Below are 57,671 nucleotides of genomic sequence, written 5' to 3'. Positions count from 1 at the left end.
TTTCTGACATAAATGGTAATTTTTTAGAATTCCTAGCTAAGATACAAATTAGTCATTTACAACTCATCCTTAAAAATCTACAATTGGGTTATTATATATTTTTTAACAGGAAATGTTAAAATACATTTGCCTCATCAAAAACCAATATCATGAAAACCAGAATTACTTTTATTTTATTATTAATTAGCACTTTTACTTTTGCTCAAAATATTATTTCAGGTAAAGTAGTAGATCAAAAAGGAAAACCGGTTGCCGGTGCAAATATTTATTTAGACGGAACTTACGACGGAGCTACAAGTTCTGAAACAGGAGAGTTTTCTTTTGAAACTACAGAAACGGGTAACAAATTTTTAGTAGTAAGCTTTTTACTTTTCGAAACTTTCAAACAGGAAATTGATGTTGCCAATTATAAAGATCAAACGGTTAAATTAAGAGAAAACATAAATGCTCTGGATGCAGTTGTTATTACAGCCGGAACTTTAGAATCTGGAGACAAAGCAAGAGTTTCGGTTTTAAAACCGCTGGATATTGTTACAACTGCCGGTTCTGCTGGAAATATAGTGGCCGCTTTACAGACTTTACCAGGAACACAAAGTGTTGGTGAAGACGGACGTTTATTTGTACGTGGTGGTGAAGCGAGCGAAACGCAGACTTTTGTTGACGGAATTCGTGTAGCACAGCCTTATGGAGCAACAACAAACAATTTACCAACCAGAAGCCGTTTTTCTCCTTTTTTATTCAGCGGAATAGCATTTTCTACTGGGGGGTATTCGGCAGAATATGGTGAAGCTTTGTCAAGTGTTTTACTTTTAAATACGCAGGATGAGGCAGATCATGAAAAAACAGATATTGGATTAATGACTGTTGGTTTGAGTTTAGGAAATACTCAAAAATTCAAAAAAAGTTCTTTGAGTGTAAATATGGCTTATATCAATCTGGCGCCATATCAGGCAGTAATTCCTCAAAATGTAAAATGGAACAGCCCTTATCAGTCACTTGGCGGTGAAACGGTTTACAGATACAATTTTACAAACGGAATTTTCAAACTGTATGCCTCTTTTGATTCTGAAAGATTCGATTTGAACCAGAAAAATGTGAATTTCGAAAACCCAATCAGAACAGATTTAAACAACAATAACTTTTACTTAAACTCATCTTATAAAGGAACTTTTGGAACAGGCTGGCAGTTAACATCTGGAATAAGCTACGGTTACAGCAAAAACAAAATCAAATACGATATTAATGATGTTGACAGCAATGAAAATGCAGCTCAGTTAAAATTGAAATTGCAGAAAAAAATCTCAAATCATTTTAAACTGTCTTTTGGTACAGATTATTTCATTACAAAATTCAATGAAAATTTTAATGATAACGTTTCTATTGATGTTTCAAATGGTTACGATTCTAACATTTTTGCCGCTTATACAGAAGCAGATATTTTATTCTCTAAAAATCTGGCAATGAAAGTAGGTTTTAGATATTCTAATAATAGTTTACTAAACGAAAATAATATTGCACCAAGAGCTTCATTAGCTTATAAAGTGTCAAAAACCAGCCAGTTTTCATTTGCTTACGGAGATTTTTCGCAGACACCAGTTGTAGACTACATTAAGTATTCAAAATACCATCAGTTTGAAAGTGAAAAAGCGAGACACTATATTTTAAATTATCAGTTTACTCAGCCGGGACAAACTTTTAGAGCAGAGGCTTATTATAAAGATTACAGCAATTTAGTTCAATACGATACAAGAGATATTCAGTACAATTCAGTTTTCAATAATAACGGTTCAGGTTACGCAAAAGGATTAGATATTTTTTGGAGAGACAGTAATTTGTACAAAAATTTAGAATATTGGATTTCATATTCATACATCGATTCAGAAAGACAATACAAGAATTTTCCAACTATGGCAACCCCAAGTTTTGTAGCCAATCATAATTTATCTGTTGTAACAAAATATTTTATTACAGACTGGAAATCACAAATCGGATTCACAAATAGTTTCAGCACAGGACGTCCGTACAACGATCCAAACCAGACACAATTTATGAACGGAAAAACAAAATCATACAATAACTTGAGTTTTAACTGGGCGTATTTATTAACCACACAAAAAATCCTTTATTTCTCAGTTTCGAATGTTTTAGGAACTCAAAATGTTTTTGGATACGATTATGCAAAAGTACCAGACGCCAGCGGTGTTTATCAAAGACAAGCTGTTGTTCCAACTGCTGACAGATTCTTCTTTATTGGTTTCTTCTGGACCATCAGCCAGAATAAAAATGAGAATCAGTTGAAGAATCTTTAAAAAAGGGACAAAGAGGCAAAGGTTCAAAGGGACATAGTCTTTGAGAATAAATAAAGAAAAACCTCTGAACCTTTGTGCCTTTGAACCTCTGTCTCTCAAAAAGAAACAATTCAGTAACCAAAATCAACAACTCAGCAGCATTTAATTTTAAAAGACTAAAAACCAGTATACTTTTGAAGTGTTAATTAAAAAGGAACAAAGAAACAAAGTGACAAAGATTCAAAGTTTTTTGAACATTAGTAATGAGAAAAACGAACCTCTGAACCTTTGCAACTCTGAACCTTTAAACCTTAAAAAAAGAGTTTTAATCATCAACAAAAAAAACTTAGAACAAAAAAAACTTAGAACAAAAAAAACTTAGAACCTTAGCAGCTCAGAATCTTAGAACCTTAAAAAAAAATAGAAATCATGACCAAAATTATTACAATAACCATTTTATTTATCTGCAGCTTAATGTCTGCTCAAAATGTAAAATTAACTGTTGCTGTTTCGGGTTTAAAAAACAATACAGGAATTGTTAAAGTAGGATTATATAATTCAGAAGGGACGTTTCTTAAAACAACTTACAAAAGCCTTAATTCTGAAATTGTAAATAATAAAGCAGTTGTAACTTTTGATAATCTTCCTGCTGGAGAATATGCCATCTCGACTTATCATGATGAAAACATCAACGGAAAACTTGACAGAAATGCAATGGGAATTCCATCTGAAGAATATGCAGCTTCAAACAATGCAAAAGGATTTATGGGGCCGCCTTCGTATAAAGATGCTAAATTTGATGTCAGTAAAGATTCAAAAATCGAAATTCAATTCTAGATATATAACTAATCCATATAAACAAACCATTAAATAACTTATAAAATGAAAAAAATCATCACTTTAATCGCATTATTTGTAGTAGTAATAAGTTCAGCTCAAACACAGTTTGAACAAGGAATGACCAAAGCTTTCGGACTTTGGAAAGAGGGAAAAAATGCAGAAGCTTCGGCATTATTTGAAAGAATTGCTGCTGCAGAAAAAAACAGTTATTTGCCAAATTATTATATTGCCCTAATCAATACAACAGCTGTTTTTACTGAAAAAGACAAAACTAAAATTGATCTGCTGTTAACAAAAGCACAGGATGCATTAGATGTAGAGTTTATTAAAGATCAAAACAATGCAGAATTGTATGTATTGCAGGCTTTAATTTATACAGGATATGTTGTAGCTGACCCAATGACAAACGGAATGAAATATTCTGGTAAAGTGATGGAAGCTTATGCAAAAGCAAAAGCGATCGATCCTAATAATCCAAGAGCGGTTTTTGGAGAGGCAGATTATCAGTTAGGAGGAGCAAAATGGACAGGTGTTGATACAAAACCATTATGTGCGCAGGTTGATAAATCTATTGAACTTTTTGCTACTTTTAAACCAGCTACTCCTTTTTCTCCAAAATGGGGATTAGACAGAGCTTTAGAAATCCAAAAAACTTGTAAATAATTTAATTCAAAAGAAATAATGACTTTAAAACCAAATCTACTTAAGGCGTTGTTAGTAGGCGGAATCGTTTTTCTATTCTCCTTCCTGATTCGTTTTGCTTCATTTGGAACAGCAATTTTCAACAATAACCTGTACATATTTTTCTTGTACTGTATGCTTTACAGTGTTGTGTTGTATATTGTAAATGCTTCTCTATTTGTGTATTTAGATAAGGTTTTTAAAGACAGCAGATTTTCTAATAAAAGAATTTTTATAGGTTTTGTAAGTTCATTTGTTGTTTCGATTTTCGTTGTTTTTCTCCTTCGGGTTTTTACAAATGTAGTAATTGAAAGACGATCTATTTTAAGTTTTCTGGCTAATGAAGAAGCTTCTACATATATAGAAAATGCGGTTATCGCTTTTATTATTCTGTTAGGATTTCATGCCTTACATTTTTACAAGGCATACCAGGAAAATAAAGTTATACAGCAAAAGATTATTGCGGGAACGGCAAATGCTAAATTCGAAAGTTTAAAAAATCAAATCGACCCGCATTTTCTTTTTAACAGCTTAAATGTTCTAAGCTCTTTGATTGAAGAAAACCCGGACAATGCGCAGCGGTTTACAACATCTTTATCTAAAATTTACAGATATGTTCTGGAACAGAAAGATAAAGAACTGGTATCTGTAGAAGATGAATTGTCGTTTGCAAAAACATATATGAATCTGCTTAAAATGCGTTTCGAAAACAGTTTGTTTTATGAACTTCCAACAGAAAACATAAATCCTGATGCTAAAGTAGTGCCGTTGTCCTTACAGCTTTTGCTTGAGAATACAGTGAAACACAATGTAGTGAGTGAACAAAAACCATTACATATTCGAATTTTTGTTGATAAAGATTATTTGGTTATACAAAATGATCTTCAGAAAAAAGAAGTTTTGCAGGATAGACAAGGTGTTGGACTGCAGAATATTGTAAATCGTTACGGAATTATAACCGATAGGAAAGTGATGATTCAGCAGGATGAAAAAAACTTCTCCGTCAAAATTCCAATTTTAACTAAACAAATAACCGTCATGGATGTAAGTGCAGAATATAACGACGAAGCAAAAGCTTATTACAGAGCTAAAAAAAGAGTCGAAGAATTAAAAGGATTTTATGGAAATGTGATTTCATACTGTTGCGTAATTCCGTTTTTAGTGTTTATTAATTTAAGATTTTCACCGGGATTTCAATGGTTTTGGTTTTCAGCTTTAGGCTGGGGATTTGGAGTAGCCATGCATGCTTTTAAAGTTTTTGGTTACAGTTCTGACTGGGAAGAAAGAAAGATTAGAGAAATTCTGGAAAAAGAAAACAATCAAAAAAACTGGAAATAATTATGGGACCTAATTATACAGAAGCAGAACGTTATTATCAGGCTCAAAAGAGAGTCAAGAAAATAAGAGAATTCTATGAGCATTTAACAGTATATGTTTTAGTTAACCCAATTGTAATAGTGGTAAATTATATGACTTCGCCGGGATATTTGTGGTATATATGGTCTTTGATGGGGTGGGGAATAGCAATAATTTTACACGGACTGCAGGTTTTTAGTTACCCGCCTTTCTTCAATAAAAAATGGGAAGAAAGAAAAATTAGAGAAATTCTGGAAAAAGAAAATCAAAAATTTGAAAATAAAGATGGAAACAGATTTTAATACAAATAATGAACAAAAAGAACTTCAGGATTTAGCAGTAAAAAAAGTTCATAAGCTAAAGTCATTTTACAAACATACATTTCTATATATCATTGGTCTGACTTTATTTTTATTGAAAGAATATTCACAACTGCCTTTAAATTTCTTTCCAATTCAGTTTTTAAATCCTGTAGTAGTTATTATCTGGTCGGCAGTTTATATAGGTTCTGCAATTGACGTCTTTGTTTCTTTTAAGATTTTTGGAAAAGAATGGGAAGAACGCAAATTAAAAAGTCTATTAGAAAAGAAAAATAAAACACAAAAATGGGAGTAATTATGGAAATGAATTTTAATGAAGAAGATAAATACTTTTTAGCCAAAAAGAAAGTCGAAAGAATTAAAGGATTTTATGGAAATCTAGTTGCTTATGTACTGGTAAATGCAATTTTGATTTTTATTAATTTATATACTTCACCAAAATATTTATGGTTTTTCTGGCCCTTGATGTGGTGGGGAATTGGAGTTGTTTTTCATGGATTAAAAGTTTTTGAAGTTTTTCCAGTTCTTGGAAAAGACTGGGAAGAAAGAAAAATTAAAGAATTCATGGAAAAAGAAAAAGAGAATAAAAATAAGTGGACATAATTAAAGATAAAGACATGGGACGTTTTAGAAGAAGAATGTATGAACAATACGGACAGGAGTTCAGCTCAGATGAAAGTTATAATAATGCTTACAGAAAAGTAAAAAGACTTAGAGGATTTTATTCGCATTTAAGAGTTTATATATTTGTAAATATTATTGTTATTATTGCCAATTTAAATAAAGAACTTTTTACCGAAGGAATTCACTCAAGCGGTTTAACGGATTGGCAGACTTACTCTACGGCATTTTTCTGGGGAATTGGTCTAGCTGCACACGGATTATCAGTTTTTGGGCGTGATATTTTCTTCAGTTCAGACTGGGAGCAGAAAAAAATCCAAAAATACATGGAAAAAGAAGCTGCAAATACCAATAAATGGGAGTAATTTTGATTTAATTTTTTTTCAAATTTTACAATATATAAATGGTCACATTAATTATAGAAGACGAAAAACCCGCAGCGAGACTGCTGCAAAGAAAACTTGAAAAGTTAGATGTTACAGTAGAAACGATGCTTCATTCAGTTGAAGAATCGGTAGAGTGGTTTTCAAAGAACCAGCATCCGGATTTGATTTTTTTGGATATTCAGCTGTCAGATGGTTTGTCGTTTGAAATTTTTGAGAAAATAGATATCAAAAGCGCAATTATATTTACAACAGCATACGATGAGTATGCTTTAAAAGCTTTTAAATTAAACAGTATTGATTATCTTTTAAAACCAATTGATGAAGATGATCTCGAAGCTGCAGTTACAAAATTTAAATCAAGAATTCCTAAAGCTCCTGCTGAAAATTCAAACATGCAGTTAGATTTTGAGCAGATTCGCCAGATGTTGTCAAATCCGTTTGAGAAAACATATAAAAAGCGTTTTACAGTTAAAATTGGGCAGCATTTAAAAGTAATAAACACAGAAGAAATCGAATGTTTTTTTAGTGAAAACAAAGGAACATACATTCATACTTTTGAAAACCGTGATTATTTAATCGATTCTACTTTAGAAATTCTGGAGCAGGAACTAGACAAAAAGGATTTCTTTCGCGTAAGCAGAAAATTTATTGTTCCATTAAAAGCAATTAAAGAAATTCAGGTTTACACCAATTCCCGTTTAAAAGTTATTCTGCCGAGTTATAAAGATGATGAGGTAATCGTGAGCCGTGAGAAAGTGCAAGATTTTAAAGCTTGGCTGGGATAAAATCCAAACAAAAAATAGAAATTCAGCAGATTTTAATTCATTTTATCGATAATAGCCCCAACGGAGTGAAATATTTATAGAATTACAATAAGCAAATGAAAAAAAGCTCTGGAGGAGCAGCATATATTAAGAATGTAGAAAAAATATACCGCTCCTCCGGAGCTTTATGTTGTAAACATTTATCCTTTGCTATAAATATTTCGCTTCTCTGAAGCTTACAAAAAAAGCTGTCCTTTTGAGACAGCTTTTTTGTTATAATATATTTCGATTTATTTGCTTAATCGGTGTAAAGTATACGTCATGGCACTCAAAAGGAAAAATGCCATAATCTGGTGAATTAATCCTAAAGCCAAAGGAACGCTGTATAATAATGTAAATACGCCAAGTAAGAATTGAATAAAAACAAAAACAACTAAAGTATTGATTCCATTTGACTGCGTTCTTGTAAGCGTATATTTTTTGCTTTTAAAGAAAAGAAAAAGAATAACAGCAACAACTGCATAAGCAAAAGTTCTGTGCACAAACTGAACACCGCTTTTTCCTTCAATTAAATTTTTAATCAAGCTCGACTGCTCAATAAAAACCGATTCGTGAATAAACTCGCCATCGCTCATTAAAGGCCAGTGATTGTGAATTAATCCGGCATTTAGTCCAGCGACAAATCCGCCGTAAATAATCTGAATTAATAAAGCAGCTAAAGCATAACGGGCAATATTTCTTAAAGGTAAAATCTTGTTGATATTTCTTTCAGGATAAATTAAATCAAGTGCAACCCAAAGTGTATAAGCAAAAGTTATAAATGCGAAGGTCAAGTGCAGAGAAAGTCTAAAGTGGCTTACATCTGGATTATCGATTAATCCGCTGCGAACCATAAACCATCCTAAAAATCCTTGGAACGCTCCCATTGCCAAAAGAACAATACATTTTTTAATAGTTGAAGTATCTAATTTCTTTTTTGCTAAAAAGTAAACAAAAGGAACAAAGAAAACCAATCCAATAATACGGCCGATGAAACGGTGAAACCATTCCCAGAAATAAATAAATTTATAATCTGAAAGCTGAAAATCGTTGTGAATATTGATTTTTTGGTACTCAGGAAACTTTTTATATTCATCAAATGCAGCCTGCCATTTTGCATCTGTTAGAGGAGGGAAGGTGTCGGTTACTAAATGCCAGTCGGTCATAGATAAACCTGAATTGGTTAAACGGGTAATTCCTCCCACAACAACCATTAAAAACAATAAAACACAGCCTGATAGTAACCAAATGATTACTGATTTATTCTCTTTTTTCATTTTATTAAATACTACTTATTTCTCAACTTTTTTTAAGCCTAATTTCGCTGCTCTTTTAATCACAAAATCATAAGCAGCTTGATATTCATTTGGAATATCACCTTCTAAAATTGCTTCCTTCACTGCTTCTTTCAAAATTCCGATTTCTCGTGAAGGTTTTAAATCGAATATTTCCATAATTTCTTCGCCGGAAATAGGCGGCTGAAAATTACGTACATGATCGCGTTCTTCGACTTCTACAATTTTCTTGCGGACGATTTCGAAATTTTTATGATATTTCTTGAATTTTGACGGATTTTTGGTTGTGATATCTGCTTCACACAAAGTCATTAGGTTTTCTACATCTTCACCAGCATCAAAAACCAAACGGCGAACTGCACTGTCGGTCACAATATCCTGCGCCAAAACAATGGGACGTGAACTCATGATAACCATTTTTTGAACGAATTTCATTTTATGGTTCAAAGGCATGTGCAAACGTTCGAAAATTTTCTTCGCCATTTTTCCGCCCAAAAATTCATGTCCGTGAAAAGTCCATCCTTGTTTTTTTGTAAAACGTTTCGTTGGTGCTTTTCCAATATCATGCAGTAATGCCGACCAGCGAAGCCAAACGTCGTCTGTGTTCGGACAGATGTTGTCAACAACTTCAAGTGTATGATAAAAATTGTTTTTATGCGTATGGCCTTCAATTTCTTCTACCTGATTCAACGCCGTTAATTCAGGTAATATTAAATCTAAAAGTCCAGTTTTGTATAAAAGTAAAAATCCGGATGAAGGTTTTGGTGTAGAAAGAATTTTGTTTAATTCATCAACTATTCTTTCACCGGAAATTATTTTGATGCGATCAGCATTTTTTGTGATGGCATTCAATGAATTTTCTTCAATTTCAAAATTCAACTGCGTTGCAAAACGAATGGCGCGAAGCATTCGCAAAGGATCATCAGAATACGTAATATCTGGATCCAAAGGCGTTTTGATTGTTTTATTTTCTAAATCGGTTAAACCGTCAAACGGATCCAGAAGATCTCCGAAATTAGTTGAATTTAAAGATAAAGCCAATGCATTGATCGTAAAATCACGACGATTTTGATCGTCTTGTAAAGTTCCGTTTTCGACAATCGGATTTCGGCTGTCTCGGGTATAAGATTCTTTTCGGGCACCGACAAACTCGATATCAGTATCTTCAAAACGTAACATCGCTGTTCCATAAGTTTTAAAAACCTGAACTTTTGGTTTGTTAGGAAGTAAATCTGAAACTTTAAGAGCTAATTCGATGCCGCTTCCAACTGCAACAACATCAATGTCTTTTTTAGAACCTCGATTTAAAAGCAAATCACGAACAAAACCTCCTATCACATAAGAGTCAACTTTTAATTCCTGAGAAGCTTTCGAAATAACATCGAAGATTTTGTTTTGTAAAGCAGTTTTATAATTTGTTTGTATCGCCACGAATTCAGTTTTTGAATAAAAAGCATTTCTAATTTCAGTAGAAATAAAATGCATGCAAATTTACAACATAGAAAATGCCTATTATAATCTATCGCTCACTTTTTTGAACAATTTCACATTTTGCAGCGTCGATTTTTATAAATTGGGAAAGGTTAGCCACGAATTACACGAATTTCCACGAATTATTTTTTTTTGCTACAGATTACAGGATTAAAAAGATTAAAAAAATCTGTAGAAATCTTTCTAATCTGTGGCAAAAAATATAACAATTTGCTCAAAAGATTAATTTGTGGAAATTTGTGTAATTCGTGGCTGAAAAAATAGAACTATAAAACAAATCAATTACAAACGATAATTTTTAAAATTTCAATTTGTATTTTTGAGTCATACAAAAATGCACAAATGAAAATCGTTATATCGCCAGCGAAATCACTGAATTTCGAAAAAGAATTACCAACATCTCAATATACTGAACCTTCATTTTTAAAAGAAGCGAGAGTGGTTCATAAAGTTGTAAAAACAAAAAAGCCATCTGAATTATCAGAATTAATGTCTATCTCAGACAAATTAGCCGATTTAAACTGGAAACGTAACCAGGATTGGAAAACTCCGTTTACTCCAGAAAATGCACGTCCGGCAGTTTATACTTTTGACGGCGATGTTTATACAGGTTTAGATGCTTATTCGATTCCGTTAGAAAAATTAGATGCTTTACAAGATAAATTAAGAATCTTATCGGGACTTTATGGTCTTTTAAAACCGCTTGATTTAATGCAGGCGTATCGTTTAGAAATGGGGACTAAAATGCCAGTTGGTGAGTCTAAAAACTTACATGAGTTTTGGAAACCCACTGTCACTAAAGCTTTAAATAAAGAATTGAAAAAAGATGAATTATTCGTGAACTTAGCGAGTAATGAATATTTTTCTGCTGTTGACGTAAAAGCGTTGAAAGTTCCTGTTATCACTCCTGATTTTAAAGATTACAAAGACGGGAAATTAAAAATGATTAGTTTCTTTGCCAAAAAGGCGAGAGGGATGATGGTGCGTTATATCATTGATACAAATGCAGAAACTATTGACGACTTAAAAGGTTTTAATTACGAAGGTTATAAGTTTGATGCAAATCTTTCTAAAGGGAATCACTTGGTTTTTACAAGATAGATTTTTGAGGGACAAAGATTCAAAGTGGCAAAGTGACAAAGGTTTTTTTGCTAGAGAGCCGAAGGATCGGGGCATATTGTAGGCAGGGATTTTAATCCCTGCAGAGATGAAATAAAAAAGATACTAAGTTTTTACCGCAAGACATAAAGGTTTACGCAAAGTTTATAAACTGAATACTGCCACTGCACACTGCGACTATAAAAAAATAAACGCCGAATTCTAAATGATGAATTCGGCGTTTCTGCGTATTATAAAATTATTATTAATGCATTGCGTCGGCTGCACTAATTTTGTTTTTCCCTTTTTTGATAAAGAGAATAATCGGTATGCAACATAAAAACATGATTCCCAGATAAAGGAAAATATCCATATAAGCCATTACAGTACTTTGTTTCATTACAGAATACTCTATAGCCTGATATGCTTTTTTCAAAGCAACATCTGCGCTATATCCTTTTGCCATGAACGCGTGCTGCATTCCTGCAATTCGCTGTTGCACTTCAAATTTCGCCGGATCTAAATTATTAATTAAATCTACTCTGTGTGACTGACTGAAACGAGTGATGAAAGTGGTAATAATCGCAATACCAAATGATCCGCCTAACTGACGCATCATTCCTGTAAATGCTGCTCCTTCACCAATTTGTTTTCCTTTTAAAGTTGAAAGAGAAAGTGTTGTAATAGGAACGAAAAGTAATCCTAGACCAATTCCTCTCAAAATTAAAGGCCAGTACATATGTTCAACTCCAGTATCAGGCGTCATTCGGCTGTACATCATGAAAGTAAAGAAGAAGAAAATTAAAAATCCTACTCCAACCATATATCCTTGCGGTACACCTTTCTGAATCATATTTCCAACAAAAGGCATCATAATTGCCGTTGTAATAGATCCCGGAATTAATAATAAACCTGCATCAGTTGCAGTCCATCCTAAAATTGACTGCGTGTAAATTGGAATAATCAATGTTGATCCGTATAAACCGAAACCAAGAATAAAACACATTACGGTTCCAATTCTTAAGTTTCCGTCTTTTAAAACACTTAAGTTTACGATTGGATGTTTATAAGTAAGCTCTCTCCAGATAAATAAAACCAATCCAAGAACGGTAACAACACTTAAGGTTACGATTAATGAATCGTTAAACCAGTCGTCTTGCTGCCCGTGTTCTAATACGAATTGTAAAGAACCAATAAAGGTACTCAACAGAATAATTCCCCACCAGTCAACCTGATTGGCTTTTAATTTTTCTCCATATTTCGGACTTCTAACAAATGTTAAAGCCAAAATAGTGGCAATAATTCCCAACGGAATATTGATGTAAAATATATAAGGCCAAGAGTAATTATCTACTAAATATCCTCCCAAAGGCGGACCTAAAGTTGGACCTACAATTACACCCATTCCGTAAATAGCCTGTGCCATTCCACGTTTTGCTACGGGATAACTTTCTGTAATAATCGTTTGGGCTGTTACCAGTAATGCTCCACCGCCCATACCTTGTACGAATCGGAAAGCTACAAGTTCCCAAATATTTGTGGCATTACCACACAAAAAAGAACAGACCGTAAATATTATAATGGAGGCCACAAAATAATTACGTCTTCCAAATTGCTGTGATAGCCAGCTCGTCATCGGAATTACAATAACATTCGCAATTGCGTATGCTGTAATAACCCATGCCACATCAGTCAAGGTAGCACCAAGACTTCCGCGCATGTCTGTCAGCGCTACGTTTACAATCGTAGTATCTACAATTTCCAACAGTGCACAAAGCACTGCTGTAATCGTAATGATAACACGTCTGAAACCGTATTCTACTAAATCGTCGTCTGCTTGTACTGCTCCTGCCATGTTTTATTTTAAATGTACATCAACGTCAACGTTCATTCCTGGTCTTAAAAGTTTTACTTTTTCAGGATCGTTAGATTCGTCTATAGTAATTTTTACTGGTAATCTCTGAATTGTTTTTACGAAGTTTCCTGTTGCATTATCAGGAGGTAACAATGAAAAACGAGATCCTGTTGCAGGAGAGAAAGAAGATACAGTTCCTTTAAACTCATAGTTTGGATAAGCATCAACTTTTAAACCTACTTTTTGTCCCACAACCATTTTGTTTAATTGTGTTTCTTTAAAGTTAGCTACAACCCAGGCTTCATTATTATTAATGATATAGAATAATGATTGTCCTGGCTGCACCAATTGTCCCGGCTGAATATCTACTTTAGAAACCTGACCGTCAATAGCAGCTGTAACTACTGTATAAGAAAGGTTTAAGTGAGCAACATCAAGCATTGTTTTTGCTTTTTTGATGTTTGCTGCTGCAACTTCTGTCTGCTTATCAGAAACTTTAGATTTTGACTGAATAACTGATTTTTGGTAAGAGCTTGCTCTTTGCTGCTGTTCTAAAACACGTACTTGATTTTCAGCTTCATCTTTTGCAGCCTGAGCCTGCTCGAATTGCTGTTTTGTAATTGTATGAGTTTTGTATAAATTGTTATAACGGTTAAAATCGTTTGTAAGCTGTCTTAATCTGATTTTTGCACTTTCGATAGAACCAGATGCAGATCTCATTTGAGCGTCAGATACTGAAATGCTTGCATTTGCACTTCCAATATCAGCTTTTGCTGCTTCAAATTGACCTTCAGCTCCTAATAATGCAGCATTTGCTTCATCGATTTTTAATTGATAATCTCTCTTATCGATAGTAAATAAAGTATCTCCTTTTTTTACATAGTCATTATCTTTCACATACACTTTACTAATATATCCTGAAACTCTCGGGATAATTGGGTTCATTTTTTTCTCAATCTGAGCATCATCTGTTTCTTCGTGAGCTTGTGAATGTAAATATTTAGAGATTCCATAAGTTCCGCCTCCTAAAATCAGAACTGCAAGTATGATGATGAATTTTTTATTTGTCTTTTTCTTTTCCATGAGAGCTATCGATTATATTTTAGAAAGATTGAATGATTGTGATAATTGTCCTGATACTGAAAGTAATTCGTAATATTTTTGAATAATTGTTGCTTTTGCTACAGCTGTATTAATTTTTGCACTTAATTGTTCAACATCAGCTTCAACCAAATCATTGGTGTCAGCAAGACCATTGTCGAATTTATCTTTTACAAGTCTGTAATTTTCTGCAGCTTGTTGAAATGCTTCTTCATAAACAACACTTTGATTGATCGCTAAGTCGTAATCTTCAATAGATTTTTGAACTTCAACTTTTATACGATCCGTCATAATTGCTTCTGTGTTTTTTACTTCAAGAGCTTTGCTTTCAGCTTCTTTTACATGAGAGCTGTTTTTAAGGATACCAGATAAATCATAAGATAAACCTAAACCAAAATTCATAGCATATTTTACAGTAATAATGTCTTTAAGATCTAAAGCTGTATAGCCTCCAAGTAACGAAAGTGTTGGATAATAGCCCGCTTTTGCAATTTTAACATTGGCTTCAGAAGCTCTTTGCTGTAAACGAATAGCCTCTAAATCTTTTCTGTTTTCAAGTGCCAAAGCATCAGATGTTGGTGCATTGGTTGTTTTTAAATTAAAGAAATCATCTTCATTAACCTGAATTTTTACAGATGGCTCTAATTTAAGTAATGTCGTTAGATAAAAGTTAATGTTATTGATATTATTATTAGCTTCATCAATTGATAATTGTGTTTTTGAAACCAATAATTGGGCTTTCAATAAATCATTTCTCGGAATAATTCCGTTTTTCTCTAATTCAATAAAATCGGTAACACGCTGTTTTGCACTTTTTTGGTTTTCATTTAAAACGTCTAAAGTTTTTTGTGCTTTGTATAAAGCTGTATAGTAGGTAATTACTTTTAAAGCAACATCCTCTTTTGTTTTTGCTGCGTTAACGCTTTCAGCTTCGTATAAACTTTCGTATGCGTCGATACTGCTTTGGATTTTAAATCCGGCAAAAATAGGAAGGCTTAAATTTGCCATTCCCAGCATCGCGCGATCTGGAGATGCCAAAGAAGCACCTTCACCCTGACCTGGCATATCAATCGAAGCTTTTGTAAGACGCTGATATTGTCCGGAAATTTTTAAATCAGGATATTGGTTATTCTTAACCGATTGTAATTCGTATTTTTTCGAGTTTACCTTAGTGTTGGCAAGCGTAACTTCGTTACTTTTTTCCCAGGCCATTTTTACGGCTTCATCTAAAGTTAAACTTGTTTTTTCTTGTGCTTCTATTGAAGAAATTCCGATAAAGAAAACTCCAAAGAGCATTAATTGACTAATTTTCATAAACAAGTAGCGCTTTTATAGTTTGTTGAATGTGCTTTTTTAGATCGTTGTTAATGTAATTGTTAAACATTTCTTCTGTTTTTAACCCCAATAATTCTTCAAAGAATGAACGGTTCATATGAAAGTGAAAAAAGGTTCCGATAATGGTTGGTGTAATAAGTTGGATATTAACATCTTTTCTAAAAACTCCCTGATCCTGACCCTGCTTGATAATGCTTTCAACTGACTTTAAGTTTCCTTTTTTAAGTTCAGTAAATGCCTGCAGGCTTTTTTCTCTCTTTTTGTTGTAAAGTTCAAAATGTAAAACCCTGTAAATCCCTTTGTTAAGGCAGATTCTGTTAACGTAAATTTCGATTAATTTATTGACTTTATCAAGAGGTTCAATGTTTTCTTGTAGTAAGTTTTCGAGTTGTAATTTTAAATCAACAGTTTTGTAAAGAATTAAAGCTTCCAGAAGTCTTTCTTTTGAACCAAAATAATACGAAACCATAGCAATGTTAATTTTTGCCTCTTTTGAAATGTCCCGTATAGATGTCCCCTCAAATCCCTTCTCAGAAAACAGCTTTTCTGCAACGTTAAGTATTTGAATTTTTTTCTCGTTTAATTCGATCTGTGACATGGTATTGTTTCTAATCGGATGCAAAATTAAACAGTTGTTTAATTTAAACGCTTGTTTAATTTTATTTTAACATAATATTAACATAAAACGGTGTAGTAGTTTTATGTCTTTAAGAGTAGTTTTTCCTTTGATTAGTCGACCTTTAGAAGTGTAATGTAAAAGTTAATGTCTATTTTTAATTCTGCTGCAGTATCTTGATTTTCAGATTTTAATGACTGCCATGAAACAGTAGGACGTAACCAGTTATCTTTTGTCAGGTTTGTTTTAACTGGCATAGCAAAGTCTTGATTACAATTTGCATAACGATAATTAAGAACTCCATTTTTAAATTGATATTCTAAAACAGGAACTTTATTTGTTCTCAAATATTGATCAAACAAGTACTGAAAATTGATACCGGATTTAGTGCTTATGTAAGTTTCAATTTCCTGTGTTGTAACAACTTTATTATGAAAATCCCGATTTAAACCACGCAATATATTTCGGAATTTTTCATCATCATTTATAATAGAAGCAATCATGTGCATGACTGCCCAGCCTTTTACATAATTATCACTGCTTCCATCCTCGTTTATTCCGTATCGGCCAATAACAGGTTTATCATTTTCTATCGTTCTGAATCGGCCATTCATAAATTCATTTCCAGCTTGTTTACCGCATAAATCAGCTATTACGAGTTCTTCGCCTAAACCGGCAAATCCTTCCTGAATCCATCTGTCGGCAATATCGCCTGCTGTAATATTATTACCGAACCATTCGTGAGCTATTTCATGAACGATAATTTTATCTGTTTTTTTGCCCCATCCTGTATTCGAAATATCGCCGCCTTTTTTGTTTGTTCCTTTTTTATACGAACTGCCGTACGCAACAGCGCTTTGATGTTCCATACCTATGTAAGGTGCATCAACCATTTTAAAACCGTCTTCATAAAAAGGGTAGGGGCCGTACCAGTGTTCTAGAGATTTCAGAGTAATATTTACCTCAGGAATCATATGTTTTTCTGCCTTTTCTTTATTGTAATCAAGAACCCAATAATTCATGCTTAAAGGACCTTTTTCGCCCTTAAAAGTATCTTGAAGATTTACATAATTTCCAATATAAAAAGTAATTCCGTAATGGTTAATAGGGTTTTTTACTTCCCATTTATAAGTCGAAGTATTATCAGCGTTTTTAATTTTGCTTTTTAATCTTCCATTTCCAATTGCTGTTAAACTATCTACCACAATAATATTAATACTTGCTCCTTTATCAGGTTCATCGTATAAAGCATTTTTGCAAGGATACCATAAACTGGCTCCTTTGTATTGGCAGGCAGCAGAAATCCACGGACGATTTAAAGAATCTTTTGCCCAGATTAAACCTCCGTCCCATGGCGGTTTGATAGATTCTGTAGGTTTTCCAGAATAATAAATAGTGATTTTGTTTTTTTTAGAAAGAAGATTTTTGGGAAGTTTTATATACCAGATATTTTCATTCTGTGTATAATTTATCTTTTTCCCTTTTTGAAAAACACTGTCGATTTTAAGCGGAGCAACAAGATCAACCTGCATTAAATCAGAATGTTTTTTCTGAATCACATTGTATTCGATTATGTTTTTTCCTGAAATCGTTTTGGTATTGTAATCAGGTTTTATGGTAAGATCGTAATGTTGGATATCCCACCAAATTCGTTCTGGAGTAATTGAACCATTTAATGTATCTTGTTTTGTAGGTATATGCAACGAAGAATTTTCCTGTGCATATACCATACAAAATATAAAATTTAAGAAAAATAGAAAGACTATTTTTTTAATGGAATATTGGAACATAACACGGCTGCTAAAATTGAAATACCGTGTAATTTACATTTAATTATCGAATCTCTCCAACAAACTCTTGAATTTTCCCACTGCCGCTTTCGCTTAAATGTTTGATAAAAGCACTTCCAATAATAGCTCCTTTTGCATATTTAGTGGCTTGGTTAAAAGTTTCTTTATTTGAAATTCCAAAACCAACAATTTGAGGATTTTTTAAATTTAGATTTGAAATTCTTTCAAAATAGGTTTCCTGAACATTTCCAAAACCACTTTGTGATCCTGTAACACTTGCAGAACTTACCATATAAATAAATCCGTTTGAAACGCTGTCTATAAAACGAATACGTTCATCTGAAGTTTGAGGTGTAATTAGGAATACATTAATTAAACCGTATTTTTCGAAAATTGCTTTGTATTCATCTGCATAAACATCAACCGGAAGATCTGGGATAATTAGACCATCAATACCAATTTCAGCACATTTTTTGCAGAAAGCTTCAACTCCGTATTGTAACATCGGGTTGAAATATCCCATAATGATTAATGGAATTTTTACGCTTTCGCGGATGTTTTGCAGCTGATCAAAAAGAATTTGAGTTGTCATTCCGTTATGAAGTGCCTGTGTAGAACTCGCCTGAATAGTTGGTCCGTCTGCCAAAGGATCACTGAAAGGAAGTCCGATTTCGATTAAATCAACTCCGTTTTTTTCTAAATCCTGAATAATCTGCACGGTATCATTTAAATTTGGATATCCCGCAGAAAAATAGATCGAAAGGATCTTTTTATCTTCTTGTAATTTTTGAGTTATTCTGTTCATTTTGATATGTTTTTCTACTGCAAGGCTTTCAAAACCTTGTAGGTATATTAAGTTTATTTGAAAAATATTTCACGCAGATTTAAATTGATTTAAGCTGATTCGCGCAGATTTTTTTTAATGAAGATCTAATAAAATCTGCTAAATCTGCGTGAAAAAACCTTTGTAATCTATCCAATTCTGATATAATTTTTTAAAATTTTAAAACCTTACTTGTCCAATTATCATTTTGTTTTTCAACCAATAATAATCCAGAGTCAGAATCATTCATTTGCCCGATCAATTCTCCTTTATTATTCCAGAAAGCACTTTGTCCAGCCGATGGAGAACCCCATGATTCACCGCTGAAATTCGACATCAAAACATTCATTTTATGTTTTTCAGCATAATGTTTTAAATCTCTGTAAGCATTCGGGATTCCGTTTGGAGAAAAGAAAATACTGGCAATATAAATGTCGACATTATTTTTTTCTGCATTTTCAGGATGCTTCGGATTGTCAATATCAGCACAAATTGCAAATGAAATATTTTGATCTTCAATTGTAATCATCGGATTATTGTCAAACGAAGACTGGAAAAATTCATCTTCGCCTTCATGTAAAAACTGTTTCGTGTAAATAGAAACCGAATCGTTGGGAGAAATAATAAATTCACCAATAAATAATTGATTTTCAATTAAGATTGGAGCGCCGGCAATAATGATAATATTATTGTCCGTCGCTAAATCTTTCAGGTGATCTATTCTGTAATCATCTTCGGCGAAAGCCAGTTCCAAAGCATTTTCTCTTTCATATCCTGTAATTGACATTTCAGGAAAAGCGATTAATTGTGCTCCATTTTGAGCCGCCAATTCAATGAGTTTGTAATGGTCTAATAAATTTGAAGCAATATTGCCTCGTTTAGGTTTGGTCTGTGCTGCCGCTAGAATCATTTTTAATTATTTGTTTTCTGTGTAAACCCAGGCAATTCTTCCTGACTTTAATTTTACTTGAACTCTTTTGTATGAGTTAGACTCGAATTGATCTACTTTTAACATTTCTTGACTAGAAACTTCAAAAACAACACCATGTATAATGTCTTCCAGATTTTCGCTTGGTACTGCAACAACATAATCTGCCATTCCAAATTCTTCTTCTATTTGTAAACTCTTAAGTTTAAAACCCAGTATTTGGTCTGGTGTTCCGCTTAAAACTTTATTAAAAATCTGCATTTGAATTTGTTTTGATCTTAAAGTTCCGTATGAAAATAATAGTTCCATAATTATGATTTTTCTTGTTATTGTTTGCGTTAGCGATTTTAAAAACCAACGTCCAAATTACAATTTTTATTACAATTTAAAGTAATCAATATAATTATCTAAATCTTTATCTCCACGTCCTGAAAGACTGATCACTACAATATCTTCTGGTTTGAATTTTTTCTGATCCAAAACTGCAAATGCATGAGCGCTTTCAATAGCAGGAATAATTCCTTCTAGTTTGGTCAGCTGCAAACCAGCATTCATAGCATCATCATCTGTTACAGAGAAAAATTCGCCGCGCCCGGTTTGTGCTAAATGTGCGTGCAAAGGCCCAACTCCAGGATAATCAAGTCCCGCAGAAATCGAATATGGCTCAGTAATTTGTCCGTCTGGCGTCTGCATTAACAGTGTTTTACAACCGTGAATAACGCCGACTTTTCCTAATTTACTGGTTGCAGCACTGTGCCCGCTGTCAACACCTTTTCCGGCTGCTTCAACAGCAATAATTCCAACTTGCGGTTCGTGCAGAAAGTGATAATAGGTTCCTGCGGCGTTACTTCCGCCGCCAATGCAGGCAACAACATAATCAGGATTTTCGCGTCCTTCTTTTTCTTTTAACTGCCATTTTATTTCTTCTGAGATAATACTCTGAAAACGTGTTACCATATCAGGGTAAGGATGCGGTCCAATTGCCGATCCAATGATATAATGTGTGTCTACAGGGTTATTAATCCAATCACGAATTGCTTCGTTGGTAGCATCTTTTAAGGTTCTTGAACCTGAAAGAGCCGGACGAACTTCTGCACCAAGCATTTTCATACGCGCAACGTTTGGTGCCTGACGCGCAATGTCAATTTCTCCCATATAAACGATGCATTCAATTCCCATTAGTGCGCAGACTGTTGCAGTTGCCACACCATGCTGACCCGCACCGGTTTCTGCAATAATTCTTTTTTTACCTAAACGTTTTGCTAATAAAATCTGCCCGATTGTGTTGTTGACTTTATGCGCTCCGGTATGGTTTAAATCTTCTCTTTTTAGATAAACCTTTGTATTGTATTTTTCTGATAAGCGTTTTGCAAAATACAACGGACTAGGGCGTCCTACATAATCTTTAAGCAATTGGTTGAACTCTGCCTTAAAATCAGGTTCGTCCATTATGCTTAAGTATTTTTGGCGTAGTTCTTCTACATTCGGATATAACATTTCTGGAATGTAAGCTCCTCCAAATTCCCCGTAATATCCTTTTTCGTTAACGTTAAAACTCATTTTTTTAAATTTTAAAAGTTGGCAACATCAAATTTTCGTTTGAAATTGCTAAATAAATTTCTGTTTTTCAGCCCAGGTTCAATTTCAAATTTACTATTTACATCGACTGCATAAATAGGTAAACTGCTTTTTGAAATTTCTTCGATGGCTTTTAATTCTTTCATTCCAATACCGCCGCTTAAAAAGAAAGGCTTTTTCGAATTGTATTTTTTTAATATGCTCCAGTCGAAAGTTGTTCCATTACCGCCGGGTAGTTTTCCTTTTGTATCAAATAGAAAATAATCGCAGAATGGTTCGAAAGGTTTTATAATTTCAAAATCAAAATTTTCATCGGCTGAAAATACTTTTATGATTTCGATTTTTTTTGATAATTGTTTTTTTAGTTCCGATACAAATTCAACCGATTCATTTCCGTGTAACTGAACGGCTTGTAAATTGTGTTTTACGACTTTTTCTAAAATTTCTTCCAGACTTTGGTTTACAAAAACACCCACTTTTTTGATTGTTTTTATAAGTTCGGGAATAGTTCCATTAAAATATCGCGCGGATTTTTCCCAGAAAATAAATCCCATATAATCGGGCAGGAGTGCACCTACTTCGAGAATGTTTTCAGGATATTTCATACCGCATATTTTGAGTTTCATTTTTTTTATACTGCTTTAAGCTTTAGGCAATAGGCAATAGGCTTTTTGCTTTGTGCTGATTTTTTTATTTACTTTTTGCTTATAGCTTACGGCTTACAGCTGACTTATAAAGTCAACAGCTGCTTGACCGGCGTTTTCGGTTTTCATGAAGTTTTCTCCTATTAAGAAACCTTTGTAACCGTATGGTTTTAGTTCCTGAATGGCTTCTATTGATGAAATGCCGCTTTCGGATACTTTTACAAAATCGTCCGGAATTTGCGATGCTAAATCTTTACTGAAATCAAGACTTACTTCAAAAGTTTTTAGGTTTCTGTTGTTAACGCCAATCATGTCTAAAGTTGGCATAATCGATTTTTCTAATTCTTCCTGATTGTGAACTTCCAGTAAAACTTCTAAACCTAGTTTTTTGGCAAATTCAGATAAAGATTTGATTTCTTCACGGGTTAAAACCGCTGCGATTAATAGAATTAAATCGGCTCCATGTGCTTTTGCTTCTAAAATCTGATATTCGTCTACAATAAATTCTTTTCGCAAAAGCGGAATGTTTACGCTTGCTCTGGCTAAAAGTAAATCGTCTAAAGATCCGCCAAAATATTTCCCGTCTGTTAAAACCGAAATTCCGCAGGCGCCAGCATTTTCGTAGCCTTTTACGACTTCTTCAACTGTAAAATTGTTGTTGATGATTGATTTTGAAGGTGAACGACGTTTGTGTTCGGCTATAATTCCTGAATTGCTTTGTTTTAATTTCTGACTTAAAGAAATAGTTTGTTTATTAAAAAAGACCGAAGCTTCCAGCTGAGAAACCGGAATAATGGATTTCTTTAGAATAACTTCTCGTTTTTTATCTATTATTATTTTATCTAAAATATTCATTTTTTTAAGGTGCTAAGATTCTAAGATACTGATACAAAGCTTTTTTTAAAGTGATAATTCCTGTAATTTTTGTAAAGCTTTTAACCCTTTTCCTGAGAACAAACTTTCTTTTGCTAATTCAAATCCTTCTTGAGGAGAACATTTTGTAACTGTTGCAATTGCCATTGCTGCATTGGCACAAACAACATTATTCTGTGCTTCGTTTCCTTTTCCTGAAATAATATTGGTGAAAATTTCGGCTGATTCTTCAATGGTTTTTCCGCCTTCAATTTCAGTTTGAGATAAAAGACGAATGCCAAAATCTTCTGGTTTTATCATTCCTTCCATGTGGCTGGTAATAATTTTTGTTGGCCCGGTTAGGGAAATTTCATCATAACCATCAAGCGAATGCAGGATTGTGAAATTTACATTGGTATTTTGGTATAAATACGCATACATTCTTGCCAGTTCTAAGTTGAAAACTCCAACGAGCTGATTTTGTGGAAATGATGGATTTACCATTGGACCTAACATATTAAAGAAAGTTTTCACTGCCAGTTCTTTTCTGATTGGTCCAACGTTTTTCATCGCTGGGTGAAACAGGGGAGCGTGCAGAACACAGATTCCAGCCTGATCGATGCATTTTTCTAAAAACGAAGGATCATTACTGAATTTAATTCCCATTTTTTCCATTACATTGCTTGATCCTGAAATAGAAGAAACACCGTAATTTCCATGTTTTGCCACTTTTATTCCAGCTCCTGCCGCTACAAAAGAGGCTAAAGTCGAAATATTAAAGGTATCTTTTCCATCACCGCCTGTTCCGCATAAATCGATTGTGTTATATGCAGATAAATCGATACGAATACATAATTCTAATAAAGCTTCGCGAAAGCCAGAAAGTTCGTCAATCGTAATGCTTCGCATCATAAAAACAGTCAAAAATGCCGAAATCTGACTTGGATTGTATTGACCGCTTGAAATATTAATCAATACGTTTTTTGCTTCTTCTTTAGAAAGCACTTCGTGGTTGATTAATTTGTTTAATATAGTTTTCATTGAAATTTAGTCTTAAAGTCTAAAGTCAAAGGTCTTAAAGTCCTTGACTTTGTAATTCATTTTTTTCTTGTGTTTTTTAGTTTTAAAATAGCGAAAGACCTTTTTTTTTGACTTTATGACTTTCGACTTTAAAACTTTCGACTAGCTGTTAATCCAATTCTCTAAAATCCTTTTTCCTTTTGGGGTTAAAACACTTTCCGGATGAAACTGAACGCCTCTAACATCATAATTTTTGTGTCGTAAAGACATAATCTGCCCGTTTTCGTCTACCGAAGTAGCTTCTAAATCATCAGGTAAATTTGCATCGACAACCCATGAATGGTATCTTCCAACTTCAAATTCGTTTCCTAAACCTTCGAACAAAATTTCGTCTGAAACTACCGTTTTTACATTTGTCGAAACACCGTGGTATACTTTATCAAGATTAGAAAGTGTTCCGCCAAAAACTTCTCCAATAGCCTGTTGTCCTAAACAAACTCCAAGGATACTTTTTGTAGGACTGTATTTTTCGATTACCGCTTTTAGTAAACCAGCTTCGTCTGGAATTCCGGGACCTGGAGAAAGTAATATTTTATCAAAAGAAGCGATTTCGTCAATTTCGAATTCATCATTTCTATAAACGGTTACTTCGCAGTTTAAATCTTCCAGATAGTGTACTAAATTATAAGTGAAACTATCGTAATTGTCTATAACTAATATTTTTTTCATTTTTTTTGAGGTTCTAAGCTGCTAAGGTTCTAAGTTGCTAAGGTTTTTAACTGCGACTGAAAACCGTGACTCCCAGCTGTTTTTTTATTTATTTTTCTCGAACGTACTTTTCAGTAATAATTCGGTCAACTCCTAACTTTTCTATTTTTTCGATTCCTTTTTGAATCAATGTGTCGTTTTTAACTTTTACCGTAAATTCAAATTTGTTGTTTTCCCATTGTCTGTTATTGAAAAATTCCAGATACTCTGTATATGTGCTGTCTTTTAAGGTGTATTTTCCGCCTCCGCCAAAGAAAACTGCATTTGTTGAATCTTTTCCGTTATTTAAATCATGATTGAAAAAAGCAAAATGCGTTTCATTTATAATTTTAATCATTTTTGTTTTTGAATTGAAAGTAGAAAAAGTTGAATCTTTTTCTGTCGTTTCTGCTGATATAAGACGCCAGGTTCCTTCAATCGGATTGTGTTTTTTCTCTGAATTACAAGATGTCATGGCAATGATTAAAACTAAAATTGATACTGCTTTTTTCATGGTTTGTGGTTTTTATGGTTTGTTTTTTTATTGTTTCAGGTTTCAAGTTCTGCGACTGAAAACCGCGACTGGCGACTAAATATTTTCCGCCATTTCAAGCGCTGTATTTAGGGCTCTTAATTTGTTATAAACTTCCTGCATTTCACTTTCTTCGTCAGAACTGGCTACGATTCCGGCACCAGCCTGGCAATGCAATTGATGATTTTTTGAAAGGAAAGTTCGAATCATAATCGCGTGGTTAAAGTTTCCGTCAAAATCCATTACTCCAATTGCACCTCCGTAAAAATTACGATTTGTTTTTTCGTAATCTTCAATCAACTGCATCGCTCTGTGTTTAGGCGCACCGCTTAATGTTCCTGCCGGGAAAGTATCAGCAACGACCTGCATAGTTGTAGCTTTGTCATGTAAGTGTCCTGTAACTTTTGAAACTAAATGAATTACATGAGAGAAAAACTGAACTTCTCTGTATTTTTCTACATTTACATCATGTCCGTTGCGGCTTAAATCATTTCTGGCTAAATCTACCAGCATTACGTGTTCGCTGTTTTCTTTTTTATCTTCAGAAAGTTCTTTTGCTAAAAGCGCATCACGTTCGTCATTTCCTGTTCTTTTGAAAGTTCCTGCGATTGGATGAATTTCTGCTTTTCTGTTTTTTACAATAATTTGTGCTTCGGGTGAAGAACCAAATATTTTGAAATCTCCATAATCAAAAAAGAATAGGTAAGGAGACGGATTGATGCTTCGTAAAGCTCTGTAAACATTAAATTCATCACCTTTAAAATCTTGTGTAAAACGACGTGATAAAACTAATTGAAAAACGTCGCCGCGAAAACAGTGTTTTTTTGCTAAAGCTACATTGTGTTTGAATTCTTCATCGGTTAGGTTAGAGAAACCTTCACCTTCTTTAGTGAATTTGTATAAAGCGATATTTCTTGACTGCAATAATTGTTCGATTTCAGAAATGTTATTTCTTCCGTCAACACTGTGACAGAAAATATAAGCCTCATTTTTAAAGTGATTAATCGCAATGATGTTTTGGTAAACCGCATAAAATACATCAGGAATTGAAGTTGCATTGTCTTTTTTGGCAATTGAAACTTTTTCGAAGTAGCGGACAGCATCATAAGAGATGTATCCGAATAAACCATTATTAATGAATTTAAAATCGTTTTTTTCTGATTTAAATTGATTCGAAAACTCCTGAATTACTTCTGGAATATTGGTTGAAGCATCGATTTTACTTTGCTCTGAAGTTCCGTCTGGAAAAGTTTTTGAAATGGTTTCGTTTTCAATTTTTATTGTTGCAATAGGATTACAGCAGATATACGAGAAACTGTTGTCGTTTCCGTGATAATCACTGCTTTCCAACAATAAACTATTTGGAAATTTATCTCTTATTTTAAAATAAATACTAACCGGCGTAATGGTATCTGCCAGAATTTGTTTGTAATGTGTGTTGAGTATAAACGGTTTCAATGTATGTTGTTTTTTAGTTTTAATATATTTTTCTGTTAAAGTTCCGGCCAAAAAAAAAGGCTTGTCGTGATGACAAGCCTTTTATATTTATAGTTTTGAAAATACCATAGGAAGCTTCGTTCACGACGTTTGACGTAAATTGTTCCACCACCAAGTATTGTTCATTATTGTTCTCATTTCTTTATTTTGATGTGACAAAGATATAAATGTAATTTGAATTAGAATACATAAATTTTCAAAAAAAACTTTTCTAATCTTTGAAATTTGTTAAATTTTAAATTCTAACTTTTGACTAAAAACTTAATTTCCAATTGCCAGCGTGTTGTTTACGTTTGCTCTAAAATCTGGGTTTCCTTTGATGTTTGGCGTTATAAACAATTCTATATTTTTCATTTTTGTGTATTCAAGACCAGAATTTGGATTGTAAAAATTTTGAATTGATGCATCTGAACTTGAAGATTCGCTCGTAATTCCTCCGTTACAATTGTTAACTATGGTATTTTTAAAACTCATTTTTGCTAAGTTTTCATTTCCGTTTCCAATGTTTCCTTCTAATAAAACAAAAGGTGAAAAACCAGAAACAATGCTATTGTTTAAGTTAAAAAATGTATTTTCTCTTACATAAATAGATTCTCTAACTAAGCCCTGATTGTTTTCTTCTAAATTTATTAAAGTGATATTTGAAGCATTAATTTTGGTCATTTTTTTGCTCATATCTGTATTTTGAACTTTATCGTATGAATCTACTTCAAAACATCTTGATCCTGAGATATCTGATGAGAACGGATGACGAACAGCAATACTGTTAGTAATATTGATTTGTGCACCTTGTGTAAAATCAAAATCATCATCAGTTGTTCTGTATGAGATTAAGTTACTCATATTCAGGTCACCTCCATAACATTCAAAAGAATCATCATTTGAAAAACTGATTTGAATATTGCTTAAAACTGTTTTTCTTCCCACTCCGGCTAAAGAAAGTCCGTTTAACTCTTTAGAAGCACTTAATTTTCGTCCTGCATATTCAATTCTAACATATTTCATAACTCCAGAATTATCTTCTGGGTCCTGACCTCCATAATGATTTAGGGTTGGTTCTAAATCAAAAGGTAAAGTGTGAATGCCTCCCAAAGTATTTATAGGCGCTTTTCCTAAAATAATAATCCCGCCCCAGTCGCCTGGCTTTCTATTGTTTTTTTCATTTTCTGATGTAAAAACAATTGGGTCAGTTTCAAGACCTTCAGCCATAATTTTTGCTCCGTTTGTAATTACAAGAGTGCCGCAGGTTTTATCATCGCCTCGAATTACTGTTCCCGGTTCTATGGTTAAAGTAGCATTATTGGTAACATACACAACACCAACTAAATGATACGTATTACGCTTAACTAAGCGGGTATCTTTATCAATTGTTCCGGCAATTATATTAGTTGCTTCGTTATATTCATTTATGGCTGGTTTAAAATTTGTCCAATTGTTCATCCAGTTTGTAGTTCCAATAATTCCTTTTGGCTGCTGCTGGGCGTGTATAAAAAAGCTGGTAATCAGAGCGAAAAATACAATTCGTAATTTTGTTTTCATAACTATAATTTTGAGTTTCTAGTTTTTGAGTTTTTATTTTCCTCAAAATTAGAGGCCGTATGTTAATCAATACGGGGATGGTTGTTATGAAAGTGTTATTATAGTATTACGAACGTTATTTTTATGAAAAGTAATAGAAAAAAGAAACCCCGGCAGAATCAAACTGCCGGGGTTTTTCTTATAATATTGAATTAGTAAGCTTTAATTAGAATTTTAAAGACACAGCTAATTCGAAATCGTCATTGATAGTTTTGTCTCCTAAGTTTTCGAAGAAGTTACCAGAGTTGTATTTAATATCGTATTTAGTTCTGTCAACTTTGAAAGCAGTTGTTGCAGTGTTTCCGTTTACAGTGATATCAAAAGTTACTGGTTTAGTAATTCCTTTAATAGTTAAATCAGCAGTTACAGTATAAACGTCAGCAGATTTAGCACCAATAGTTTTGAAAACTAATTTAGAAGTTGGGAATTTATCAGTTCCAAAGAAATCGTCAGCTTTTAAGTGACCGTTTAATTTTCCTTGGTATTCTCCAGTTAAATCTGTAGCTGTTAATGAAGTCATATCAACAGTAAATGAACCACCTGTTAATTTTTTTCCTTTGAAAACTACAGCTCCGTCTTTGAAGTTTACAGTTCCAGAGTGCTCTCCAGTTACTTTTTTACCTACCCATTTAATAGTAGAAGCTTTTACGTCGATTTTTTTAGTTTGTGCGTTTACTGAAATACCAGCAGCAGCTACGAATAATGCAATTGCAATTGTTTTTAAATTTTTCATGTTGTTAAAATTGAATTTAGATTTGTAAATAATTATATAGTGATAAATAATTCCTCGTGAGATTTTCTAACTTTTTTGTAGTGCTGCGTATCGTCTTCATCATGTCTGTAACCTACAGTTGCAATAACCGAAGCGTTTAAACCTAATTTATCGAAACCTAAGATCTCGTTAAACGCAGCAGGATTAAATCCTTCCATTGGTGTAGCGTCGATTTTTAATTCTGCAGCCGCAGCTAATAAAGTTCCTAAAGCAATATAAGTTTGTTTTGCTGTCCAGATGTTTTTAGCTTCTTGTGATAAGTTTGAAATTACACCATTCATCATATCAGCAAATCCGCCTAAAGCTTCAGCAGGAACACCTCTTGTTTCGCTGATGTTTTTAATGTAAGCAGCAACAGATTCTGGTCCTGCGTTTAAGTCGTTTGCAAAAATGAATAATTGTGAAGCATCAGTAATTTGAGTTTGTCCATAAGCTGCTGCTTTTAACTTTTCTCTAATTTCTGGATTTTCTACAATAATTACTTTATAAGGTTGTAATCCGTATGAAGAAGCAGCTAATCTTACAGCTTCTTTTAAAGTATTTAAATCTGCAGCAGATATTTTTTTTGTTGCATCAAACTTCTTTGTTGCATATCTCCATTTTAGATTATCTAATAATGTGCTCATAATATTAATTTTGTTGGGTTCGGTATTTTTCTAATAATTTATTTAATAATTCTAATTCTTCAGGACTTATATTCTCGGCAAATGCACGCTCGTGCGCATCTACTTTCGGGTCTAATTCTTTTAAAACATCAAGTCCTTTTTGTGTAATCAGCACTTCAATCTTTCTGCGATTGTCCGGACAAACATTTCTTGTTACCAGTTCCTTTAGTAATAACTTGTCAACTAATCGTGTTGTATTACTTGTTTTTGCCAGCATACGTTCTTGTATAACACACATATTAGCAGGATTTCCTTTTTGTCCTCTTAATATACGCAGCACATTATATTGTTCTCCAGACAAATCATACGGTTTCATTATCTCGTTGAAATGATCCTGAATCACATTTTGTGTGTACATAATGTTCAGAATAACTTTTTTCGCATTATCCATCTTAACTGTACTCTTAATAACCTCTTCAATTGTCATAGTCGTAAGTGTATAATTTGTATATACAAATGTATAGCTTTTAATAGTTGTATATACAAGTGTTGTGTTAATTATTTGTTAATATGAAAAACAGCCGTATAAATAATTAATTATTAATGCCTAAAGTTAATTTATTTCCTGGGTTTAAATAGTTGATATGTTGATATTTAACTTAAAGTTAAACTACAATATTCAGATTTAAATATTTTTATTGCTGAGGCATTTTTGTAAGACTAATTTTTTAACCATAAATAGAAGGAGTTTAAAATATACTTTGATTTTGAACTGCTTATCGAAATTCAGAGAGAAAAAATCCTTTAGATGTCGCTTTAAAATCGGCAATTTCCTTAGCGACCCAATTTTCATCATGTCCAAGTTCTTTTGCAATTACCCTTGCTGTTTTTTCAGATACTTCAATTGCAGCTCTGGCATCCAAAAACAATAATCGAACACGTCTTGCCAGAATATCATCTACAGTTCTTGCCATTTCATAACGTACAGCCCAAACAATTTCTGCCAATGTAAATTCATAATCAAGATGGAGTTTTTCTTTTAATTCTGGTTCTTTTTCTTGCAGCTGGAGTATTTTTGTAATATCAGAACCATAAATATACAAGTGGTTTTCCCTATCAAGAGTCGTTGTAGGTTTATTTCCGTGAATGCTTAAGTTTTGTGTAATACAAGGTTTTTTGGGAAGTTTTCCTTTTAGTATTGCTTTGTCAATGATGTCTTCGGCAATTTTTCGGTAAGTAGTCCATTTACCTCCTGTTATGGTTATCAATCCAGTTTCTGAAACTATAATTTTATGACTTCTGGAAACTTCTTTTGTGCTTCTGCCTTCTTCTTTTGGAGCAGCTAACGGACGCAGACCTGCAAAAACAGATAATACATCGGCTCTTGTTGGTTTTTTGGCAAGGAATCGCTGTGCTGTTTCTAAAACAAATTCAATTTCGCTTTCTAAAGCAATAGGTTCTAAACTTTGTTTTTTTATTAAAGTGTCGGTTGTACCTACTACAACGTGATTGTGCCACGGAACAGCAAATAAAACTCTTCCATCTTTTGTTTTCGGAATCATCAAAGCATGTTCGCCTGGAAGAAAAGATTTATCAAACACCAAATGAATTCCCTGACTCGGCACGATATATTTTTTGTAAACTTTATCGTTTAGCTTCATGATGGCATTTGTAAAAACTCCTGTTGCATTTATTACAACTGCACCTTTTATGTTATAGTTTATTCCGGTTTCCTGATCAACTGCCTGAACGCCGGTGATTTGATTTTTATCATCTTTTATTAAATTAATAACTTTTGTATAATTTAAAACACAAGCTCCGTTTTCTACCGCAGTCTGAGCCAGATTTACAGCCAAACGAGAATCGTCAAATTGCCCGTCATGATAAATAACACCATTTACAAGTCCGTCTTCTTCTACATTTGGAAGCATTTCGATAGTTTTCTTTTTGGAAAGATATTTAGAACTCCCTAAACTTAAACCTCCTGATAATAGATCATAAATTTTTAATCCAATGGTGTAAAAGTAACCGCTTAACCAATGGTAATTTGGAATAACAAAAGATTGGTTTTTTACCAAATGATTTGCATTTTGTGCCAGTAAACCTCGCTCTTTTAATGCTTCTCTAACTAAGTGGACATCTCCCTGCGCCAAATATCGTACACCGCCATGAACTAATTTGGTACTTCTGCTGGAAGTTCCTTTGGCAAAATCTACAGCTTCAAGTAAGATGGTTTTATAGCCTCGGCTGGCAGCATCAATTGCAGTTCCTAAACCGCTGGCTCCTCCGCCTATAATTATTACGTCCCAATTTTCGGTATTTTGTAGTTTTAGTAACTGCTCTGAACGATTCATATTTTTTACGGGACTTTTTGTTTAAAGCAAACTTAACGAAATGAAATTAAAAATTGATGAAGAAATATTCCGTATGAATGTGTCATTGGTAGAAAAAAATATTGTTTTGTATTGTATCCTGTAAGGACACCTGTTTATTATGTATTGGTTCATTAATCAAACGTTCCTGCGGAAGGTACAAATGGAAATCAAATTCAATTCTACCAATGAGACATTTCTACGGAATGAATTAATTATTAAAAAAGAAACCCGACAGATTTTTAAAATCTGTCGGGTTATCGAATATTTTGAGAACTATATTTTAATGCAGCAGTTTTTCAAATGCTTTTCTTGCAGAGCCTCTTAAATAGACTTCACCGCAATAGGTGTATTTCAATTTGTCTAAAATTTTCAGCATTGGAACATTGTCAAAATTAGTATCAACCTTTATGCTGTAAATATTATTTTCAATAGATAAACCTTCAATTTTTTCAAATAATTTTGTGGCAATTCCTTTTCCTTTTGCCAATTTCGAAACTGCTACGCGGTGTACAACAGTATAATCACCATCGCTAAGCCATTTGCCCTCGATATTTTCGTAAGCCGGATCTTTACCAAAAATAATAGCAGCATAACACAAAATAGATTCATTTTCTGTAAGCACATAGCCATAACCATTTTCAATGTCATTTTTAATGGTAAGCTCATTTGGATAACCATCCTGCCACTGTGTACTTCCGTCTAGTCTTCTTTGTTCAATGGCATCCTGCAGTATTTCCCAAATAACAGGTACTTCAGAAATAACTGCTTTTCGTAAAACTAATTGTTGAGTAGAATTCATTTTTTGGATTATATAAAAAATTAATGAGGCAGTTTGTCTTTTATCAAACCATAAACCCAGGTTCCTGCAATGGCACTTACCAAAGTTACCACGATTACTGTTGCTCCAGTACCAATTTGAGCAAAAAGAGGCCCCGGACAAGCTCCTGTAATTGCCCATCCAAAACCAAACATCAGGCCTCCGTAGATTTGTCCTTTATTGAAAGTTTTAGGCTGAATTTCGATTTTTTCGCCCTGAAGGGTTTTGATGTTTAATTTTTTAATTAGGAATACTGAAATTACTCCAACCGCAACTGCACTTCCAATTACACCATACATGTGGAATGACTGCAAATGAAACATTTCCTGAATACGAAACCAGCTGATGATTTCGGCTTTTACGAATACAATTCCGAAAAAGATGCCAACGATTAAATATTTAAGGTTTGCGAATGCTGTTTCTTTTTTATGACTTGCGTTGATTCCTTCGTTGTCTGTATTTTTATTTTCTAAATTACTCATTTTAAAAATTTTAAAGTGAAAGAATATATGGTAAAATCAAAAGTGACATTACAAAACCGCCAATCATAAAACAAATTGTAGCTACGACTGAAGGCCATTGTAAATTTGAAATTCCCATAATTGCATGTCCGCTTGTACATCCGCCAGCATAACGCGTTCCAAAACCAACTAAAAATCCGCCCACGACCATCATAATAAATCCGCGAAGAGTAAACAAACTTTCCCATGAAAACAGCTGTACCGGAACTAAACCAGTATGATCTGTAATTCCGTAAGAAGCCAATTGTTCTGAAAGTTCCGGAGTAATTTCTACCGGATTTGGATTAGATAACAAATAAGCAGCGATTACACCGCCCAGAAATATTCCGAAAACAAAGAATAAATTCCAGCTTTCTTTTTTCCAGTCGTATTTAAAAAATGAAATATTCGACGGAATACAAGCCGCACAAATATGTCGCAGAGACGAACTAATCCCGAAAGATTTATTCCCGATAATTAATAAAATTGGAACTGTTAATCCAATTAGCGGGCCAGCTACGTACCAAGGCCATGGTTCTTTTAAAATTTCTAGCATATTTTTTAGGTTCAAAGGTTCAAAGGTACAGAGGTTCAAAGGGAAAACTTTGTCGCTTTGCACCTTTGAACCTCTGTACCTCAAAAATTATTTTAATATTTTGCTTTGACAAACAAAATCTGATTTTGGAATATTTGTTTTTGAGATTGCTCCGAAACCGCCGTCAACTTCAGAAAAATTTCTAAATCCGCGTGCTTGAAGAATAGAAGCCGCAATCATACTGCGGTAACCGCCGGCACAATGCAGGAAAAAATGTTCATTTGGGTTAATATCTTTTACCCAGTCATTAATATAAGCTAGAGGTTTGCTGTAAGCATCTTCGATATGCTCTGCTTCATATTCTGTTTCCTTACGAACATCAATAACCTTGTCTTCTTTGATATTAAATTTTCCGGCAAATTCTTCTGCTGAAATTCGGTTTACCGTATCAATTTCAAAACCTGCTTTTTCCCAGGCTTCAAAACCGCCTTCAAGATGCCCGATAATTGAGTCAAAACCTACACGGCTTAAGCGTGTAACAGTTTCTTCTTCTAAGCCAGCTTCGGTTACTAATATAATAGGTTGTTTTACGTCTCCAATTAAAGTTCCAACCCACGGTGCAAAATCACCGTTGATTCCTATATTAATTGACTGCGGAATAAATCCTTTAGCAAAATCACCGCTTTTACGAGTATCTAAAATTAAAGCTCCAGTTTCTTCGGCCACAGCCTCGAATTCTTCTGCTTTAATAGACTTCATTCCATTATGCAAGACCGTTTCAAAACTTTCGTAACCTTGTTTGTTCATGGCAACGTTCATACTAAAATAGGCCGGAGGAGGCAATAATCCGTCAGTAACTTCTTTTATAAATTCTGCTTCGGTCATATCAGCGCGCAAAGCATAATTTGTTGCTTTTTGATTTCCAATAGTCGAAACCGTTTCTTTACTCATGTTTTTTCCGCAGGCACTTCCCGCACCATGAGCAGGATATACAATTACATCATCAGCCAGCGTCATGATTTTATCTCTTAACGAATGAAATAAAATTCCTGCCAATTGATCCTGAGTCATTCCAGAAGCTTTTTGAGCTAAATCCGGACGGCCTACATCGCCAATAAATAAAGTATCTCCAGAGAAAATAGCGTGATCTTTTCCATTTTCGTCAATAAGTAAAAAAGTCGTGCTTTCCATAGTATGTCCCGGAGTGTGCAAAACTTTGATCGTTACTTTTCCAACTTTAAATTCCTGTCCGTCTTTTGCAGAAATGCAGTCAAATTCGCAGGCAGCATTTGGACCGTAAACAATTGGCGCTCCGGTTTCTTTGCTTAAATCAACGTGTCCTGAAACGAAATCAGCGTGAAAATGCGTTTCAAAAATATATTGCAGCTTTACTCCGTCGCGTTCTAAACGATCTAAATAAGGCTGTATTTCTCTAAGCGGATCAATAATGGCCGCTTCGCCATTTGAAGTGATATAATATGCACCTTGTGCTAAGCATCCGGTGTAAATTTGTTCTATTTTCATGATAGGTGTTGTAAAATGATGGGATACAAAGGTAGTTTTGTTTTTTAAAAAAATAGGTGACTAATGTTACAGAAATTAGGTTTTTGTGTAAAATAATGCGGATTTTGTCATATGCTTTAATATAAATGTGTTTAAACTTGAGCAATTACGCTTTAAGCTTTAATTTTGCATATGACGAATGTCATTTCAAAATAAAAAAGAAAATGAACACAAAAGACTTATTGGATCAAATTGCTTTTATAAAAGAAATTGATAAAGTAAAATACATTCAGCGCAAAACAAAATTATTCAACAGCGACAGATGTGAAAATGATGCAGAACACAGCTGGCATCTGGCGTTAATGGCAATTGTTCTGGCAGAACATTCTAATGAACCTATTGACGTTTTGAAAGTTGTAAAAATGGTTTTGATTCATGATATTGTAGAAATCGATGCGGGAGATGTTTTTATTTACGATACAGTAAAAAATCACTCAAATACTGATGAGGAAAGATTAGCCGCAAACAGAATCTTTGGTTTACTGCCAAAAAATCAAGCCGAAGAATTTATTTCAATCTGGGAAGAATTTGAAGCGGGAGAAACCAACGAAGCTAAATTTGCCAGATCTATGGACAGATTAGAACCTTTATTGCAGAATACGTCTAACAATGGCGGCACCTGGAAAGAATTTGGAGTGAAATATGACAAAGTCTATGAAAAGAAAAGTATCATAAAAGAAGGCTCAAAATCGATATGGAATTATGCCGAAGGTTTGATTAATGAAAGTGTAGAAAAAGGGATTTTAGAAAAATAATCACGTAATCAAACAGAATATGCGGTTTCAACCGCAGGACTCATGCTTAATCACAATACGTTTCCCGTGGTTGAAACCACGGGCTATGTTTAAATGCTCAAATCTATACGCAATTTTGTCATTTCGACCGAAGGGAGAAATGACAAACTATATGTAACTCAAAAAAATGACAAGTGTCATTTCTACTCTTTAAATTGTTGAAAAGTTTAACAAATATCAGGTGATAAACTTTTTTTAAAGGAGGTTAATTCGGGTTCTAATGGTTAAATTTGTAGAACTTCATAAACAAATTACCATTATGGAAGAAATGCTCTTTTATGACCGAATGCAATTCGCCTTCACCATTACTTTTCATTATCTTTTTCCGCAGCTTACAATGGGTCTTTCGCTCATCATTGTTTACTTCAAATGGAAATACTTAAAAACTAATAACGAACAATACAATCACGCCACCCATTTCTGGATGAAAATCTTTGCCCTCAATTTTGCAATGGGTGTGGTAACAGGAATTCCAATGGAATTTCAATTTGGAACCAACTGGGCAAAATTCTCCGAATTAACCGGAGGAATCATAGGCCAGACTCTCGCAATGGAAGGAATGTTTTCTTTCTTTCTCGAATCCTCTTTTCTGGGATTATTTTTATTTGGAGAAAAACTCCTTGGCCATAAATGGCATTTTGTAACCGGATTATTAATTATGATAGGTTCCTGGGCCAGCGGTTACTTAATTATTGCTACACATTCCTGGATGCAGAATCCTGTTGGATATGAAATCCTCGAAAACGGAAAATTTGTATTGAATAATTTTCAGGCTTTATTCCTTAATCCTTGGCTTTGGCCTTCTTATTTACACAATCAGGCAGCTTCTTTAGTTACGAGTTCGTTTGTTGTGGCAGGAATTGGTGCTTTTTATATTTTGAGTAAGAAGAATGTTTCTTTTGGGAAATTGTTCCTAAAAACGGGAGTAATCTTCGGATTGATTTCGAGTGTAATTGTAGCAGTTCCAACCGGAGATTTACTGGCAAAAAATGTTGTAAAATATCAGCCTGTAACTTTTGCAGCAATGGAAGGAATTTTTCATACCGAGAAAAAAGGTTCTGAAATTGTTTTAATAGGACAGCCCGATGTAAAAGACAAAAAACTCGATAATAAAATTGCCGTTCCTAATATTTTAAGTTTCCTGACTTACGGAAACTGGGAGCAGGAAATAAAAGGTTTAGATCAGTTTGAAGAAGACCTGCATCCAACCAATATTTCGGGATTGTATTATGCATATCATATTATGGTAGGACTTGGAACGGTTTTTATTGGATTAATGGTGATTTCGCTTTTCCAATTAATCAGAGGAAAATTATTCCAAACCAAATGGATTTTATGGTCTTTGATGTTCATGATGCCATTTCCATATATTGCCAATACAACAGGCTGGTATACGGCAGAATTAGGAAGACAGCCGTGGCTGGTTTACAATTTAATGCGAACTGCAGCCGGCGCTTCGCCAACGGTTTCATCCGGAAATACTTTGTTTACATTACTGGGTTTTATTGGTTTATACCTTTTACTGGGAATGTTGTTTTTGCTTTTAGTTGGAAAAATTATTAATAAAGGCCCTCATAATGTGGACCTTTCATCAGAAAAAATATAGGTATGGAATTTTTTTGGTACGTAGTTTTAATGGGAATTCTGGCTGTTTATCTGGTTTTAGACGGCTACGATTTTGGAGCAGGAATAATTCATTTATTTTTTGCTGATACAGAAAAAGATAAAAAAGCAATTACAAGCGCCATTGGTCCGTTTTGGGATGCCAATGAAGTTTGGCTTATTGCGGCCGGAGGTGTTTTGTTTTTTGCTTTCCCAACTTTATATGCATCCTCTTTCAGCGGTTTTTATCTGCCGTTGATTATGATTTTATGGCTTTTGATTTTCCGTGCCATCGGACTTGAAATGCGCGGACAAATTCATAATCCAATGTGGGAAAGTATTTGGGACAAAGCTTTCGGGATTGCGAGTCTGCTTTTGGCGTTATTCTTCGGAATTGCTTTAGGAAATATTGTTCGCGGTGTCAATCTCGGAATGGTTCAAAATGGCGTTTCTACTCAGGAACCTCATTTTTTCTTTCTGCCTTTGTGGAATCCAACTTTTAGTCCGCAGGCAAATGAATTGGGAATTATCGACTGGTTTACACTTTTCTTAGGAATTGTGAGTGTGGTTGCTCTAACAATTCACGGTGCCAACTGGATTATTTATAAAACAAATTCATCGTTGAACCCAAAACTCAAAAAAGTGGTTTTTGTCTTGAATATTGTTCTGCTGGTTTTAGTTTGTATATCGTTACAAATCTGGCATTTTATAGAGCCGAAACCGTTTCATAATTTTGTTGAAAATCCTATTTTGTGGTTTTTCCCGCTTTTAACTTTTGTTGGTATTGCGGGTTTATTTAAAGTACGTTCCTTTAAAAAAGACGGTCACGGATTTATATTTTCAACTTTATTTTTAGTAGGCGGATTTGCTTCAACAGCTGTTTCAATTTTTCCAAATGTTCTGCCATCAACCAATAAAGTAAATCCGTCGTTAACGATTTACAACACCGCTGCTCATGAATACGGATTAAGCGCCGGATTGAGCTGGTTTTTTATCGCTTTGTTTCTGGTTATTATTTATTTTATTATTCAGTATCGCGTTTTCAGCGGTAAAATGGATGATATTGGATATGGGGAACATTGATGGTTTTGTTTAAAATGTATTATAATAAATATAAAAAGAGTAGTAGTGATAAAAATTGTTATAAAAAATAAATACAAATCTATAGACGTTTGTGAGTTTGAACTTCCTAATTTTTCAGTTTTAACAGGTTTAAATGGGAGTGGTAAGACACATTTGTTAGAAGCAATTGCAAATAATATAATTAGTGATGTATATGTAAATGGAAATAAAATTTCTTATGTAAGATACATTCCTTTTAATGGTTTGAATTCAGATATTAAAGAAGAATGTGATCCAGATGTAATCACAAGATGGATAAAAAGTATAGTGGATCCATTTAGAAAATCACTTGAGTCATTAAAAGAAAGAGGCGTAGAATTAACCGAGAGTAATTTGATAAATTCAAGTGGTGATATGAGTTTTAGATTTGCCATAAAAAAAGTTTTAGAAAAAATAGGGAAAAAAATAGAAGATATTACAGATGATGATTTTTCAAATTATTTTGATGCATCTATGATTGCTCAGAATGATTTTTTTACAGCTCAATTTGCTCTAATTTTTAAAAATTATCATAGATTGTTTATTGAAAACGAATTAAACATATATTATAAATCTAAAAATATTCCTACAGAATCTGATGGTTTATCTAATAATGATTTCATTAATAGAAATGGTATTGCACCATGGGATTTTGTAAATAATATACTTGCCGAGATAGATGTACCATATATTGTAAATTCACCCAGTGGAACAAGAGCAGAATCTAATTTTAAATTGAGATTAATTAATCAAAATAATGGAATAGAAATTTCATCACAAGATTTGTCAACTGGTGAGAAAGTTTTAATGTCTTTAGCTTTAGCAATTTATAATTCAAGTGGAATAGATAATAAACCTGAGCTTTTATTGATAGATGAACCTGACGCTGCATTGCATCCCTCCATGTCTCGAAAAATGATTGATATACTTAATAATCATATTGTAAAAGTAAGTAAGATTCCTAGTTTGATAACTTCTCATTCACCAACTACAATAATTTCGTCAGATGGGATTTCAATTTATCAAATGGAAAGAGGAAATTCAATACCAAATAAAATTTCAGTACAAAAAGCCGTAGAATTATTGTCAAGTGACATTCCATTTTTGAAAATTTCTAATGATAAAAGAAGACAGGTGTTTGTTGAGAGTAAATATGATGTAACATATTATGAGCTTTTAACTAATATTCTTTTAACAATTGACAAGATAGAATCTGAGCCAATTTATTTGCCAGCAAGAACTTCAAATGGATCTAATTGTACTGATGTAATTGAAGTAGTAAATAACTTGTATGATAATGGTAATGACCAAATTTATGGAATTATTGATTGGGATACAAGGAATGAAAATAAAGGAAGGATAATTGTTTTAGGAGAAAACGAAAGGTATTCAATTGAAAATTATCTTTTAGATCCATTAATGATGGGATTGCTTTTTATTAGAGAAGCAAAAGTTCCAATCTCCGAATTCGGATTCGAAACAATATCGAAATATTCAGAAATTGGAAACTTACAACTTGCAGAAGCTCAGGTGATAATTGATAAAATATTGGTTGATTTAGGCTTGTTTTCTGCTAACGTAATTGAATATAATTTATACAATGGGTGGAAATTAAATATTTCTTCCGAATTTAATTTATTTCAAGGTCATGATCTTGAAAATTTATATAAAAGAAAATATCCTTTTTTAAATGTTTATCAAAGAGAAGATTCTCTAAAAAAAGATGTTATTCAAAAGATTGTAAATGATTTTCCAGAATTTGTTCCCATTAGAATTTTCGAAACAATAAAAAAAATTAAATAAAACTTAATTAATGATATTCTTATATTAGTGCTGTCCGCTATATATAGTCAAGAAAAAGGAAAAGCTCAAAAAGCTTCCTATTAAATTTTCTTAATATAACTTTTACAAATAGTGGATTTCATCTCCTTTTTCTTAGTTTTGTTAAAAGAGAAATTAAAAGACAGCAAATGTATAATTGTTTTGATATAGCCAAATATTTTATTGAGCTGGCGGAAGAAGAAGGTCAGGGACTTGACCCAATGAAACTGCTCAAGCTTACTTACATTTCGCACGGCTGGCATTTAGGAATTACCGGAAAACCTCTTTTCGATAATGAAGTGCAGGCCTGGAAATACGGTTCGGTTATTCCTGATTTGTATTACGAAATACGAATGTTTGGAAAAGATCCTGTTGATCCGTTTTTGATTAATATTTCGGCTAAAACTCCATTGAAACAGGAAGACAAAGAGTTTCTAAAAAAAATCTGGAATAATTATAAAGGTTTATCAGGATTACAGCTTTCGGCTTTAACGCATGAAGAGGGAAGTCCGTGGTCGCAGACTTGGGACGGAACGCACAATGTAATTATTGGCAATGATATTATTAAAGAATATTATAAGGAAAAACTAGATAGTTAAATGGAAAAAACACTGGCAGAAAAATTACCCGAAAGTGCTTTAGGAAACGATATTATTAATATTCCGAAAGATGTTACCAAAGAAGCCGAAAAGGAAAATCATTTAATGAAACCTTATGATCCGAAAAGCCATTCGGAATATATTGAATTAAAAAGATTTGAAATCGAGCAGGCAAACGAAAGTTTAGAGCGAAAGCTAAGACAGGAAAATGCTAAAAAAGCTTTTATTTTTTCGTCAAGATGGGCTATTTTTATTGCTCTTGTTATTTTATTGCACGGAGCAGGAGCGTCTTACAAATTCTTTATTTTATCACAAACTGAGTTTTTATTTGTTGTAGGGACTTTAACGACATCAATTTTTACTTTTTATACTTTGGTTTTGAGATATTTATTTTACAGAAAACCAAATGCTAAAACTACAGAAAAGAAAATAGTTTAGATAGTTTTTTTGTCAGAAAAATTATATTTTTGTTTCAATCAAAGACACAAACTTGTATTATACATAAGGCAAAGTGTATTTTACTGATTCCGATATTTTTTCAAGAATTTTAAATATCTTTGAACTATGAGCACATTGAACAGACCCAGAAATATTGGCCGAAATATAAGTCGAATTAGAGAACTTCGCGGCATGAAACAAGGAGCACTTGCAGATGCTATTGGCACAAGCCAGCAGACTATTTCAAGTATAGAAACGAGCGAAACTGTTGATTTTGATAAACTGGTGGAAATTGCAAAAGCACTTGGTGTAACAGTTGAAGCTATTGAAAATTTTACAGAAGAATCTGTTTTCAATTTCTTTAATAACTTTTATGATAATAGTTCAAGTCAAGGAAATAGTTTTAATCAAGGTATGAATGCTACTTTTAATCCTTTAGATAAAGTAATCGAGCTTTATGAGAGATTAGTTCAGGCTGAAAAAGAAAAAGTAGAATATCTGGAAAAGCTATTGAATAAAGAAAAATAAAAACTTTAAGTTTACCCAAAAAATACAAATCCGTTTATTTTTAGAAATAAACGGATTTTTAGTTTTATTGAGGTTAATACTTTGGCAGAATGCTGGATGACCTTGTTTTCTGTAAACTGGACTATAAGTAAGCTTGTGGTTTGCCATACTTTCGCTTTTTTAACTAAAGCATTTAACAATGGATTACAAAATCAAAAAAGCAAGTATTGAAGATCTTAATGAAGCAGCTGAACTTTTTAATCTTTATCGTGTTTTTTATCGTCAGGAATCTGATGTAGAAAAAGGAAAAGCATTTCTAAAAGAACGACTATTGAATAATGAGTCGGATATTTTTTTAGTAACGATTAACGAAAAAGCGGTTGGGTTCGTGCAGCTCTACAAATTATTTCATTATACAAAATTGCAAAAACAATGGCTTTTGAGCGATCTTTTTGTACATCCGGATTATCGAGGCAAAGGATTATCTGTGGCGTTAATTGACCGTAGTAAATTATGGTGTGAAGAAACTGGAGCGTGTGGTTTAATGCTTGAAACTGAAAAAACAAATGATATTGGGAATACATTATATCCTCGATGCGGTTTTGAATATGATGGACTTCACAATTATTATCATTGGTGGAGAAACTGATAAATAATTGACTGCAATTTAAAATATTAGAAAAAACTTAATTTAAATACAAATCCGTTTATTCCCCAAAATAAACGGATTTTTTTAGTTTTCATCTTTGCCAAAATTAAAAATCTTGACAAAGACTACTTTACAAGTGCAAACTAAATTCGAATTAAAATAAAACTTCTTTTGTAATAATATAAAATCCCATTACGAGAACAAACCAGCCAAAAAGCGGTTTTAATTTCGCGCCGTCGATTTTTTTAGAAAGCTGACTTCCGATAAACATTCCCAAAAGCGCCATTCCTGAAACGCCTAATAAAAAAGTATAATCAATTGGAGTTCCGATGTATAAATCACCGCCAAAACCTATTGAAGAATTAATGGTGATGATTAGCAGTGAAGTCCCAACGGCTTGTTTCATAGGTAATTTGGCGAAAAATAAAAGGGCAGGAATAATTAGAAATCCTCCTCCAGCGCCAAGAAATCCTGTTACGATTCCAACCAAAAAACCAATTATGCTTAGCTGAGTATAATTGGTTTCGGTGCTTTTTATTTCGGACTGATTTTTCTTGATCATCGAAATCGCCGCGGTTATCATCAAAATCGAAAAGACAATCATAATTAGAAAATCTTTTGAAACTGAATAAGAGGCAATTGAGAAAATAGTCGAAGCAATCTGCGGGAAAATAACTTCGCGGATAATCAATATTGAAATTACAGACGGAACAGCAAAATACAATGCTGACTTTAGCTTTAGATTTCCCATTTTGTAATGGCTGTAACTTCCAAATAATGCCGTCAGTCCAACAATAAATAAAGAATAAGAAGTTGCCTGATCCGGATTTACTTTAAATAAATAGACTAAAATAGGAATAGTAAGAATAGAACCGCCTCCGCCAATTAAGCCAAGAGAAATCCCGATTATGATTGAAGCAAAATATCCTAAATATTCCATTGCATTTGTTTTTATGCAAAGTTGCTTCGGAAATTAGAAACCTACAGTAACATTTATCACATACAGATATTTTTTTGCAGGTGAATTTTTGCCCACGGATTTTACGGATGAAACGGGTTGTCGCGGAATGTTAAGATTCTATGTGTTTAAAAATTTAAGATAAAGTGTGTCAGTTCGAGCGAAGTCGAGAACCCGCAAAGCATTTCGACTTCGCTCAATGTGACAAAACAATCTGTGTAAATCTTTTAATGTGTGGCAAAAAGAAAAACAGCGTGAACCCGTTTCATCCGTAAAATCCGTGGGCCAATATTATTTTAGTAATTCAATCTGGTTTCGGTTAAGTTTTACCAAACCGCGCTGCTCCATTTTTTTCAGCAATCTCGAAACAACTTCTCTGGAGGTATTTAATTCGGTTGCGATTTCCTGATGCGAGAGATTCACTTCAGAACAGCCGCAGGCATCAGAATGTCTTTTTAGGTAAAACTCCAAACGTTCATCCATAGAACGGAAAGCAATATTATCGACAACTTCCAGAACTTCTTCAAAACGGCTTCTGTAGGTTTCAATTACAAATTCGTACCACGATCTGTGTTCCATCATCCATTTATCCATCATTTGCAGCGGAATCATCATGACCGAAACATCTTCGACAACCTTTGCCATAATCTGGCTTTTTTCGCTTTTGGCGGTGCAGATCATCGAAATAGCGCAGGCTTGTCCGGGTTGCAGATAATACATTAAAAATTCGCCTCCATCTTCGCCTTCACGGTAAATTTTGATTTTTCCTTTAGTTATCAAAACAGTGTTTTTAATATACTGTCCGGTACGCATTAAAATAGTTCCGGCTTCAAAATCCTGAAGACTTCCGTTTTCTTCAATAGTGGCAATAAGTTCGCTGGAAAAATTAGGAAAGATGGTTTTTAATGAATTTTGCATTAGAGAGATTTAAAAATAGAAACAACATTTAACCATTAAGCGATTAAGTTTCATTAAACTTAATTTACCTTCATTTCTTAATGGTTGGAAATAAAAAACTTTAATGTTTGTGTCTTGTTTGTTTTGTCAAAAAGAGATTAAAAATTATAATTTTTTACAAAGATAATCGATTCAGGTTATATTAATTGTCAGAAAACGAGATTTAGGTTGAATTTTATGTAAATGAAAAAATCCTATTTTCTATCGATTTTGCAGACTATAATTTTAAAAATAGTAAGTAAATTTGTAAATCACTGATTATAATACTTTCTCTAAAACGTTTTCTGAGAATAATAATCGAAATCGCATTTGGTACGTTTTTTATAAATAGAAACGTCGTAATTTTACAAAAAACACATATTATGAATTTATCACAAGAAGATTGGGTTAATCAGCTTGCTGCTGACGAGAATGCAGTTATACTGGACGTAAGAACTGAAGACGAATTTAATGACGGCTATATTGAAAATGCTTTAAACATTGATATCAATAAAGGTCAGGCTTTTATTTATGAAATCGAAGAATTAGATAAAAATAAAAACTACTATGTGTATTGTCGTTCTGGAGCCAGAAGTGCTAAAGCATGTCAGATTATGAACGAGTTAGGTATAGAAAATGCCTACAATCTGCTTGGTGGTATACTGGACTGGGAAGGCGAAACCGTACAACCATAAAAGAAGAAGAGGCACAAAAAGCCTCTTTTTTCATTAAAAAAACTATTAATAACCAAACAAAAATTACCAGATTATGAGTTTAATACCCGAAGAGTTTGAGATTAAAACCCTTATAAATCAAGATACTTATCTTGTAAATGGTGAATTAAAACAATGGACAGGACAAACCACTCCTGTGTTTTCTACCATTTCTTCTACAGAAAAATACACACCTACATTATTAGGATCGATTCCTTTTATGGGCGAAGCCGAAGCAGCAGAAGTTGTTGAAGCCGCAAATGCAGCCTATGATAAAGGACAAGGTTTATGGCCAACCATGAAAGTGGCTGACCGTATTAAATGCATGGAGAATTTCGTTAAACAAATGAAAGAAACCCGCGAAGAAGTGGTTAAGCTTTTGATGTGGGAAATTGGGAAAAACCTTGGCGATTCTCAAAAAGAGTTTGACAGAACCGTTGAATATATTTATGATACCATTGCCAGCTATAAAGAATTAAACGGACGCAGTTCGCATTTTGAAAAAGTGCAAGGTGTAAACGCTATGATTCGCCGCGGGCCTCTTGGAGTAGTTTTATGTCTTGGGCCGTACAATTATCCTTTAAATGAAACTTTCTCATTGTTGATTCCGGCTTTGATTATGGGGAATACCGTGATTTTTAAACCTGCTAAACATGGTGTTTTATGTATTTCGCCATTATTAGAAGCTTTTAGAAGCAGTTTCCCAAAAGGAGTTATCAATATTGTTTACGGAAGAGGACGTGAAGTAGCTTCGCCAATTATGAAATCTGGTAAAATTGATGTTTTGGCATTAATTGGAAACAGTAAATCGGCGATTGCTTTGCAGGATCAGCATCCAAATAAAAACAGACTTCGTTTAATTTTAGGTCTTGAAGCTAAAAACCCGGCGATTATTCTTCCGGATGCCGATTTAGATTTGGCAATTCAGGAATGTATTACGGGAACTTTGTCTTTTAACGGACAGCGTTGTACAGCTTTAAAAGTTCTTTACGTTCACGAATCAATCAGAGAAGAATTCAATAAAAGATTCTCTGAAAAAGTAGATGCGCTGCAATTTGGAAATCCGTGGGAAAAAGGAGTGTCTTTAACACCGCTTCCAGAAACTGAAAAACCAAACTACATTCAGGGATTAATTGACGATGCAGTAAGCAAAGGCGCAAAAATCCTGAACGAAAAAGGAGGAAAACATTCAGAGAATTATATTTTTCCAGCCGTTTTATATCCGGTAAACAGCAAAATGCGTGTGTATCACGAAGAACAGTTTGGTCCAGTAGTTCCAATTATTTCTTTCAAAGATATTCAGGAACCTTTAGAAGATATGGCCGAATCTAATTACGGACAGCAGGTAAGTTTGTTCGGAAAAGATATTAAAACCCTTGCACCGCTTATCGATGCTTTGGTAAACTTAGTATGCCGTGTAAACTTAAACAGTTCTTGCCAAAGAGGTCCGGATGCTTTCCCATTTACAGGTCGTAAAGATTCTGCAGTAGGGACATTAAGTATTCCAGATGCTTTGCGCTCTTTCTCAATTCGTACGTTTGTCGCTTCAAAAGATATCGCTTATAACAATGAAATTCTGCAGGAATTGTTAAACAGCAAAGAGTCGAATTTTATTAATACCGACTATATCTTGTAAGCATCAAGGTTATATATTAATTGTAGCAGGCCGTCTTTTTCTTTATAAGAATCAGACGGTTTTTCTTTTTTTAAGATGCGAAATACTAAGGTTCTAAGCTGCTAAGTTTTTTGATTTTGTAACTTTGAAGATAAATTTTATCAATTTTGTAACTTTATTTTAAAAATAAGGTCTTATATAAAAAACTTAAATTTTATAAAACCAAAAACCAGCTTATGAAAAAATTATCAATTCATCTTGCATTCACTGCTTTTTTAATTCTGGCACAAACAGGATTTGCACAAGAGCTTTATATGCCAAGAAATATTAAGGCCGCTTATGCCAAAGGCACTCGTTCTGCAGACGGAAAACCCGGAAAAAATTATTGGCAGAATCATGGTAAATATACTATGGATATTACGGTTGATGCCAAAACCAAAATGGTTTCGGGAACAGAAACCATTATTTACGAAAACAACAGCAATGACAGTTTAAGAAATCTCGTTATTCGTTTTGTAAACAATCTTCATAAACCATCAGCACCAAGAAGCGGCGATGTGAGCGAGGATTTCTTAAGTAACGGTTTAACGCTTACGTCTCTTAAAGTAGCTGGGGAAACCTATAATGAAAATGCCAGAAATTGGGGAACTGTTGGAAACGTAAAGCTAAAAAAAGCACTTGCACCGCATTCTAAAACAACTATTAATATCGACTGGAATTATCCTTTATCAAAAGAAAGCGGCAGAGAAGGGCAAATAGACGAAAGTACTTTTTTTGTGGCCTACAGTTATCCAAGAGTTTCTGTTTTTGATGATTATAACGGCTGGGACAGAATACCTCATACAGATCGTCAGGAATTTTATAACGACTTTAATGATTATGTTTATTCTGTAAAAGCACCAAAAAACTTTGTGGTTTATGCGACCGGTGATTTCTTAAATCCAGATGAGGTTTTACAGCCGGAGTTTGCAGCGCGTCTAAAAAAATCATATTCAACAGATGAAATTCTGCATATTGCAAACGAACAGGAGATGAAAAGCGGTATTGTAACCAAACAAAACGAATGGAATATCTGGAAATTTGAAGCCAAAAATATTACTGATGTCTGCTTTGGTTTAAGCGATCATTATTTATGGGATGCCAGCAGTGTTTTGGTAGATAAAAAAACAAACCGCCGCGCGAGTGTTCAGGCAGCGTATGATATTAAAGGAACCGATTTTGTAAACTCAGTTAAAAACAATCAGTTTGCTTTAGACTGGTTTTCAAATAATTGGCCTGGAATTCCATATCCATATTCTAAAATGACTGCTTTTCAGGGATTTGCTGATATGGAATATCCAATGATGTGTAACGATTCGCAGATGAATGATCCAAAATTTGCTCAATTAGTTCAGGATCATGAAGTAGCGCATACTTATTTTCCGTTTTATATGGGAATCAACGAAACCCGTTACGCATACATGGATGAAGGCTGGGCAACAACTTTTGAATACTTAATTGGAATTGCAGAGCATGGAAAAGAAGCGGCGGATAAATTCTACAAAGAGTTTAGAGTTGAATACTACATTAACGATAAATCTACAGAAGAAGATCAGCCGATAATTTCAATGTCTACACAGGTTTCTGGTCCGGGTTATGGAAATAACTCTTACGGAAAAGCGTCTTTGTCTTATTTAGCACTAAAAGATATGCTTGGAGATGATTTGTTTAAAAAAGCGCTTCACCATTATATGGATACCTGGAACGGAAAACATCCAATACCTTGGGATTATTTCAATTCGATGAATACAGGTTCAGGCAAAAACTTAAATTGGTTTTTCAACAACTGGTTTTTTACCAATAATTATATTGATATATCTGTTAAAAATGTTTCCAAAAACATTGTTTCAATCCAAAACAAAGGCGGTTTTGCCATTCCGTTTGATGTGATTGTGGTTTATGCTGACAATTCAACAGAAACAATTCACGAAACACCTTCTGTTTGGGAGAAAAATCAAAAAACGGCACAGGTAGCAGTTAATACTAAAAAACAAATTAAAAAAGTGACTGTTGACGGCGGAATATTTTTAGATGCAACGCCGGATGATAACATTTGGAACAGTAAATAATAATCAAAATAAATAAAATGTCAGGAGAAAAGGATTTACAAACATTACTAAAAAGCATGAAACCTGAACATAAGTCTGGTGATTATGTTTTTTGTAAAGTCCAAAAATTAGAGAATCTAAATTTAGATGAAATTGCAATGATCTTTAGAGAAGATGAAGCCATAACGCTGATTTTAAAAAAAGAAACTGCCGATAAATTAAATTTAGAATATTCTGTTGTAATGTCCTGGATTACACTTTCTGTACATTCTTCGTTGGAAGCAGTTGGTTTAACTGCCACTTTTTCAAAAGCACTTTCAGATCATGAAATAAGCTGCAATGTTGTAGCCGCGTTTTATCACGATCATATTTTTGTAAATAAGAAAGATATTACACAATCGATGAAAATTTTAAATTCATTTTCAAATTAAATTTACATCAAGTAATCTCTTTTACTTGTAATAGAAGGAAAAAGCCAAATCTTAAAAAAAGATTTGGCTTTTTTTGATACTTTATTACGGGAAACCGTATTTGTAAGAAATTTTTATTCACTACGTTTGCAAAAAATAAAAAAACACCCCTAAACCAATGAAAAATTATTTAATTCTTATCATTTTGTTGTTTTCAATGAAAATTGCTGCACAAAATGATGCTAAGGCTAAATTCCAGAAAAATAAATACGAATTGGCCGTTTCTTATTACAAAAAATCAGATTTTGTAAATGCTTTAGACCAATTTTCAATCGCATCTAAAATTAGACCTGAAAATGAAATAGGTCAGGAATCAATCAAAAAAGTAGATACCTTAAAAGAAATTTTAAGAAAAGAAATTTTAGAGAAAGTAAACGGAACCTGGCTCATGACTGGCGATAAACCAAGCTGGACTGTAAATGCGAATGATAATTTTAAGAACAAATTAGTTGACGAATTAGTAGAAATTGGTAACAATAAAATTTTGTTTTATGAAGTAGATCGTAAAACAAAAGCAAAAAAACTTATAAAAACTGAAGATTTGGTGTATTACAATATGGATAAATCAGACGCTTTATTTTCAGCATTTATTTTATCAGATGGTACAATTTGGAACTGTACAGTTGATGATAAATCAAAAGTTCTTCATGTAATTAATATTGCAAAAAAAGGAGAAAACGGAGTTGAAAAAATTACAGAAAACAACGATGAGATATTTTATAAAAAAGCTATTTAAGCTTTATTGTAAATAAATAAACAAAAAAGGAATCTAAAATTAGATTCCTTTTTTGTTTTTGAATCATATAAAGTATTTTTTAGTCCATAAATTTGTAATCAGTTAATGGACTTTAAAAATGGAAATAAAAGAAATTCAAGCTTCACAAACCTGGCAGATTAGACATGAAGTAATGTGGCCGGATCAGCCTTTTGAATTTGTACAATTAGAAGAAGACAATTCAGGGTTTCATTTTGGAGTTTTTGATGAAGATAAATTAGTTTCTATAGTTTCTTGTTTTATTGAAGGAAAAGAAATGCAGTTTAGAAAATTAGCCACTTTAGAAGAATATCAGGGAAAAGGAATTGCATCATGTCTTTTAAAATACATTTTCGAATTTGCAAAAAGCAGAGACTTAAAAAGGGTATGGTGTAACGCAAGAAGTAACAAAAAATTGTTCTATGAAAAATTTGGAATGAATGATACCTTTAAAACCTTTGTAAAAGCAGATCAGGAATTTACGATAATGGAAATTATGCTTTTTTAAGTTTATTTGTAAATTATTGATTTTTAGACATATGTCAATAAATGTAAGATAATGAATAAGATTTTTGCTGAATATTAAATAAAAGAAAACGTTTTCGTTTTAAGTAACTGTTAAACCTTGTTAAAAATTCTTTTTTTGTTTTAATTCTTTTATTACTTTCGCACCGAAATGAGAAAGTTAATAGTATTTTTAGTATTCATGAATATGCTTCTGTTTGGCGGAGGCCAATACTTGAATGCCAATACTTTTGGTGCTCATAATCACCATCATCTGCAAAAACACCGAGTTAAATTTACCAATCAGGATCGAGGCAGTTCAATAATTGAAGATGCTGATGTTGATATTGAAGAAGATCTTCTTGGCGGTGATGATACTAATTTACTAACGAACAAGTATTTTACTGCTTCGTATAGTTTGGTAGACGCTTTATATCTGACACTTTCAGATCAGTCTGCAGCGAATGATTCTAATCGTTTAAAAATTTCTGTCCCTTTCTTCGGGCATTCAAATCCTATCTATATTACTCAACGAGTATTACGAATTTGATTTTACAATATACATCGGTTACCTGAGTTGGATCTCTGCGTATCTTGCTGTTGTATATTTTCTACTTCTGCTTATATCAAAGTTAAGGTCTGGACTAAGGCTGACTGATGCATTTTAACATCCAAAAGGAATTTTCATTCCAAAGCTTCAATCGCTTAATTTCCAAACTAAATCATGAAAAAAATCATTGTTTTCACAGGCTTAATGGCCTTGGTGTGCTTAACGAGCTGTACATCTAAAAAAGAAGAAAAAGAAGAAGTTGAAAAATTTACCGTTACCAATCCGGTTAAAATCGATACTTCGTTTACAAAAGAATATGTTTCACAAATAAAATCAGTTCGAAATATCGAATTGCGTGCCCAGGAAAAAGGGTTTTTACAAAATATATACGTTGATGAAGGACAGTTTGTAAAAAAAGGACAACTGTTGTTTAAAATTATGCCAAATATGTATGAGGCTGAACTACTTAAAGCACAGTCTGAACAAAAATCAGCAGAAATCGAATTGCAGAACTCTAAATTACTGGCAGATAAAAATATCGTTTCTAAAAACGAATTGAGCGTTGCTCAGGCAAAACTACAATCTGCAAAAGCAGAAGTATCATTAGCAAGACTTCATTTATCATTTACAGAAATCAGAGCTCCGTTTGACGGAACAATCGACCGTATTCCTTTAAAACTAGGAAGTTTAATCGACGAAGGCGAATTGCTGACAAGTCTTTCAGACAACAGCCAGATGTTTGCTTACTTCAACGTTTCGGAGCCAGAATATCTTCAGTATGAAACCAATATTAAAGATCGTGCTGATAACAAAGTGGCTTTAGTATTAGCAAACGGAGATATTTTTAAAGATAAAGGAAATGTTGAAGTTATAGAAAGTGAATTCAATAACGAAACAGGAAATATCGCTTTCAGAGCAAGATTCCCAAATTCTGGAAAATTACTTAGAAATGGCGAAACAGGACAGGTTCAAATGAATGTTCCTCTTAAAAATGCTATTGTAATTCCACAAAAAGCAACTTACGAAATTCAGGATAAAAAATATGTTTTTGTAGTAGGCAAGGACGACAAAGTTAGTTCAAGAGAAATTACAATTACTGGTGAAATCCCTGATTTGTACGTGATTAAAAGCGGTATTTCAGAAAATGACAGAATCTTACTTGAAGGTGTTCAGAAAGTAAAAGAAAACGACAAAATTAAATATGATTACCAATCGCCTAAAGAGGTAATGAATCATTTACGTTTAAAAGCAGAATAGGTTTACTGGGTTTTAATCATTAAAAAATACAAAAATGTTTAATAAATTTATTCAAAGACCTGTTCTGTCGATAGTAATATCGTTGATTATTGTCTTCTTAGGGGTATTGTCGGTATTGAATTTACCAATTACCCAATTCCCTACAATTTCACCGCCAATGGTGAACGTTACTGCAGATTATCCTGGATCTAACGGTGAGCTGATGATTAAGGCGGTTGTTATTCCGCTGGAAAGAGCTCTAAACGGGGTTCCGGGAATGAAATATATGGCTTCTGATGCCGGAAACGATGGTGAGGCTACAATTAAAGTAGTTTTTAATTTAGGTACAGATCCAAATCAGGCTGCTATTAACGTGCAAAACCGTGTAGCTTCTGTTACAAATAAGCTTCCTCCTTTGGTAATTCGTGAAGGTATTAAAATTACCCGTGAAGTACCAAGTATGTTGATGTACGTGAACCTTTACAGTACAGACAAAAATACCGACATGAAGTTCTTATACAACTATGCCGATATTAACGTACTTTCTGAATTAAAAAGGGTAAATGGTATTGGTTCTGGAGATATCTTAGGAACACGTGAATATGCAATGCGTATCTGGTTGAAACCAGACCGTATGTTAGCATATAAAATTTCTGCTGATGAAATAATGGAAGCATTATCTAGTCAGAGTTTGGAGGCTTCTCCGGGTAAAACAGGAGAGAGTTCTGGTAAACGTTCTCAGGCATTCGAATATGTATTAAAATATTCTGGACGTTTTACGACAAAAGAGCAATATGAGAATATTGTAGTAAAAGCTAATCCAAACGGAGAGCTTTTGAGATTGAAAGATGTTGCTAAAGTTGAATTTGGAAGCTCGATGTATGATATCTATTCTAATTTGAATGGAAGACCATCTGCAGCGATCGTATTAAAACAATCTTTTGGTAGTAACGCAAATCAGGTTATTGAAGAAGTTAAGGCTAAACTGGAAAAAATTAAACAAAGATTTCCAAAAGGAATGGATTATGAAATTTCGTATGACGTTTCTAAATTCCTTGATGCTTCTATCGAAAAAGTAATTCACACGCTTGTTGAAGCCTTTATTCTGGTAGGTTTAGTAGTATTCCTTTTCTTAGGAGACTGGCGTTCGACAGTAATTCCGGCAATTGCAGTACCTGTATCGCTAGTAGGAACTTTTGTGTTCATGACATTCTTTGATATTTCATTGAACTTGATAACGTTATTTGCTTTAGTATTGGCAATTGGGGTCGTCGTCGATGATGCGATTGTGGTTATCGAAGCTGTTCACGCCAAGATGGAAGAAGAACACCTGTCGCCGTTTAAGGCAACTAAAAAAGCTATGCATGAAATTGCGGGGGCAATTATTGCGATTACGTTCTTGATGGCGGCAGTATTTATTCCGGTTGCATTTATGTCTGGTCCTGTTGGGGTATTCTACAGACAGTTCTCTGTAACTATGGCAACTGCAATTATTCTTTCGGGTATTGTGGCATTGACATTGACACCAGCGCTTTGTGCGATGATGTTAAAAAACAATCACGGACAGCCTAAAAAGAAAACACCTGCAAATCGATTTATTGATGCTTTCAACGAAAAGTTCAACTTAGCACAAGGAAAATATCAAAATCTATTAGGGAAAATTGTTAACAGACGAGTGGTTACTATAGTGGCACTTCTAGTTTTCTGTGCCGGAACATGGTTAATAAGCAGCACAGTTCCTTCAGGATTTATCCCGAATGAGGATCAGGGAATGTTTTACGCTGTAATTCAGACACCGCCGGGTTCATCTTTAGAAAGAACTAACAATATTGCAGAAAGAGTTCAAAAAATTGCTGAAGATATCGACGGAGTAAAATCAGTTTCTTCATTAGCAGGTTATGAAATCCTTTCTGAAGGTACAGGAGCAAACTCAGGAACATGTTTGGTGAACTTGAAAGACTGGAATGACAGAAAAGAATCTGTAGTTGAGATTATGCATGAAATGGAGGAAAAATGTAAAGATATTACAGGTGCTAATATCGAATTTTTCCAACCGCCTGCTGTACCTGGTTATGGTGCTGCCGGAGGTTTTGAACTTCGTTTGTTAGATAAAACAGGTTCAGTAGATTATAAGAGAATGGAACAGGTAAACAATGATTTTGTAGCAGAATTAAACAAACAGCCAGAATTATCAAACGTATTTAGTTTCTACAGCTCTAGTTTCCCTCAGTACATGATGAAAGTCGACAATGATTTGGCACAGCAAAAAGGAGTTTCTATTGAAAACGCCATGAATACTTTGTCAACTCTTGTGGGAAGTAACTACGAAATTAGTTTTATAAAATTTGGTATCAACTATAAAGTAATCGTTCAGGCTTCGCCGGAATATCGTGCACAGCCAGATGATATCTTAAAATTGTATGTAAAAAATGATCGTGATGAAATGGTGCCTTTTTCAGCTTTTATGAAATTAGAAAAAGTATACGGACTTTCAGAAATTACACGTCATAATATGTATACCTCAACACAAATTAGTGGTTCACCAGCAGCAGGTTACAGTTCTGGTACAGCGATTAAAGTTATTCAGAAAATCGCAGCTGAAAAATTACCGAGAGGATATGACATTGACTGGGCTGGTATTTCTGCCGATGAGGTAGCACAGGGTAATCAGGCTATTTGGGTATTCCTGATCTGTTTAGGATTCGTTTACCTAGTATTAGCAGCACAATATGAGAGTTTTATTCTGCCATTATCAGTAATCTTTTCATTGCCTGCAGGTATTTTTGGAGCGTTCCTTTTATTAAAATTAACAGGATTAGAAAACAATATTTATGCTCAGGTTGCCATGGTAATGCTTATTGGTTTATTAGGTAAAAATGCCGTACTGATCGTAGAGTTTGCGATTCAGAGACATGCTGCAGGATTATCTGTTTTACAAGCCGCAATGGAAGGAGCAAAAGCAAGGTTCCGTCCAATTTTGATGACTTCATTTGCATTTATCGCGGGATTATTGCCGCTTACGTTTGCAACTGGTCCGGGTAAAATTGGTAACAGAACCATTGGTACTGCTGCTGCAGGAGGTATGCTTATAGGTACAATCTGCGGGGTATTTGTAATTCCGGGCTTGTATTTCATTTTTGCCAAAATTGCTGAGAAACACAAACTGGTAAAACATGAAGAAGAAAATCCATTAACAGAAGAAATTGATAACAATCATGTATAAAGTTAAAACATATCAATACAGTATTGCATTGGGCTTATGTCTTGCCGTGGCAGGATGTAAAGCTCCTGCAGCTGAAACAGCAAGTACAAGTGCTCCTGTTCCTGAAGCATTTGGAAACGTTAAATCTCAGGATACAACTAATACTGCAGCCTTAAAATGGAAAGATTTCTTTAAGGATCAAAATTTAGTTGAACTAATCGATATTGCGCTGAAAAACAATCAGGAACTGAATATGACTTTGCAGGAAATTGAAATTGCAAAGAATGATATCAGAGTTCGTAAAGGCGCTTTACTGCCAACAGTTGGTGTTCGTGCCGGTGCAGGAATCGAAAAAGTGGGTAGATATACAAGTCAGGGAGCAGGTGATGCTACAACAGAAATAAAACCTGGAGTAGAAACACCAGATCCATTACCGGATTATACCATTGCTGCTTATGCAAATTGGGAAGTAGATATCTGGAAAAAACTGCGTAATTCTAAAAAGGCAGCTGTAAACCGTTATTTAGCTACAGTTGAAGGTAAAAACTTTGTAATTACAAACTTAATTGCTGAAATCGCTGATTCTTATTATGAATTATTAGCTTTAGACAGCCAATTGGAAATCGTAAAACAGACAATTGAATTACAGAGCAATGCTTTGGAAATTGTAAAAGTTCAGAAACAAGCAGCTAGAGCTACAGAACTTGGAGTTCAGAAGTTTCAGGCTGAGGTTTTAACTTCAAAAAGTTTAGAGTTTGATATTCTTCAGAAAATTAAAGAAAACGAAAACAAAATCAACTTTTTGTTAGGACGTTATCCACAGGAAATAAAAAGAGAGAAAACCAATTTTACAGACTTGCTTCCGGCAGTTGTAAACTCTGGAATTCCATCTCAGTTACTTGCAAATCGTCCAGATGTTAAACAGGCCGAATTAGAGTTAGTAGCTGCAAAACTAGATGTAAAAGTAGCAAAGGCTGAATTTTATCCTTCATTGGATATTTCTGCTGCTTTTGGAGTTCAGGCTTTTAAACCTTCTTATTTGTTTACATTCCCTGAGTCAATTTTGTATTCATTAGCAGGAGATCTTGCTGCGCCGCTTATTAATAGAAATGCTATTAAAGCAGAGTTTTCAAGCGCTAATGCAAGACAGCTTCAGGCTTTGTACAATTACGATAAAACAATTTTGAATGCATATTTAGAAGTTTCAACACAACTTTCTAAAATCGAAAATCTTCAAAAAGGTTACGATTTAAAATCACAGCAGGTTGATGCTTTAAATAGATCAATTGATGTTTCAAATGATTTGTTTAAATCTGCGAGAGTAGATTATTTTGAAGTTTTGATGACGCAGAGAGATGCATTAGAAGCAAAACTTGAATTAATCGACACTAAAAAAGAACAATTAAATGCTGCGGTTCATGTTTACAGAGACCTGGGCGGCGGATGGAAATAATTTTGCCAATTAATTTGTAGAAAAAAAGCCTTTCGGAAGTGAAGTTCTGAAAGGCTTTTTTGTTTTATGAATTTAAAGAATGATCAAACCTGTATTTTGATACACTTTTAAAATTTCATCTTCTGGTGAAACATTCGTTACCAAAACATTAATATCTTTTATTGGGCAGACAAAATACGATTCTGCAGTTTCTACTTTTTCGATAGAACTTAATGCGATCACAAAATTAGAATTCTGAACCATGTTTTTTTTCAGCATTGAATCATCATATAAAATTCCGGTAACACCGCGTTCATGATGAATGCTGCAGATTCCTAAAATACACACATCGGCTCTAAAACTTCTAAAAAAGTCTACTGTTTCAATACTCGAAGTTGTGAAGGAAGTTTTGCACATTTTACCGCCTGCAAAAATTAAATCAATATTGGGTAAATCTTCAG

At 33.6% G+C, this 57,671-nt stretch carries 58 protein-coding genes (2 of these 58 running past the window's edge); 28 read left to right on the top strand and 30 right to left on the bottom strand.

The annotated features are described in order from the left end of the window. Positions 1-10 carry the start of a DinB family protein gene (locus tag FJOH_RS25405; RefSeq protein ID WP_012026882.1) on the bottom strand. It extends 449 nt beyond the left edge of the window, so only the first 10 of its 459 coding nucleotides appear in the window; its start codon is at positions 8-10; its stop codon lies beyond the left edge, outside the window. Positions 11-149: 139 nt separating this feature from the next. Between FJOH_RS25405 and FJOH_RS25400 the strand changes: the two genes are divergently transcribed. The 9 genes from FJOH_RS25400 to FJOH_RS25355 all read left to right on the top strand — a co-directional run bounded on the left by FJOH_RS25400 (position 150) and on the right by FJOH_RS25355 (position 7,277). Further along, entirely contained in the window at positions 150-2,309 is a 2,160-nt protein-coding gene (locus FJOH_RS25400; RefSeq protein ID WP_012026881.1) for a TonB-dependent receptor, read from the top strand. Positions 2,310-2,717: 408 nt separating this feature from the next. Further along, positions 2,718-3,125 carry a DUF2141 domain-containing protein gene (locus FJOH_RS25390; RefSeq protein WP_012026880.1) on the top strand — a complete coding sequence of 136 codons (408 nt, stop codon included), beginning with the start codon at positions 2,718-2,720 and terminating at the stop codon, positions 3,123-3,125. Between the two features lie 45 nt (positions 3,126-3,170). Then, entirely contained in the window at positions 3,171-3,791 is a 621-nt protein-coding gene (locus tag FJOH_RS25385) for a hypothetical protein (protein WP_012026879.1), read from the top strand. Between the two features lie 18 nt (positions 3,792-3,809). Then, on the top strand, positions 3,810-5,147 hold the full coding sequence (locus FJOH_RS25380) for a 2TM domain-containing protein (RefSeq protein WP_012026878.1): 1,338 nt from the start codon (positions 3,810-3,812) through the stop codon (positions 5,145-5,147). A 2-nt stretch (positions 5,148-5,149) separates the two neighbouring features. Further along, entirely contained in the window at positions 5,150-5,467 is a 318-nt protein-coding gene (locus FJOH_RS25375) for a 2TM domain-containing protein (RefSeq protein ID WP_012026877.1), read from the top strand. After that, positions 5,451-5,780 carry a 2TM domain-containing protein gene (locus FJOH_RS25370; protein ID WP_012026876.1) on the top strand — a complete coding sequence of 110 codons (330 nt, stop codon included), beginning with the start codon at positions 5,451-5,453 and terminating at the stop codon, positions 5,778-5,780. The genes FJOH_RS25375 and FJOH_RS25370 overlap by 17 nt, the downstream gene beginning before the upstream one ends. Further along, a complete protein-coding gene (locus FJOH_RS25365; protein ID WP_044048154.1) occupies positions 5,771-6,088 on the top strand; it encodes a 2TM domain-containing protein in 318 nt (105 codons plus the stop codon). The genes FJOH_RS25370 and FJOH_RS25365 overlap by 10 nt, the downstream gene beginning before the upstream one ends. Continuing rightward, the gene (locus FJOH_RS25360) at positions 6,079-6,471 is read left to right on the top strand and encodes a 2TM domain-containing protein (RefSeq protein ID WP_316251608.1); all 393 of its coding nucleotides are present in this window, start codon (positions 6,079-6,081) and stop codon (positions 6,469-6,471) included. The genes FJOH_RS25365 and FJOH_RS25360 overlap by 10 nt, the downstream gene beginning before the upstream one ends. 38 nt (positions 6,472-6,509) lie before the next feature. Then, entirely contained in the window at positions 6,510-7,277 is a 768-nt protein-coding gene (locus FJOH_RS25355; protein ID WP_012026873.1) for a LytR/AlgR family response regulator transcription factor, read from the top strand. A 269-nt stretch (positions 7,278-7,546) separates the two neighbouring features. Here FJOH_RS25355 and FJOH_RS25350 read toward each other — a convergent pair whose 3' ends face one another. Together FJOH_RS25350 and FJOH_RS25345 are read right to left on the bottom strand one after the other, a co-directional pair. Further along, positions 7,547-8,572, bottom strand: a complete 1,026-nt coding sequence (locus tag FJOH_RS25350) for a COX15/CtaA family protein (RefSeq protein WP_012026872.1) — start codon at positions 8,570-8,572, stop codon at positions 7,547-7,549. Positions 8,573-8,587: 15 nt separating this feature from the next. Further along, on the bottom strand, positions 8,588-10,075 hold the full coding sequence (locus FJOH_RS25345; protein WP_012026871.1) for a CCA tRNA nucleotidyltransferase: 1,488 nt from the start codon (positions 10,073-10,075) through the stop codon (positions 8,588-8,590). A gap of 348 nt (positions 10,076-10,423) precedes the next feature. Here FJOH_RS25345 and yaaA point away from each other — a divergent pair, with 348 nt between their 5' ends. Further along, positions 10,424-11,182 (top strand): peroxide stress protein YaaA, encoded by a 759-nt coding sequence (gene yaaA / locus FJOH_RS25340; protein WP_012026870.1) that lies wholly within the window; start codon positions 10,424-10,426, stop codon positions 11,180-11,182. 262 nt (positions 11,183-11,444) lie between these two features. On the opposite strand, the gene FJOH_RS25335 is transcribed toward yaaA, so the two are convergent. From FJOH_RS25335 to FJOH_RS25220, 24 genes are all read right to left on the bottom strand, one after another. Continuing rightward, positions 11,445-13,034 (bottom strand): MDR family MFS transporter, encoded by a 1,590-nt coding sequence (locus tag FJOH_RS25335; protein ID WP_012026869.1) that lies wholly within the window; start codon positions 13,032-13,034, stop codon positions 11,445-11,447. A gap of 3 nt (positions 13,035-13,037) precedes the next feature. After that, positions 13,038-14,117: an HlyD family secretion protein gene (locus FJOH_RS25330; RefSeq protein WP_012026868.1), complete on the bottom strand. Its 1,080-nt coding sequence runs from the start codon at positions 14,115-14,117 to the stop codon at positions 13,038-13,040. 12 nt (positions 14,118-14,129) lie between these two features. After that, positions 14,130-15,449 (bottom strand): TolC family protein, encoded by a 1,320-nt coding sequence (locus FJOH_RS25325; protein WP_012026867.1) that lies wholly within the window; start codon positions 15,447-15,449, stop codon positions 14,130-14,132. Then, entirely contained in the window at positions 15,439-16,068 is a 630-nt protein-coding gene (locus FJOH_RS25320) for a TetR/AcrR family transcriptional regulator (RefSeq protein WP_012026866.1), read from the bottom strand. The genes FJOH_RS25325 and FJOH_RS25320 overlap by 11 nt, the downstream gene beginning before the upstream one ends. A 131-nt stretch (positions 16,069-16,199) precedes the next feature. Beyond that, positions 16,200-17,816 carry a M1 family metallopeptidase gene (locus FJOH_RS25315; RefSeq protein ID WP_044048151.1) on the bottom strand — a complete coding sequence of 539 codons (1,617 nt, stop codon included), beginning with the start codon at positions 17,814-17,816 and terminating at the stop codon, positions 16,200-16,202. A gap of 103 nt (positions 17,817-17,919) precedes the next feature. Further along, the gene (gene trpA, locus FJOH_RS25310; protein WP_012026864.1) at positions 17,920-18,681 is read right to left on the bottom strand and encodes a tryptophan synthase subunit alpha; all 762 of its coding nucleotides are present in this window, start codon (positions 18,679-18,681) and stop codon (positions 17,920-17,922) included. A 190-nt stretch (positions 18,682-18,871) separates the two neighbouring features. After that, positions 18,872-19,609: a carbon-nitrogen hydrolase family protein gene (locus FJOH_RS25305; RefSeq protein ID WP_012026863.1), complete on the bottom strand. Its 738-nt coding sequence runs from the start codon at positions 19,607-19,609 to the stop codon at positions 18,872-18,874. 6 nt (positions 19,610-19,615) lie between these two features. Next, complete coding sequence (locus FJOH_RS25300) at positions 19,616-19,936, bottom strand: gamma-glutamylcyclotransferase family protein (protein WP_012026862.1); 321 nt, start codon at positions 19,934-19,936, stop codon at positions 19,616-19,618. A gap of 69 nt (positions 19,937-20,005) precedes the next feature. After that, positions 20,006-21,187 carry a tryptophan synthase subunit beta gene (trpB, locus tag FJOH_RS25295; RefSeq protein WP_012026861.1) on the bottom strand — a complete coding sequence of 394 codons (1,182 nt, stop codon included), beginning with the start codon at positions 21,185-21,187 and terminating at the stop codon, positions 20,006-20,008. An 11-nt stretch (positions 21,188-21,198) separates the two neighbouring features. Next, positions 21,199-21,831 (bottom strand): phosphoribosylanthranilate isomerase, encoded by a 633-nt coding sequence (locus FJOH_RS25290; RefSeq protein WP_012026860.1) that lies wholly within the window; start codon positions 21,829-21,831, stop codon positions 21,199-21,201. 93 nt (positions 21,832-21,924) lie between these two features. After that, a complete protein-coding gene (trpC, locus tag FJOH_RS25285; protein ID WP_012026859.1) occupies positions 21,925-22,704 on the bottom strand; it encodes an indole-3-glycerol phosphate synthase TrpC in 780 nt (259 codons plus the stop codon). Between the two features lie 45 nt (positions 22,705-22,749). Beyond that, a complete protein-coding gene (gene trpD / locus FJOH_RS25280; RefSeq protein ID WP_012026858.1) occupies positions 22,750-23,742 on the bottom strand; it encodes an anthranilate phosphoribosyltransferase in 993 nt (330 codons plus the stop codon). Between the two features lie 141 nt (positions 23,743-23,883). Continuing rightward, positions 23,884-24,450, bottom strand: coding sequence for an anthranilate synthase component II (locus tag FJOH_RS25275; RefSeq protein ID WP_012026857.1), 567 nt, complete (start codon positions 24,448-24,450; stop codon positions 23,884-23,886). A gap of 88 nt (positions 24,451-24,538) precedes the next feature. Beyond that, positions 24,539-24,982 carry a hypothetical protein gene (locus FJOH_RS25270; protein WP_012026856.1) on the bottom strand — a complete coding sequence of 148 codons (444 nt, stop codon included), beginning with the start codon at positions 24,980-24,982 and terminating at the stop codon, positions 24,539-24,541. Between the two features lie 75 nt (positions 24,983-25,057). Continuing rightward, positions 25,058-26,458, bottom strand: a complete 1,401-nt coding sequence (locus FJOH_RS25265) for an anthranilate synthase component I family protein (RefSeq protein ID WP_044048601.1) — start codon at positions 26,456-26,458, stop codon at positions 25,058-25,060. A 300-nt stretch (positions 26,459-26,758) separates the two neighbouring features. Beyond that, positions 26,759-28,036 carry a hypothetical protein gene (locus tag FJOH_RS25260; protein ID WP_012026854.1) on the bottom strand — a complete coding sequence of 426 codons (1,278 nt, stop codon included), beginning with the start codon at positions 28,034-28,036 and terminating at the stop codon, positions 26,759-26,761. Positions 28,037-28,241: 205 nt separating this feature from the next. After that, positions 28,242-28,808, bottom strand: a complete 567-nt coding sequence (locus FJOH_RS25255; RefSeq protein ID WP_012026853.1) for a YceI family protein — start codon at positions 28,806-28,808, stop codon at positions 28,242-28,244. Between the two features lie 32 nt (positions 28,809-28,840). Then, positions 28,841-29,473 (bottom strand): NAD(P)H-dependent oxidoreductase, encoded by a 633-nt coding sequence (locus FJOH_RS25250; RefSeq protein WP_012026852.1) that lies wholly within the window; start codon positions 29,471-29,473, stop codon positions 28,841-28,843. Positions 29,474-29,477: 4 nt separating this feature from the next. Next, positions 29,478-29,939, bottom strand: a complete 462-nt coding sequence (locus tag FJOH_RS25245; protein WP_012026851.1) for a MarR family winged helix-turn-helix transcriptional regulator — start codon at positions 29,937-29,939, stop codon at positions 29,478-29,480. 289 nt (positions 29,940-30,228) lie between these two features. Then, positions 30,229-31,806 (bottom strand): glycerol-3-phosphate dehydrogenase/oxidase, encoded by a 1,578-nt coding sequence (locus FJOH_RS25240; protein ID WP_012026850.1) that lies wholly within the window; start codon positions 31,804-31,806, stop codon positions 30,229-30,231. A gap of 301 nt (positions 31,807-32,107) precedes the next feature. Next, entirely contained in the window at positions 32,108-32,626 is a 519-nt protein-coding gene (locus FJOH_RS25235; RefSeq protein ID WP_012026849.1) for a GNAT family N-acetyltransferase, read from the bottom strand. A 20-nt stretch (positions 32,627-32,646) separates the two neighbouring features. Beyond that, on the bottom strand, positions 32,647-33,126 hold the full coding sequence (locus tag FJOH_RS25230) for a DUF6691 family protein (RefSeq protein ID WP_012026848.1): 480 nt from the start codon (positions 33,124-33,126) through the stop codon (positions 32,647-32,649). Between the two features lie 10 nt (positions 33,127-33,136). Then, positions 33,137-33,700: a YeeE/YedE family protein gene (locus FJOH_RS25225; protein WP_012026847.1), complete on the bottom strand. Its 564-nt coding sequence runs from the start codon at positions 33,698-33,700 to the stop codon at positions 33,137-33,139. Between the two features lie 87 nt (positions 33,701-33,787). After that, positions 33,788-35,203, bottom strand: a complete 1,416-nt coding sequence (locus FJOH_RS25220) for an MBL fold metallo-hydrolase (protein ID WP_012026846.1) — start codon at positions 35,201-35,203, stop codon at positions 33,788-33,790. Positions 35,204-35,406: 203 nt separating this feature from the next. Between FJOH_RS25220 and FJOH_RS25215 the strand changes: the two genes are divergently transcribed. From FJOH_RS25215 to FJOH_RS25180, 8 genes are all read left to right on the top strand, one after another. Further along, positions 35,407-35,997: an HD domain-containing protein gene (locus FJOH_RS25215; RefSeq protein WP_044048147.1), complete on the top strand. Its 591-nt coding sequence runs from the start codon at positions 35,407-35,409 to the stop codon at positions 35,995-35,997. 298 nt (positions 35,998-36,295) lie between these two features. Then, on the top strand, positions 36,296-37,642 hold the full coding sequence (locus FJOH_RS25210) for a cytochrome ubiquinol oxidase subunit I (protein WP_044048599.1): 1,347 nt from the start codon (positions 36,296-36,298) through the stop codon (positions 37,640-37,642). 2 nt (positions 37,643-37,644) lie between these two features. Beyond that, a complete protein-coding gene (gene cydB / locus FJOH_RS25205; protein WP_012026843.1) occupies positions 37,645-38,721 on the top strand; it encodes a cytochrome d ubiquinol oxidase subunit II in 1,077 nt (358 codons plus the stop codon). A gap of 45 nt (positions 38,722-38,766) precedes the next feature. Next, complete coding sequence (locus FJOH_RS25200) at positions 38,767-40,542, top strand: AAA family ATPase (RefSeq protein ID WP_012026842.1); 1,776 nt, start codon at positions 38,767-38,769, stop codon at positions 40,540-40,542. Between the two features lie 167 nt (positions 40,543-40,709). Continuing rightward, positions 40,710-41,159, top strand: a complete 450-nt coding sequence (locus FJOH_RS25195; protein ID WP_012026841.1) for a Panacea domain-containing protein — start codon at positions 40,710-40,712, stop codon at positions 41,157-41,159. Beyond that, a complete protein-coding gene (locus tag FJOH_RS25190) occupies positions 41,160-41,597 on the top strand; it encodes a hypothetical protein (RefSeq protein ID WP_012026840.1) in 438 nt (145 codons plus the stop codon). It abuts the gene before it with no gap. 126 nt (positions 41,598-41,723) lie between these two features. Continuing rightward, on the top strand, positions 41,724-42,125 hold the full coding sequence (locus tag FJOH_RS25185; protein ID WP_012026839.1) for a helix-turn-helix domain-containing protein: 402 nt from the start codon (positions 41,724-41,726) through the stop codon (positions 42,123-42,125). Positions 42,126-42,303: 178 nt separating this feature from the next. Then, complete coding sequence (locus FJOH_RS25180) at positions 42,304-42,753, top strand: GNAT family N-acetyltransferase (protein WP_012026838.1); 450 nt, start codon at positions 42,304-42,306, stop codon at positions 42,751-42,753. A 154-nt stretch (positions 42,754-42,907) separates the two neighbouring features. Here FJOH_RS25180 and FJOH_RS25175 read toward each other — a convergent pair whose 3' ends face one another. Together FJOH_RS25175 and FJOH_RS25170 are read right to left on the bottom strand one after the other, a co-directional pair. Continuing rightward, positions 42,908-43,693 (bottom strand): sulfite exporter TauE/SafE family protein, encoded by a 786-nt coding sequence (locus FJOH_RS25175; protein ID WP_012026837.1) that lies wholly within the window; start codon positions 43,691-43,693, stop codon positions 42,908-42,910. Positions 43,694-44,002: 309 nt separating this feature from the next. Next, the gene (locus FJOH_RS25170; protein ID WP_012026836.1) at positions 44,003-44,629 is read right to left on the bottom strand and encodes a Crp/Fnr family transcriptional regulator; all 627 of its coding nucleotides are present in this window, start codon (positions 44,627-44,629) and stop codon (positions 44,003-44,005) included. A 401-nt stretch (positions 44,630-45,030) separates the two neighbouring features. Between FJOH_RS25170 and FJOH_RS25165 the strand changes: the two genes are divergently transcribed. The 10 genes from FJOH_RS25165 (at position 45,031) to FJOH_RS25120 (ending at position 57,231) form a co-directional block, all read left to right on the top strand. Then, on the top strand, positions 45,031-45,342 hold the full coding sequence (locus tag FJOH_RS25165) for a rhodanese-like domain-containing protein (RefSeq protein WP_012026835.1): 312 nt from the start codon (positions 45,031-45,033) through the stop codon (positions 45,340-45,342). A gap of 73 nt (positions 45,343-45,415) precedes the next feature. Then, positions 45,416-46,996 (top strand): NADP-dependent glyceraldehyde-3-phosphate dehydrogenase, encoded by a 1,581-nt coding sequence (locus FJOH_RS25160; protein WP_012026834.1) that lies wholly within the window; start codon positions 45,416-45,418, stop codon positions 46,994-46,996. Between the two features lie 215 nt (positions 46,997-47,211). Next, positions 47,212-49,083, top strand: a complete 1,872-nt coding sequence (locus tag FJOH_RS25155) for a M1 family metallopeptidase (protein WP_012026833.1) — start codon at positions 47,212-47,214, stop codon at positions 49,081-49,083. A 17-nt stretch (positions 49,084-49,100) separates the two neighbouring features. Beyond that, positions 49,101-49,493, top strand: coding sequence for an ACT domain-containing protein (locus tag FJOH_RS25150; RefSeq protein ID WP_012026832.1), 393 nt, complete (start codon positions 49,101-49,103; stop codon positions 49,491-49,493). Between the two features lie 157 nt (positions 49,494-49,650). Then, complete coding sequence (locus tag FJOH_RS25145) at positions 49,651-50,268, top strand: hypothetical protein (RefSeq protein WP_012026831.1); 618 nt, start codon at positions 49,651-49,653, stop codon at positions 50,266-50,268. 118 nt (positions 50,269-50,386) lie between these two features. Then, complete coding sequence (locus FJOH_RS25140; RefSeq protein WP_012026830.1) at positions 50,387-50,794, top strand: GNAT family N-acetyltransferase; 408 nt, start codon at positions 50,387-50,389, stop codon at positions 50,792-50,794. Between the two features lie 168 nt (positions 50,795-50,962). Continuing rightward, positions 50,963-51,340 carry a hypothetical protein gene (locus FJOH_RS25135; RefSeq protein WP_012026829.1) on the top strand — a complete coding sequence of 126 codons (378 nt, stop codon included), beginning with the start codon at positions 50,963-50,965 and terminating at the stop codon, positions 51,338-51,340. 174 nt (positions 51,341-51,514) lie between these two features. Further along, positions 51,515-52,597, top strand: a complete 1,083-nt coding sequence (locus FJOH_RS25130) for an efflux RND transporter periplasmic adaptor subunit (RefSeq protein WP_012026828.1) — start codon at positions 51,515-51,517, stop codon at positions 52,595-52,597. 34 nt (positions 52,598-52,631) lie between these two features. Beyond that, the gene (locus FJOH_RS25125; RefSeq protein WP_012026827.1) at positions 52,632-55,799 is read left to right on the top strand and encodes an efflux RND transporter permease subunit; all 3,168 of its coding nucleotides are present in this window, start codon (positions 52,632-52,634) and stop codon (positions 55,797-55,799) included. Further along, a complete protein-coding gene (locus FJOH_RS25120) occupies positions 55,792-57,231 on the top strand; it encodes a TolC family protein (protein ID WP_012026826.1) in 1,440 nt (479 codons plus the stop codon). Before FJOH_RS25125 ends, FJOH_RS25120 begins: the two co-directional genes overlap by 8 nt. Positions 57,232-57,303: 72 nt before the next feature. Here FJOH_RS25120 and FJOH_RS25115 read toward each other — a convergent pair whose 3' ends face one another. Then, positions 57,304-57,671, bottom strand: the final stretch of a protein-coding gene (locus tag FJOH_RS25115; protein WP_044048597.1) for a DeoR/GlpR family DNA-binding transcription regulator. It continues 382 nt past the right edge of the window; only the last 368 of its 750 coding nucleotides appear in the window; its start codon lies beyond the right edge, outside the window; its stop codon occupies positions 57,304-57,306.

Source organism: Flavobacterium johnsoniae UW101, assembly GCF_000016645.1.
Classification (GTDB): domain Bacteria; phylum Bacteroidota; class Bacteroidia; order Flavobacteriales; family Flavobacteriaceae; genus Flavobacterium; species Flavobacterium johnsoniae.
Note: the sequence above shows the minus strand (reverse complement) of the source record. Positions and strands in the feature narration are given on the sequence as shown.

Bases quoted from the DNA above. Each gene is read 5' to 3' on its own strand.
- FJOH_RS25185 (WP_012026839.1), top strand. From the start codon at position 41,724: ATGAGCACATTGAACAGACCCAGAAATATTGGCCGAAATATAAGTCGA.
- FJOH_RS25160 (WP_012026834.1), top strand. From the start codon at position 45,416: ATGAGTTTAATACCCGAAGAGTTTGAGATTAAAACCCTTATAAATCAA.
- FJOH_RS25130 (WP_012026828.1), top strand. From the start codon at position 51,515: ATGAAAAAAATCATTGTTTTCACAGGCTTAATGGCCTTGGTGTGCTTA.
- FJOH_RS25385 (WP_012026879.1), top strand. From the start codon at position 3,171: ATGAAAAAAATCATCACTTTAATCGCATTATTTGTAGTAGTAATAAGT.
- FJOH_RS25235 (WP_012026849.1), bottom strand. From the start codon at position 32,626: ATGAATTCTACTCAACAATTAGTTTTACGAAAAGCAGTTATTTCTGAA.
- FJOH_RS25180 (WP_012026838.1), top strand. From the start codon at position 42,304: ATGGATTACAAAATCAAAAAAGCAAGTATTGAAGATCTTAATGAAGCA.
- FJOH_RS25330 (WP_012026868.1), bottom strand. From the start codon at position 14,117: ATGGAAAAGAAAAAGACAAATAAAAAATTCATCATCATACTTGCAGTT.
- FJOH_RS25190 (WP_012026840.1), top strand. From the start codon at position 41,160: ATGGAAAAAACACTGGCAGAAAAATTACCCGAAAGTGCTTTAGGAAAC.
- FJOH_RS25175 (WP_012026837.1), bottom strand. From the start codon at position 43,693: ATGGAATATTTAGGATATTTTGCTTCAATCATAATCGGGATTTCTCTT.
- FJOH_RS25210 (WP_044048599.1), top strand. From the start codon at position 36,296: ATGGAAGAAATGCTCTTTTATGACCGAATGCAATTCGCCTTCACCATT.
- FJOH_RS25145 (WP_012026831.1), top strand. From the start codon at position 49,651: ATGAAAAATTATTTAATTCTTATCATTTTGTTGTTTTCAATGAAAATT.
- FJOH_RS25390 (WP_012026880.1), top strand. From the start codon at position 2,718: ATGACCAAAATTATTACAATAACCATTTTATTTATCTGCAGCTTAATG.
- FJOH_RS25195 (WP_012026841.1), top strand. From the start codon at position 40,710: ATGTATAATTGTTTTGATATAGCCAAATATTTTATTGAGCTGGCGGAA.
- FJOH_RS25400 (WP_012026881.1), top strand. From the start codon at position 150: ATGAAAACCAGAATTACTTTTATTTTATTATTAATTAGCACTTTTACT.
- FJOH_RS25290 (WP_012026860.1), bottom strand. From the start codon at position 21,831: ATGAAACTCAAAATATGCGGTATGAAATATCCTGAAAACATTCTCGAA.
- FJOH_RS25270 (WP_012026856.1), bottom strand. From the start codon at position 24,982: ATGAAAAAAGCAGTATCAATTTTAGTTTTAATCATTGCCATGACATCT.
- FJOH_RS25325 (WP_012026867.1), bottom strand. From the start codon at position 15,449: ATGAAAATTAGTCAATTAATGCTCTTTGGAGTTTTCTTTATCGGAATT.
- FJOH_RS25150 (WP_012026832.1), top strand. From the start codon at position 49,101: ATGTCAGGAGAAAAGGATTTACAAACATTACTAAAAAGCATGAAACCT.
- FJOH_RS25305 (WP_012026863.1), bottom strand. From the start codon at position 19,609: ATGATTCTAGCGGCAGCACAGACCAAACCTAAACGAGGCAATATTGCT.
- FJOH_RS25365 (WP_044048154.1), top strand. From the start codon at position 5,771: ATGGGAGTAATTATGGAAATGAATTTTAATGAAGAAGATAAATACTTT.
- FJOH_RS25125 (WP_012026827.1), top strand. From the start codon at position 52,632: ATGTTTAATAAATTTATTCAAAGACCTGTTCTGTCGATAGTAATATCG.
- trpD (WP_012026858.1), bottom strand. From the start codon at position 23,742: ATGAAAACTATATTAAACAAATTAATCAACCACGAAGTGCTTTCTAAA.
- FJOH_RS25335 (WP_012026869.1), bottom strand. From the start codon at position 13,034: ATGGCAGGAGCAGTACAAGCAGACGACGATTTAGTAGAATACGGTTTC.
- yaaA (WP_012026870.1), top strand. From the start codon at position 10,424: ATGAAAATCGTTATATCGCCAGCGAAATCACTGAATTTCGAAAAAGAA.
- FJOH_RS25275 (WP_012026857.1), bottom strand. From the start codon at position 24,450: ATGAAAAAAATATTAGTTATAGACAATTACGATAGTTTCACTTATAAT.
- FJOH_RS25140 (WP_012026830.1), top strand. From the start codon at position 50,387: ATGGAAATAAAAGAAATTCAAGCTTCACAAACCTGGCAGATTAGACAT.
- FJOH_RS25230 (WP_012026848.1), bottom strand. From the start codon at position 33,126: ATGAGTAATTTAGAAAATAAAAATACAGACAACGAAGGAATCAACGCA.
- FJOH_RS25155 (WP_012026833.1), top strand. From the start codon at position 47,212: ATGAAAAAATTATCAATTCATCTTGCATTCACTGCTTTTTTAATTCTG.
- trpA (WP_012026864.1), bottom strand. From the start codon at position 18,681: ATGAACAGAATAACTCAAAAATTACAAGAAGATAAAAAGATCCTTTCG.
- FJOH_RS25220 (WP_012026846.1), bottom strand. From the start codon at position 35,203: ATGAAAATAGAACAAATTTACACCGGATGCTTAGCACAAGGTGCATAT.
- FJOH_RS25315 (WP_044048151.1), bottom strand. From the start codon at position 17,816: ATGGTATATGCACAGGAAAATTCTTCGTTGCATATACCTACAAAACAA.
- FJOH_RS25375 (WP_012026877.1), top strand. From the start codon at position 5,150: ATGGGACCTAATTATACAGAAGCAGAACGTTATTATCAGGCTCAAAAG.
- trpC (WP_012026859.1), bottom strand. From the start codon at position 22,704: ATGAATATTTTAGATAAAATAATAATAGATAAAAAACGAGAAGTTATT.
- FJOH_RS25245 (WP_012026851.1), bottom strand. From the start codon at position 29,939: ATGACAATTGAAGAGGTTATTAAGAGTACAGTTAAGATGGATAATGCG.
- FJOH_RS25355 (WP_012026873.1), top strand. From the start codon at position 6,510: ATGGTCACATTAATTATAGAAGACGAAAAACCCGCAGCGAGACTGCTG.
- FJOH_RS25120 (WP_012026826.1), top strand. From the start codon at position 55,792: ATGTATAAAGTTAAAACATATCAATACAGTATTGCATTGGGCTTATGT.
- FJOH_RS25215 (WP_044048147.1), top strand. From the start codon at position 35,407: ATGAACACAAAAGACTTATTGGATCAAATTGCTTTTATAAAAGAAATT.
- FJOH_RS25380 (WP_012026878.1), top strand. From the start codon at position 3,810: ATGACTTTAAAACCAAATCTACTTAAGGCGTTGTTAGTAGGCGGAATC.
- FJOH_RS25260 (WP_012026854.1), bottom strand. From the start codon at position 28,036: ATGAAAACAAAATTACGAATTGTATTTTTCGCTCTGATTACCAGCTTT.
- FJOH_RS25170 (WP_012026836.1), bottom strand. From the start codon at position 44,629: ATGCAAAATTCATTAAAAACCATCTTTCCTAATTTTTCCAGCGAACTT.
- FJOH_RS25225 (WP_012026847.1), bottom strand. From the start codon at position 33,700: ATGCTAGAAATTTTAAAAGAACCATGGCCTTGGTACGTAGCTGGCCCG.
- FJOH_RS25135 (WP_012026829.1), top strand. From the start codon at position 50,963: ATGAGAAAGTTAATAGTATTTTTAGTATTCATGAATATGCTTCTGTTT.
- cydB (WP_012026843.1), top strand. From the start codon at position 37,645: ATGGAATTTTTTTGGTACGTAGTTTTAATGGGAATTCTGGCTGTTTAT.
- FJOH_RS25250 (WP_012026852.1), bottom strand. From the start codon at position 29,473: ATGAGCACATTATTAGATAATCTAAAATGGAGATATGCAACAAAGAAG.
- trpB (WP_012026861.1), bottom strand. From the start codon at position 21,187: ATGAGTTTTAACGTTAACGAAAAAGGATATTACGGGGAATTTGGAGGA.
- FJOH_RS25165 (WP_012026835.1), top strand. From the start codon at position 45,031: ATGAATTTATCACAAGAAGATTGGGTTAATCAGCTTGCTGCTGACGAG.
- FJOH_RS25320 (WP_012026866.1), bottom strand. From the start codon at position 16,068: ATGTCACAGATCGAATTAAACGAGAAAAAAATTCAAATACTTAACGTT.
- FJOH_RS25255 (WP_012026853.1), bottom strand. From the start codon at position 28,808: ATGAAAAATTTAAAAACAATTGCAATTGCATTATTCGTAGCTGCTGCT.
- FJOH_RS25370 (WP_012026876.1), top strand. From the start codon at position 5,451: ATGGAAACAGATTTTAATACAAATAATGAACAAAAAGAACTTCAGGAT.
- FJOH_RS25240 (WP_012026850.1), bottom strand. From the start codon at position 31,806: ATGAATCGTTCAGAGCAGTTACTAAAACTACAAAATACCGAAAATTGG.
- FJOH_RS25350 (WP_012026872.1), bottom strand. From the start codon at position 8,572: ATGAAAAAAGAGAATAAATCAGTAATCATTTGGTTACTATCAGGCTGT.
- FJOH_RS25345 (WP_012026871.1), bottom strand. From the start codon at position 10,075: ATGCATTTTATTTCTACTGAAATTAGAAATGCTTTTTATTCAAAAACT.
- FJOH_RS25300 (WP_012026862.1), bottom strand. From the start codon at position 19,936: ATGGAACTATTATTTTCATACGGAACTTTAAGATCAAAACAAATTCAA.